Here is a 54816-nt window from a genome sequence, read left to right as displayed (position 1 = left end):
CGACGTGCCACGCGGACCGGGAAGCAGAGTAGCGGATCGGCACGGACGCCGACGACACAGCGGTCCTCCTTAGTGAGCAACGACGTACGGACGGCTACCAAACGTCGTACCCCGCTGCGTCCACAACACCTGCGTCGTCCTTCGCCGATCGTTATCCGGAATATACATTTGACAGCCAGCGACGACCAAAACGCCTTGCGGGCAAGAGGTCTCGGCGGGACCTCTTTGGTCAAATCGCCGTCAATTCACGATGTACGACGCTACCCACCCGCGCCAAGTTGGCGTGACCTGTCCCACCAGGACAGACAGTCACCGATGAGACCCCAGGAAGTGCCTTCCGGCGGCGGACGTGTCACGCAACAGCACGTCCGACCTCCCCATGGACAGCCTCACCATCCACGGAGTACCCGTCGGCACCTCCCGGGGTTCCACCGTCGATCCGGTCCGGTGCCCGCGGTGGGCGGATGCGGACATGTCCGGATCGACCGGCACGATGACCAGGGCGGCGGTCATCGCACCATTAGTCCGTCCCCACAGGTGCTGCGTTCGCCGGCAGGTGCGCGCAGCAGGTGTGGGGGCGGACCGGAGACCGGAGCAGGACAGCGCACGCCGGGAAACCCGGGCGCCGGGGACGGCAGCCACGACGCGAGGGGCGGCGGTACACGGCGGAACCGGTCGCATCGGGCACTCCTCCTCATCGGCCTCACGATTGGAGATGCCACAGTTTGTACACCCTCCGGCACAGCGGGTGATGGCACGGAAGTGCGAGGGCACCGATGCGCCGGGATCGAGACCCAACCGAAACAGGCTCCGCTGACGAGACAGCCAACTCGGGCCAGAATTGGAACAGCAGCCCGGCGGCGCTCAGGTGGTCCGTCGCCGGGCTGCTGGACCTCAATTCTCGCTCACGACTGCGCGGAAATGGTGGCCAGATGGTGACACGGCACAAGAATGCTGACAGGACAACAAATATCGCTGCGTGTTTACACGTCGACACGGACCGTGCCGACGGCGCTGGAACGCCCCGTCTACGCTGGAGGGGCGGTTGCGGACGGTGACAGCAGTCGGAAGGGAGGGCGGCGTTGTGAGCGCAGCGGACACGGAGCGTGTCGGTCATCTGAGGGTGCTCGGGCTCAACGACGACGAGATCAGGGTCTACCAGCATCTGCTGCGGACCGGCCCGTCGTCGATCACCGAGCTGGACGACGCGGTTCCCGACCGGGAGCGTTCGATCGACTCCGCCCTCGGCGGACTCGTGCAGGCCGGCCTCGCCCGCCGGTCCGGCTCGGACCACTCCCGGTACCTGCCGGTCCCGCCGGACGCGGGCCTGGAGGCGATGACGCTGCGCCGCGAGTCCGAGCTCAAGCAGGCCCGGATCGAGGTCCTGAACGCGTACGACGAGTTCCGCCGGACCGTGCACAACGAGTCGACGACGCACCTGATCGAGGTGGTCACCGGCAGTGCGATCGTCGAGCGGATCCACCAGATCAAGGGCGGCGTCCAGCGCGAGATCCTGGCGATCGACTCCCCGCCGTACTACATCGGCGGCCCGAACCAGGAGGAGATCGACCAGCTCAAGCGGGGCGTCTCGTACCGGGTCGTGTACTCGCCGGAGTCGGTCGAGGTGCCCGGCTACCTGACCGAGAACATTCTCCCGTGCGTCGAGGCGGGTGAGCAGGCGCGCGTGCTGCCCGACGTACCGGCGAAGCTGACGATCATCGACGGCTCGATCGCGTTCGTGTCGATGTCGGCGCGCGACACCGACGTGAACCGGTCGCTGCTGATCATCCGGCCGAGCAGCCTGCTGACCGCGCTGATCGGCATGTTCGAGCTGTGCTGGCGCAACGCGCTGCCGCTGCACGCGTCGGTCGGTGCGGAGGACGACCGCCTGGAGCCGATCGAGCGCCGTCTGCTCGCCCTGCTGGCCACCGGCGCCGCGGACGACACGATCGCCCGCACGCTGGGCATCAGCCGCCGCACGTTCTTCCGGTACCTGGAGCGCCTCATGAACCGCACAGGCGCCAGCACCCGCTTCCAGCTGGCCCTCCACGCCGCCCGCGAGAACTGGCTCTGAGGAACGCAGAAGGGCCCACACACGCTGGTGTGCGGGCCCTTCGGCGTTCCGGTCAGGCTTGTCAGGCTTCCGCCGGGATGAACTCCTTGGCGACGACCTCGGCGATCTGGGCCGTGTTCAGGGCCGCGCCCTTGCGCAGGTTGTCGCCGCACACGAACAGCTCCAGCGCGTTCGGGTCGTCGAGCGACTTGCGGACCCGCCCGACCCAGGTCGGGTCGGTGCCGACGACATCGGCCGGCGTCGGGAACTCGCCCTCGGCCGGGTTGTCGAAGAGCAGCACGCCGGGGGCGTCCCGCAGCACCTCGCGGGCGCCGTCGGCGTCGACCTCCTGGACGAACCGGGCGTGCACCGACAGCGAGTGCGTGGTGACGACCGGGACCCGCACGCAGGTCGCGGACACCTTCAGGTCCGGCAGGCCGAGGATCTTGCGGGACTCGTTGCGGACCTTCAGCTCCTCCGACGACCAGCCGTCGTCCTTGAGCGATCCGGCCCACGGCACGACGTTCAGCGCCAGCGGGGCCGGGAACGGGCCGAGGTCGTTGCCGACCAGCCGCCGGACGTCACCGGGCGTGCTGCCCAGCTCCCGATTGCCTGCCACCTTGGTGAGCTGGTCGTACAGCGCGTCGATCCCGGACTGCCCGGCGCCGGACGCGGCCTGGTACGACGCCACCACGAGCTGCTCGAGCTCGTAGCGGTGGTGCAGCGCGCCCATCGCGACGATCATCGACAGCGTCGTGCAGTTCGGGTTGGAGATGATGCCCTTCGGCCGGTTCCGGGCCGCCTCGGCGTTCACCTCCGGGACCACCAGCGGGACGTCCGGGTCCATCCGGAACGCGCCCGAGTTGTCCACCACGACGGCGCCCTTGGCGGCCGCGATCGGGGCCCAGTGCGCCGACACCTCGTCCGGTACGTCGAACATCGCGACGTCGATCCCGTCGAAGGCGGCCTCGCTGATCGCGACCACCTCGACCTCCTCGCCGCGGACGACCAGCTGTTTGCCCGCGGAGCGCTCGGAGGCGATCAGCCGGATCTCTCCCCAGACGTTCTGCCTGGTCGAAAGCAGGGTCAGCATCACCGACCCGACGGCGCCGGTCGCACCGACCACCGCCAGGGAGGGCAGGCCCGTCCGGTCGTCGATCGTGTTCTCCACAGCGCTCACAGGGGTCACCGTCCAGTTCCTCCGTACACGACAGCCTGGGTGTGCTCGTCGTCCAGATCGAATGCGGTGTGCGCCGCGGTCACGGCGGCGTCCACCAGGTTCTCGTCCACGACCACCGAGATCCGGATCTCCGAGGTGGAGATCATCTCGATGTTCACGCCGGCGTCGGCGAGCGCGGAGAAGAACTTCGCGGAAACGCCCGGGTGCGAGCGCATTCCGACTCCGACGACGGAGACCTTTCCGATCTGGTCGTCGTACAGCAACTGCTCGTAGCCCACCGCGTCCTTCATCCGCGCCAGCGCGGACATCGCCCGGGCGCCGTCGGCGCGGGGCAGCGTGAACGAGATGTCGGTGCGGTTCGTGGCGACCGCCGACACGTTCTGCACGATCATGTCGATGTTCGTGTCGGCGCCGGCGACCGTCTCGAAGATCCGGGCCGCCTCACCGGGCTTGTCGGGCACGCCGACCACCGTGATCTTGGCCTCGCCGCGGTCGTGGGCCACGCCGGAGATGATCGCCTGTTCCATCTGATCCAGTTCCTTCGCATCGACGACCCAGGTGCCTTCCTTCTGCGAGAAGGAGGAACGCACATGGACGGGGACGTTGTAACGGCGCGCGTACTCGACGCAGCGCAGGTGCAGCACCTTGGCGCCGCAGGCGGCCATCTCGAGCATCTCCTCGTAGGAGATCCTCGAGATCTGCTTGGCGGCCGGCACGATCCGCGGGTCCGCGGTGAAAATGCCGTCCACGTCGGTGTAGATCTCGCAGTAGTCGGCCTCCAGCGCGGCGGCCAGCGCGACCGCGGTGGTGTCGGAGGCGCCGCGGCCCATCGTGGTGATGTCCTTGGTGTCCTGCGCGACACCCTGGAACCCGGCCACGATCGCGATGTGGCCCTCGCCGAGCGCCTCCTCGATCCGGCCCGGCGTGATGTCGATGATCCGCGCGTTGCCGTGCGCGGACGTGGTGATCACGCCGGCCTGCGAGCCGGTGAAGCTGCGTGCCTCGTAGCCCAGGTTCGCGATCGCCATCGCCAGCAGCGCGGCCGAGATCCGCTCACCCGAGGTGAGCAGCATGTCGAGCTCGCGCGGCGGCGGCAGCGGAGAGACCTGCTGGGCCAGGTCCATCAATTCGTCGGTGGTGTCTCCCATCGCTGAGATGACGACCACCACGTCGTTCCCGGCCTTCTTCGTCGCGACGATCCGTTGGGCCACGCGCTTGATGCAATCGGCGTCGGCGACCGAAGAACCGCCGTACTTGTGTACGACGCGTCCCACAGTGTTTCTCCTCAAACCACTGGTTGCGGTACGCCGTGCGGCGTTGCACCAGGCGTAGTCGATCGCCTCATTCTAGCCGTGACCTGACCGTTGCCTACCGGCTGACCAGCACCCGGGCCGGCCGTCCGGCCGATCGCGACCCCGGCCGGAAGGTTCCCCGGCCGGGGTCGGCCCGGGCCGGAAACCGTCCGGCCACTTGTTCATATAAGTCATCGCTGAAATACTTGCCCGGTGCACGCGTTCGACATCCTCGGCGATCCGGTCCGGCGCCGGATCCTGGAGCTGCTGGCCGACGGCGAGCTCCCGGCGGGCAGCATCGCCGGGACGATCGGCGCCGAGTTCGGCATCAGCCAGCCGGCCGTCTCGCAGCATCTGCGGGTGCTGCGGGACAACGGATTCGCCACCGTGACCGTCGACGGGACCCGCAGGCTGTACGCCGTGGACCCCGAACCGCTGCGGGAGATCGACAGCTGGCTCGACCGGTACCGCGGGTTCTGGACCAACCGGCTCGACGCGCTCGAGACCGAGCTGCAGCGCGGCCGCCGGACATAACCTTCGCGGCTCCGGCTGCATCTGACTTGGTATGCGAAACATCGTGGCCAGGTTGTGCATGTCCGAGGACGGCGTCGTCGAGCGGCCCGAGCAGTGGCTGGCGCAACCCGCGCTGGGACAGCTGATGCCGCCGGGCGGGACGGTGCTGTTCGGCCGCCGTACCTTCGAGCGGTACGCCGGTACGCTCGGCGGCCTCGAGCACACCCGGAACCTCGTGATCGGATCGCGCCCCGTCGTCGCCCGCGCGGGCACCGAGATGCTGCAGGGCGACACGCGCCGGGTGCTGACCGCGCTGAAGTCCGTTCCGGGTGACGACCTGCAGGTGATCGGCAGCCTGATGCTGGTGCGCTCGCTGCTGCGGTGGCGCCTGGTCGACGAGATCTCCCTGCTGATCCACCCGGTCGCCGCGGGCCGGGGGATGATCCTGGACCGGCGGCACCTGCACCTGATCTCGATGTGCGCCCGCGACGGCGGCGTCCTCGAGGCGAACTACCGCATGCGTTACGCCGCGACTGCCGCACCCTCGACGGCACTGGTGTCCACCGGCCGGTGGGGCGGGACGCGGAGCAAGGACAGGGTCGCGAGCACGCCGAGAGCGGCCGCCAGGACCCACGCGTAGCGCACGCCGAACGCCTCCACCACGGCCCCCGCGACGGCCGAGCCGACCGCGGAGCCGACCATGCCGCCGCTCTGCGCCCAGCCGAAGATCTCGGTGTGCGCGGAGTTCGGCGTCAGCTCGCCGATCCGCTCGTACACGGCTGCGATCGTCGGCGCGATCAGGCAGCCGGCCGCGAACATCATGATCGCCAGCGCGACCACGGACGACGTCACGAACACACAGCCCGTGACCAGGACCGTGAGGGACAGCATCCGCCGCCAGACGTACGAGTTGCGGCCGCCGGGCAGGGCGCCGTTGACGATGCCGCCGGTCACGCTGCCGATCGCGGCGACCATCTCGAGGACGCCCGCGATCAGGCGGTTCCCGTGGTGGTCGGCGACCGCGACCATGCCGAGCGACATTGCGGCGAACCCCATCACGAGGCACGCCCAGGCGACCAGCAACGCCGTACGGTGCTGATGGAACAGGAGTTGCCGGGCGGTCGGCCGCGGCTCGGCGTGCTCGTCGTGGTGGACACCCGGGCGCTGGTTCAGCCCGAACCACCAGATGCTGGCGGCCGCGGTAACCGCACAGGCCAGCAGACCCGCGCGCGGACTGGCGAAGCTGACGATCACCGCGCCGGACATCGGGCCGATGACGAACAGCAACTCCTGCGCGGTCGCGTCCAGCGAGTAGACCGCCCGGAGCCGCGAGCCGTGCACGATCCGCGGCCAGTTGGCTCGCAGCGCGGAGGTGACAGGCGCCACGCAGACGCCGGCGACGATCGCGGCGACCGGCAGCAGCCGGTACCAGCTGTACGGCAGTAACGCGACGACGGCCATCGACGCGCCCCAGGCCATCCCGGTGCCGATCACGACCTTGCGCGCGCCCTTGCGGTCCGCCATCCGGGACCAGACGACGCTCGCCACCGCGGTACCGATCGAGTAGGCGCCCGCCACCACACCGGCCCAGCCGAAGTTGCCGGCGGCATCCTTGGCCAGGAAGGCGAGCGGGACCATCGTCGCCAGCACCGGCAACCGCGCGATCAAGGCGGAGGCGAGCAACGCCATCACACCCTGGGTCTTCCAGAGGTCGCGGTACGCGGTCAGGTCCATGGGGCTCATTCTTTCCTGACATCGATGTCTGCCGCTTCGGGAATTCTCCCTATCTGTTTTGTCCGCGGTCTATGCGAACATGTGTTCGTGTCGTCGTCCGGCGGGGCCACCATCCTGCATGCCGACCTGGATGCGTTCTACGCGTCGGTCGAGCAGCGCGACGACCCGCGCCTGCGCGGCCGCCCGGTGATCGTCGGCGCCGGCGTCGTGCTCGCCTGCAGCTACGAGGCCAAGGCCTTCGGCGTCCGGACCGCGATGAACGGCGGGCAGGCCCTGCGCCGCTGCCCGGGCGCGATCGTGGTCGAGCCGAGGATGTCGGCGTACTCCGAGGCCAGCAAGGCCGTGTTCAAGGTCTTCGAGGACACCACACCGCTGGTCGAGGGCCTGTCGATCGACGAGGCGTTCCTCGACGTCGGAGGATTGCGCAAGATCCGCGGCACGCCGGTGGAGATCGCGGCGAGGTTGCGCGCCGAGGTGCTGTCGCGGGTCGGGCTGCCGATCACCGTCGGGGTGGCGCGCACCAAGTTCCTGGCGAAGGTCGCGAGCGGCGTCGCCAAGCCGAACGGGCTGCTCGAGGTCGCGCCGGACCGGGAGCTGGACTTCCTGCATCCGTTGGACGTTTCGCGATTGTGGGGCGTCGGCGAGGTGACCGCGGAGAAGTTGCGGAATCGCGGGCTGACCAAGGTCGGCGACGTCGCGATGCTGCCCGAGGCGGCGCTGATCGCGATGCTCGGCCGGGCGTCCGGGCGGCACCTGCACGCGCTCGCGCACAACCGGGACCCGCGGCCGATCGAGGTCGGCCGCCGGCGGCGCTCGATCGGATCCCAGCGGGCGCTGGGCCGGTCGCCGAAGTCACCGGCGACGCTGGACGCCGTGCTCGCGGGTCTCGTCGACCGCGTCACCCGTCGGATGCGATCCGCCGGACGATCCGGCCGGACGGTGACGTTGCGGCTGCGATTCGACGACTTCACCCGCGCGACCCGCTCCCATACATTGCCCCAGGCAACTGATCAGACGCGCGCGATCCTGGTCACCGCCCGCGCGCTGCTGCGCACGGCACAGCCGCTGATCACCACGCAGGGCCTCACCATGATCGGCATCTCGGTCGGCAACCTGGAGAACGAGGCCGCTCTGCAACTGGCCCTCCCGTTCGACAAGGCCGCCAACAACGAGCTCGACAACGCGCTCGACCAGGTCAAGGACAAGTTCGGCACCAACGCCATCACCCGAGGAATCCTCCTCGGCAAGTCCCAGGGCCTCGAGATGCCGATGCTTCCGGATTAGTAGGACGTGTCGTGGATGCGGGCGGCGTACCAGTTGAGGGCGGCGCGGAGTTCGTTGACCTGGGTTCGGCGGCTGTTCTGGGACGCGCCGTGGGCGATCGGGTAGATGCGGAGACCGCCGTTGTGACGACGATCGATCGGGAGCTGGTGCTGGTACGGCAGCTCGAGCCATACGTCCAGCCACGGGCGCTTCATGTCACCGCCGACGCGCAGCCGGGTGACGCCGGACCACGGGACGGTGGCGTGCCGACGCCGGCGGGTGACCGACAGGCCGTCCGATGACAGGCGCAGCACGACCTTCGGCCGGAGCACGAGGATCCAGTGCCGTACGGCGAAGTACAGGAAGGCGAGGGAGATCAGGGCGGACAGCGTCGAGAGGACCGGATGGAGGGCTTTCACCTGCGGGTCGGCAGGGATGAACGCGAGCCAGCCGAAGGTGGTGAGCGCGGCGAGGACCCCTGGCCGCCTCCGGCTGGTAGCAAAGGTCGCGCCCGCCACCTGAGGCGCGCCCGCGACAGGCGCGGCTGCGGCCGGCAGGGCCGCGGCCGGCCAGCCCGAGCCTGGCGGGGTTGCGCCTGGCGAGGCCAGAGGCGGCGGCAGCACCTTGGTCGGTGGGGGAATGGTGGTCGTCGGCGGGAGCATGCTGGGCGGCTGGTTGGTTGCGGGGCCGAGGGTTTGCAGTACGTCGGTCGGCGTCGGCCGTTGGGCGGGGTCGCGGGCAAGACATCGCCGTACTACGTCGTGCAGCGGCCCGGGCAGCGGTGGGATGTGCGGCTGCTCGTTGACGATCCGGTGGAGCAGCGACGCCGGGCTGCCGGTCGCGAACGGGCCCCGGCCCGACGCCGCGAACACCAGCACCGCGCCGAGCGCGAACACGTCACTCGCCGGCCCGACCCCGGCGCCGGTGATCTGCTCCGGCGACAGGTAGCCGGGGGTGCCGATCACCATCCCGGTCGCGGTCAGGCTCGCCTCCTCCAGTGCCCGCGCGATACCGAAGTCGATCACCCGCGGCCCGTTGCCGCTCAGCACGATGTTCGACGGTTTGAGATCGCGATGCACGAGACCGCTCGTGTGGATCGCCGCCAGCGCCTCGGCCAGTCCGCTTGCCAGCGACCGCACCGCATCCGGCGGCAACGGCCCAGATTCCTCGATCGCCTTCTGCAGCGTGGGTCCCGCGAGGTACTCAGTCGCCAGCCAGGGCCGGTCCGCCGCCGGATCGGCATCGACGACCGCCGCCGTGAACGCACCGCTGACCCGCCGCGCCGCGTCGATCTCACGCGCGAACCGCGCCCGGAACCCCGAGTCGCCCGCGAGGTCGTCGCGCACCACCTTCACCGCGACCAGCCGCCCGCCGGGCGACCGCGCGAGGTACACCGCACCCATCGCCCCACGGCCGAGCCGGCCCTGGATCGCGAACGGCCCGACCGCGGCCGGATCCTGCGCATGCGTTGTCATCGGGCGTCACGCTAACGCGGGTCAGGACCGCGGGTAACCGATCTCGGCGATGCCTTCCTTGAGATCGGTCAACCGCCGCTCGGGATTGAGCGACGTGACGACGTACTCCGTCAGCGGCATCAGGGCGTACACGTGCCGGACGGCGTCGAGGTCCAGTGCGCGCTCGTAGTAATCCTCGGCGAAGGTCAGGTACGCCTCGGGCCGGCCGTCCGCCACGAGGTCGAACAACCAGTCGGCCCCGTCGGCGGCCACGTTGTGCACCGGGCCGCATCGCCAGGCCGAGTCCTCCGTCGTACGCCAGAAACACACTGTCGCCTGGGGCACTCCGTTCGGTTCCGCGAACGCCTTGTCGTCCCGCGCCGAGTGGAAGACCTCTGGCACACCATCCAGCAAGCCGGGCCAGAGCTTTCCCGTGCTCCACGGCGACATCGGCGACTCGTGGTCGAACCCGTACGCGAACGCCCCGTCCGGCGAGAACACGATCGAGTACCCGTTCCCCGACCCGTCCCGCATCAACGCGGCCTCCTCCGTCGGCGACCACCGCGCGTCGAAGGAGTAGAAGTTGAGGATGTCCTGATCATCGTTCAGCACCAGGTCGAGCACCGCGAGCGCCCGGCTCACCCGCCGCACCGCACCGATCTCCGGAAGCCGCCGAATCATCTCGAAAACCGACACCGCATCATTCAACCGGATCTACCCCGGTCACGCCCAACGGTCTGTCGGAGAGCTGTGGACAACCAGCCTCGCGACATCTAGTCAGCGGCGCTGCACGGCCTCTTCGGCGACCTCGACCAGCTCGCGGTCGGTGGCCTCGGTCTCCGCGTCGTGTGCCGGCTCGAGCCGGTCGTGCGCGATCAGCGACTGGATAGCCCGCAGTACGGCGCTCGCGGCGGCGCCCCAGGTCGACACGTACGAGAACTGCCACCACCACAGCGCCTCGACGATCCGGCCGTCCTCGTAGTGCGCGAGGCCGTGCACCAGGTCGGTCGCGATCGCGGTGAGGTCGTCGGAGAGCCGGTTGACGGTGATCTCCGGCGGCGCGGCGTACGGGTCGAAGACCTCGGCGTACTCGTCCAGGCCCTCGAAGAGCACCGCGAGCCGGTCCCGCATCGCGTCCAGGTCCGGGTCCGGGCCGGCGTCGCTCTCGAAACGCTCCTCCGGCACGAAGTCCTCGAACGCGCCGAGCCGGCCGCCGGCGAGCAGCAGCTGGCTCACCTCGAGGAGCAGGTACGGCAGCGAGGCGAGGCCCTCGTCGACCCCGTCCTCGTCCGGCTGCGCGGCGATGTCGCGCACCGAGATCAGGAAGCTCCGGACCTGGTCGGCGATCTGCTCGGCGAACTCTGTCAGGTCCTCGCTGTCGGTGCCCAAAGCGCGTTCCGCAATATCTGTTGGTTCAGTCATCGATCGATCGTCGCCCTTCAAATGCCCGTCCGAGAGTGACCTCGTCGGCGTACTCGAGGTCACCGCCTACTGGAAGTCCACTAGCCAATCGGGTGACGCGCAACCCCATGGGCCGCAGCAGGCGGCTCAGGTAGGTCGCGGTCGCCTCGCCTTCAAGGTTCGGGTCGGTGGCCAGAATGATCTCGGTCACCTCGCCGCTGGCCAGCCGCTGCATGAGCTCCTTGATCCGCAGTTCGTCCGGGCCGATGCCCTCGATCGGCGAAATCGCCCCGCCGAGCACGTGGTACCGGCCGCGGAACTCGCGGGTGCGCTCGATCGCGACCACGTCCTTGGCCTCTTCGACCACACAGATCAGACTCAGGTCGCGGCGCGGGTCACGGCAGATCCGGCACTGCACGTCCTCCGCGACATTGCCGCAGATCTCGCAGAACTTGACCTTCTCCTTGACCTGCACGAGCACGTGCGCGAGCCGCCGTACGTCGGTCTCGTCGGCCGCGAGCAGGTGGAACGCGATCCGCTGCGCGGACTTCGGCCCCACACCGGGCAGCCGCCCCAGCTCGTCGATGAGATCCTGAACGGCCCCCTCGTACACGTCAGCCCGGGTTCTGGCCGGGCTCGCCGGCCGCGCTCCCCGGGTTCACGAACCCGACGCCACCCGAACCGCCCTGCTCACCGCTCGCCCGCGCCGACCCGCCCGGCCCGGCTGTTTCCTCCGGGCCCTGGGGCTTCGGAGCGCTCTCGTCCTCACCGGTCCGACCGATCTGCGGCGTCTGCGACTCAGGCAGGGCGAACCCGGCGGGAGCCGACGACTCACCGCCGCCGAACCCGGGGAAACCGCCCTCGCCACCGAACGCGCCGCCCAGCCCACCGGCCAGCGGTCCCATCGCGGCAGCAGCAGCCTGCTTCGCGTTCTCCGAGGCGTCCCGGACCGCGGCGACCACCAGGTCGGCCAGCGTCTCGGTGTCGTCCGGGTCGACGGCTTCCTTCTTGATGTTCAGGCTGAGCAGCTCGCCCGTGCCGGACACCAGGGCAGTCACCAGACCGCCGCCGGCCGATCCCTCGATCTCCTGACCTTCCAGGTCGGCCTGCGCTTCCATCAGCTGGTTCTGCATCGCCTGCGCCTGCGCGAGCAGGTTGGACATGTCGAAGCCCCCAGCACCGCCACCGTCGAACACCGCGATCTCCTCGTCCGAACCGCTCTCCCGAGCCCCGAGTCTGCCTGCCCGGCCGGTCGGCGAAACCCACCGCCAACCACCGGAGCCTCAACACTAGCCGGTCCTCCGGACAACCCACCTCGCGCCCGGAAACCGACCAGTCTCCCCACGCTTTCCACAACCCTGTGGACAACCCTATCCACACCCCTGTGAATGCTGTGGACCCTCACCTCCACCACTACCCACATGGCTGTGGATGACCGTTCGAGGGTCTAGTTGGGTTCTTCGGTGATGATCTGTGCGCCGAGGGTTTCGCGGAGCAGGTCGGTGTGGGAGCGGGAGTCGTCCTCCAGGACCATGTCGTCCTCGCCGATCGCGTCGGCCTCCTCCTCAGGCGTCAGCGGTACGTCGGGAGCGGCCGCAGCTGCCGACGCCTGCCGCGCCTGCTCAGCCGCAACGGCAGCCTCCGCCGCCCGGCGCTTGCTGCCCGTCTGCCGTCGCCCCGCCGGCGCGGCCTGCTGCGCGGCAGCCTGCGCGGCAGGCTGCTGACGCGCGATCGGCCCGTCTTCCCACGGGTCTTCCGGAGGTATGTCGTACTCGTCCGGCGGCTCCTGCAACGCAATCGCCGCACCAGGCCCGTCATCCCAGGCCCCAGTCCGCCCACCCCGAGCTCCCGAACCCGCAGCCCCCGCTCCAGCGGCCCCGCCGCGTCCACCTGAGCCCGCCGCACCGCCGCCGCCCGCACCTGCTCCGGCCGATCCCGCCGCACCGCCACCGCCCGCGCCATGCCCGGCCGCGCCCGCCGCGCCGCGTCCACCCGAGCCCGCTGCACCGCCACCGCCGGCACCTGCGCCGGCCGATCCCGCCGCACCACCGCTGCGTGCACCTGCTCCAGCCGCGTCCGCTGCGCCGCCACCGCCCGCACTGGGCCCAGCCGCGCCCGCTGCACTGCCGCCGCCTGCGTCGTGTCCAGCCCCGCCCGCTGCGCTGCCGGCAGCGTGGCTGGCCGCTCCGCCGACCCCGCTGGCCGCACCTGAGCCGCTGGCATCGGGCGCACCACCGTGACCGCCCGCTCCGGCACCCAGCCCAGCCGCATCGGATCCGCCGTCACCTGCCCCAGCGCCACCGGCCCCGCTGACACCTGTGCCGGGATCTCCTGCGCCCGCTGCGCCCGCGCCGGCCGCCGGGCCACCTGCACTCGGACCGCCAAGTCCGCTCGCACCTGGCCCACCGACAACCCCGGGACCAGCTGCCGAAACCCCACCGCCGCCCGGTCCGCCGCTCCCGGAACCGTCCGCCGAACCTGGGCCACTGGATCCGCCGAGGCCCGCGGCCCCACCGGACTGCGGACCGCCAGCTTGACCAGGGCCGCCTGACTGCGGGCCCGGGCGACCTGCAGAGCCGCCTCCTCCCGCGCCCGGGTCGGCCGACGGGTCGACGACTGCCTCGACACGACGGTTGACGCCGATCGAGTCGATCATCGCCTGGCGAAGAATCTCGTCGCTGCCGGACCGCGCGAAGCTCTCCCGAGCACCGGCGTTCACCAGCCCGAGTGTCAGCGTCTGGTCGTCGATCGCGATGACCTGAGCGTTCTGACTCAGCATGATCCAGGCGAACCGCCGCTGCGCCTTGACGGCTTCCAAGACCTCGGGCCACAACCGCCGAATGTCAGCCAGCCCGACACCCCCACCGGCCGCCACACCTGCCTGACCGGGCGCCGAAACACCCTGGCCGGCCGGAGCCGACTGCGCGGGCTCGCTCGGCTGAGCGCTCTGGCCTGGCTGTTCCGGTGCGCCGGCCGGTTCATCACCCCAGGCACCAGTACGCGCCACGCCGGACGCGCCAACCGGTCCACCCGCAGCTGATTCACTGCCCCGGCTGGCTCTATCGCCCGTCCCACTCACACCCGCCGCAGTCCTACCTGGACCAGCGGACGCGGCTGGGCTCGCAGGGCCGGCGGTCTCGACTGAGCCCTCCGGAGCGCCTGAGCCCGCAGTGGGGGCAGCAGATGCTGTGTCGTCGGGGCTGGAGGCGGTGCGGTTGCCTGCGCCTGCGGCGGCCCGAGCGGCCGCTCTGCTCGTCGCAGCTGCAGCAGGAGCGCTCCCGTCGCCGTACGAGTCCGCTCCGGCGACACCCGACACACCAGCCGCCTGAGCAGGACCGGACGCGCCGCCTGCGTGAGCAGGAGCAGACATGCCGCCCGCCTGACCGGGCCCCGGCGTACCAGCGCCCTGGACAGCGCCCGGCGCGGAGTCCGGCGTGCCGCTGGGGATGGCGAGCCGGCGTTCCATGCGGTCGAGGCGGGCCTGGATACCGTTCGTGGAGTCGTCGGCGCCGGGGAGGAGGACCTTGGCGCAGATGAGTTCGAGCTGCAGGCGCGGGGCGGTCGCGCCGCGCATCTCCAGCAGACCGGCCGCGACGATGTCCGCGGCCCGGGTCAGCTCCGCCGGACCGATCCCGGCGGCCTGGGTGTGCAGCCGCTCAGCCTGGTCCTCGGCGGCCTCGATCAGACCGGAGGTCACAGCAGTCGGTACGGCGGACAGCACCACGAGGTCTCGCAGCCGCCGCAGCAGGTCTTCGGCGAACCGCTTCGGGTCCTGGCCGGTCTCGATGACCTTCTCAACTGTCTCGAACACTGCCGCGCTGTCATGCGCCGCGAACCCGTCAACACACGCGTCGAGCAGCGAGTCGGGTGTGAACCCGAGCAGGGCGACCGCCAGCTCGTACGTCACGCCGGCCGGGCCTGCCCCGCCGATCAGCTGGTCGAGCACGCTCAGCGAATCACGAACAGAGCCGGCACCGGCCCGCACGACAAGCGGCAACGCGGCCGACTCGATCGCCACGCCCTCGGACTCGCACAGGGTCGCCATGTAGTCGGCGAGCACCTTCGGCGGCACCAGGCGGAACGGGTAGTGGTGCGTCCGCGACCGGATCGTCCCGATCACCTTGTCGGGCTCGGTGGTGGCGAAGATGAACTTGAGGTGCGGCGGCGGCTCCTCGACCAGCTTCAGCAGGGCATTGAAGCCCTGCGTGGTCACCATGTGCGCCTCGTCGATGATGTAGATCTTGTAGCGGCTCTCGACCGGCGCGAAGAACGCCCGCTCGCGCAGGTCGCGCGCGTCGTCCACACCACCGTGCGAGGCCGCGTCGATCTCGATGACGTCGATGCTGCCTGGGCCGCCACGCGCCAGGTCGGTGCACGACTTGCACACCCCGCACGGCTCGGCGATCGGGCCCTTCTCACAGTTGATCGCCCGGGCGAGGATCCGCGCGCTGGTGGTCTTCCCACACCCGCGCGGCCCGGAGAACAGGTAGGCGTGATTGACCCGGTTGTTGCTCAACGCGTTCCGCAGCGGTGCCGTGACATGGTCCTGCCCGATCACCTCCGCGAACGTCTCCGGGCGGTACCGGCGATACAAGGCAAGGGGCGCTTCCACGCGGCAACCCTAGCGCCGCCCGCGGACAATTCCCCGCCCACGGGGCCCGGCGCGCGACCTAGGGTGGTGCGGGTGACGACTGGGGACGAGCGGCAGCAGGCAGTGATCACCCGGGCGGCCGAGGTCCTGCGCGCCGACGAGCGGGTGCTGGGGGTGTACCTGATCGGCAGCTACGGGACGGGCGCCGCCGACCGGTTCAGCGACGTCGACGTACACCTCGTGGTGACCGACGACAGCACCGAGTGGTTCGAGGAGCACTGGGCCGACGTACTACGAGAGCTCGCCGGGCCGACCGTGCTGGCGGATCGGCTACCGGGGCTGATCGGTGGGCTCGGCATCACGCCGGACTGGCTGCACGTGGATCTGATCGTGCACCCGCTGGCATCGTTCGACCGATTCCAGTACGACGGGGTGCGGGTGCTGTTCGACCGGGAGGGCACGCTGTTCCCGGAGGGCGACATCGCACCTCGAGGCGGCCGACCCGGCGAACCGTACTGGCCGGACCGCGCCGTCAACCTGTTCTTCTACTTCCTCGGCAACCTGGTCACTGTTCTCGGGCGGGACGAGCGAATCGTCGCAAACCAGGGCGTTGGTGCCGTCCGCGACCAGCTCGTCGCGCTGATGCTCGCCGAGCGCGGCGTACACCGGACCAGCGGAGCCAAGCGCTTGAACGCGCTCCTGTCCGACGAACAACGCATCGCACTGGAATCCATCCCCGCCGCCGGCACCGACCCGGCCGACATCATCGCGGCCAACCAGTACATCTGCCGTCAGTTCATCGCCCGCGGCACGGCGCTGGCGAAGCTCACCGGCAACGTCTGGCCCACCGCCTTCGTCGGCGCGACCCTCGAGCACCTCCAGAAGCACTTCGGCTGCAGCTTCGACTGACCACCGTCTCCGTGGGCACGGAATCTTCGTGCCCACGGCAACCACTGCCTACTCCAGGTGGTAGTTGGCGAAGCGGGTGCGGAGGTCCTTCTTCGAGAACTTGCCGACCGAGGTCTTCGGCACCTCGTCGATGAACTCGACCGCGTCCGGCAGCCACCACTTCGCGACCAGCGGCTGGAGGTATTCGAGGATCTCCTCACTGGTCGCGCTCGTGCCCTCCTGGAGGACGACGCAGGCGAGCGGCCGCTCGTCCCACTTCGGATGCGGCACGCCGATCACCGCGGCCTCCTTCACCGCGGGATGCGCCATCAGCAGGTTCTCCAGCTCCACCGAGCTGATCCACTCGCCGCCGGACTTCACCAGATCCTTGGTCCGGTCGACGATCCGCACCGATCCGAACCGGTCGATCGCGGCGACGTCTCCCGTCTTCATCCACCCGTCCTCGGTGTTCAGCTGCGCACCGTCATCGGGCCGGTAATACTCAGCTGCGATCCACGGGCCGCGCACCTGCAGCTCGCCGGTCACCTCGTCGTCCCAGGGCAGCGGGGTGATCGAACCGGGCTCGACGATCCGCACCTCGACACCGGGCAGCGGCAGGCCGGCCCGCGCCCGCAGGTGTGCCTGCTCCTCCTCGGGGAGGTCCGTGTTCCGTGAAGGGACGTGGGCCGCGGTCGCGACCGGGCTCGTCTCCGTCATGCCCCACGCCTGGAGGATGGGCCGGCCGAGCTTGGCGCGGAAGGCCTCGGACAGCGCCTCCGGCACCGCGGATCCGCCGCACGGGATGCGCCGCAGCTTCGGCAACTCGACGCCGTCGAGCAGCGGCAGCAGCCCCTGCCAGATCGTCGGCACGCCGGCGGACAGCGTCACTTCCTGCTCCTGGAGCAGCTTCAGGATCCCCTGCGGGCTCATGTCCGGCCCGGGGAACACGAGCGACGCCCCGGCCATCGGCGCCGCGTGCGCCAGACCCCACGCGTTCGCGTGGAACATCGGCACGACGGGCATCACGGTGTCGGTCTCGGCGAGTCCGATCCCGGCGTTGGTCAGGACACCGATCGAGTGCAGCCAGGTCGAGCGGTGGGAGTAGACGACGCCCTTCGGGTGACCCGTCGTACCGCTCGTATAGCACATCGCCGCGGCCTGGTTCTCGTCCTCGACGTGGAACTCCACCGGCTGCGCGGCGGCGAGCAACTCCTCGTAGTCGTGGAACCTCGGGTCGTCCGGGATCTCCGCCGCGGGGGCGCCGGCCGGGAGGTCGTCCATCACGACGATGTGGCGGAGCTGCGGCAGGCGCTCCAGCAGCGGCAGGAACAGTCCGAGCAGCGACCGGTCGACGAACACGACCTCGTCCTCGGCGTGGTTCGCGATGTAGACGACCTGGTCCGGGAAGAGTCTGATGTTCAGCGTGTGCAGCACGCGGCCGGTGCAGGGCGCAGCGAAGTACAACTCGAGGTGCCGGCCCGAGTTCCACGCGAAGGTCGCGACACGGCCGTCCGTGCTGATCCCGAGAGTGTCGAGGACCCCGCCCAGGCGTCTTGTGCGGTCGGCCCACTCGCCGTACGTCAGCTTGGTCGGCGCCGGGCCGCCGGTGTAGACGGTCTTGTCCGGGTAGAACTGCTCGGCCCGACGGAAGATCGTGTCGAGCGACAGCTGGTAACTCTGCATCAGACCCTTCATGAAGACACTGTGCCAGCCGCGGTGTCACCTTGACCATGACCTCAACCGGACTTTCTCCGGCACTCTTCCGGAACCCTGCCGGAATCGTCGCCTCCGGCAACAGCCACGAAACACTCACCACAAACAGATGACACGACATACATGTCGTGTAATATATCTGCCATGAAGGTTGTCGAGGAGCTTCGCTATCTGGTGCTGGCGATCCAGCGCGAGGGCAATCGCCTGCTCGCCGCGGAGCTGCGGCCGCTCGGCATCACGCCTTCACAGGCAGAGGTTCTGCGCGTGCTGCGCGACCACGGCCCGATGACGCTCAACGCCCTCGGCGGGCTGCTCGTCTGCGAGACCGGCAACAGCCCGAGCCGGCTGGTCGACCGGCTCGTCGCGCAGGGCCTGGTGAAACGCGGCATCGACAAGGTCGACCGGCGTTACCTCACGCTGAGCCTGACTCCGCAGGGCCGCGCACTGCACCGCCGCATCATCACCGCGGAGAACCGGCTGCATCGCACGATGGACGACCGTCTCGCCGGCCAGGCGCTCGACGAGACGATCAGCACCCTTCGCTCGCTCGCCGACGCCTTCCCGACCGGGGCCGCCCTGGCCCGCCGCCGGGGTCCCGAACTCGCCCATCAGGAGAACTAGTCATGGAACAGGCCACCGAGACCATCCACGCCGGCCAGGCAGCGATCCGGCAGGTGCTGCTCGACGCCCTAGGCCTGCCGGAGTGGAACGAGGCGTTCCTCGCCATCGACGGCCCCCGCGAGACCAACCCCGGGACCCGTTACGCGCTCCGCGTCCGTCCAGGCTTCTCCGGCGAGCTGCAATACACAGTGGTCGAGGCGGACCGCGTCGAGATCGTCTGGCAGGTCCCCGGCTTCCGCGAGGTCGGCACGTGGACGATCGGCGCGGACAGCCGGGTCACTCACACGTTCGAGCAGTCCGGACCGCTGGCGACCGTCCTCCGCCCGGCCTACCGGAACATTGCCACCATCCGCCTGGCCCGCCTCGCCAACCGCATCCGCCAGGTCCAACTGGCCCACACAGCCTGAGCCGGGCGCACTACGCTCCGGTCATGCTGACGGAGGTGCGCGACACCAGGCTGTACGTCGACCAGCGCGGCCGCTCGGACGCGCCGCCGCTGCTGTTCGTCCACGGCGGCCCCGGCGCGGGCTCGTACGACTTCATGGCGTTCCAGGGCGACCGTCTCGCGCGCGACTTCGACCTGATCGGCGTCGACCAGCGCGGCGTCCAGCGCTCGGACCCGCTCAACGGGCCGGTGAGCGAGCAAGACCTGATCGCCGATTTCGAGGCGCTGCGTGAGCACCTTGGCGTCCGGCAGTGGTCGGTCCTCAGCCACTCGTACGGCGGTCGCCTGGCACTCAGGTACGCCGTCGCACACCCGGCCTCGGTGACTCGCATCGTCTTCGAGAACCCCGCCTGGGACATCCCGCTTGCCACCGAGAACCTCGTTCGCGCCGCGCTGCCGCTACTGCCCGGAGCCGAGCTCCCGCCGCACTCCGGTCCAGCGACCAAGCAGATGTGGGACGAGCGCATCGCTGTGATCGCGCAGCTCGGCGACCGCCGGATGGAGATCTATCTCGGACCAGGGTCCCGAGACTTACAGTTACCGGCCGACACTGAGCTGCCGGATGAGTACCACCAGCGCTCGGGTCACTTCTCCGGTGAGATCACCAACTCCCCCAGCTTCGGCGAGCCCGTCTTGCAGCACTTCGCTCGGCTGACGCAGCCCGCCCTGCTGATCAAAGGCGAATACGACCCGGCCACCAGCCCGCGGGAGATCGAGCTGTTCCGCTCCGACGTACCGAACGGCACTTACTACTACGCGACAGGCGCCGGCCACTTCGTGCACGCCGAGCAGCCGGGTTCCTTCGCCCGGCTGGTGACCGAGTTCGTCAGCTGAAGGCGAGGGGTACGGCGCGCTTGTGAGCGGTACGGCGGTGCGTGGCGATGATCTTGGCGGCAGCCGATCCGTCGACGTCGCGGCCCTCGAGGAAGTCGTCGATCTCGTCGTACGTCACGCCCAGCACCGACTCGTCCGGCACACCCGGGTTGTTCGTCTCCAGGTCGGCGGTCGGCACCTTTCCGGTGATCTCCGGTGATGCGCCGAGCCACTCGCCGACCGCACGGACGCGGCGCTTGGTGAGGCCGGACAGCGGCGTCAGGTCGCAGGCGCCGTCGCCGTACTTGGTGAAGAACCCCATCACCGCCTCCGCCGCGTGGTCCGTGCCGACCACCAGCCCGCCGCGGGCACCGGCCACGAGATACTGCGCGACCATCCGCTGGCGGGCCTTGATGTTGCCGACGTGGAAGTCCTCGCGGTCACCGAGCCCGGAGTGCCGCACCGCCTCGACCATCGCGTCGGTGGCCGGCTGCACGTCCACCACGAGGGTCTCGTCGGGCTTGATGAACTCGAGCGAGCGCTGCGCGTCCACCTCGTCGGCCTGCACGCCGTACGGCAGCCGCATCGCGACGAACGTCGCCTGACCGCCCTCCGACCGCACCCGCTCCACCGCGAGCTGGCACAGCCGGCCCGCCGTGGCGGAGTCGACACCGCCGCTGATCCCGAGCACATACGCCGAGGCGCCGGTCCGCCGGAGCCGGTCGGCCAGGAACTCGACCCGCTGCTCGGCCTCGTTGGCCACGTCGAACGCCGCGGGCACGTCGAGCTCCGCGATGATCAGTTCCTGCAGATAGCGGCTCTCGGGGTTCATCGGTCTCCTTGGTCTCGGGACGACGTCTCGGAGGACCAAGCCTAGACATAAGGATTCCCCGCGCACCCGGAAGAGCTCACTTACCCTTGCTGCCTTCCGGCCCTGGGGGGATTGGGCGAGATACCGCCACGCGGGGAACCAGCCATGAGTGTACGGGATCGGAAGAGCATGCCCGAAATCCGCCCGAACTCGCGCATCCGCGGGACCGGCGCGTTCCACCTCCGGCCGGCGGGTCAAGAGCGCTCAGCTGCGAACGCTGTGAGCGAACAAGGGTGGCCGTCGGTGCCGGCGAGGGGTGAGACTGGTTTGGTGACGGATCATCGTTTTGGGGCGTTCGGGATCACGACCGGACTCGACAGCAGTGCGGAGTCCATCGCGGCGGCGCGGGCGGCCGAGGAGCTCGGCTATCCAGTGATCTGGCTGTCCGGCGGGCCGCTGCCCGGGCTGCAGACCATCACCGACCTGGTGGACGCGACGACGGCGATCAAGTTCGTCAGCGGGATCCTGGCGGTCGTGAAGTACAGCCCGGCCGACGTGAGTACGACGTACGCCGCGCTGGAGGCGTCCGCGCCGGGACGGTTCACCGTTGGTCTGGGAGGAGCACACGGCGCCAAGCCGATCGCCACGCTCAACGCGTACCTGGACGAGCTGGATGTGCCGGTGGACCGTCGGGTGCTCGCAGCGCTCGGTCCGAAGATGCTGAAGCTGGCTGCGGAGCGGTCCGCCGGCGCGTACCCGTTCCTGACCCGTGCGGCGTACTCCGCCGAGGCGCGGAAGGTGCTCGGCCCTGACAAGCTCCTGGCCGTCAGCCACCTCGTCGTACTGGAGAGCGACGCGGAGCGGGCCAGGGCGATCGCGCGGGACACCATCAGCTTCTTCACGACGATCCCTGGCTACGCCAGCTCGCTGAAGCGCCAGGGGTTCAGCCAGAGCGATCTGTCCACACTTCCCGACCACATGGTCGATGCCCTCGCGGCTTGGGGCAGTCCGGCGGACATCAAGGCCAAGCTCACCGAGCACCTTGATGCCGGTGCCGACCACGTCGCCGTCAACGTCATCACCGGGGTGACGGGTCCACAGCCGATCGAGCAGTGGCGCGCGTTAGCTCCTTCCCTGCTCGGATAGCTGCTTCTCGTACAGGCGGGCGCTCGACTCCAGCTTGTCGTACCGGTACGGGCGCACCTCACCCGTCGCCTCGAACCCTTGCCGCTGCCAGAAGCCGGTGGCGACCTGGGCGTTCGTGTCGACGACAGCCAGCCGCATGGTCCGGACCTCGGGCCAGGTGGTGTCGACGTACCGTTCGACGAGCCGGTACGTCGTCCCGCCGTACCCGTGGCCCTGGCGGGTCGCGTGGACCTCGAGGAGCCCGATGAACGCCGTGTGCTCGTTCGGGAAGCCCCTGAGCAGGTCGACAACGGCAACGAGCTGACCGTCGTCGAAAGCCCCCAGCACGACCTTTGACACCTCGGGCAGGTCCGCTGGACGCATCATCAACAGGCTTTGGGCGTCTGATTCGCCCGGCGGATAGCCGGTGATCCGCTCCGTGTACCCCGGATCGGACTCGATCAGCTCCTGCACCGCGTCGACATCTGCCGGGGCGATCGGGCGCAGTTCCATGCAGCCGACCCTAGATGAGGAGCCCTACCGCCATCTGCGCACTCCTCCAAGCTGAGGTCCTCCAAATGAAACAGCACCAGCGCCTCCAGCTCCATCACAGGCACCCCGCCGAGCAACCGCCGTACGTCGACCCTGTCGATCACCTGATCCGCCGGGTCGGGCTCCTCGTCCACGTCGACCCGCGGCTGGTCGGCGTACCGCTGCCGCAAGTGATTGACCACGCTGCGCCGAGCGATGTTGAACAGCCACGCCGCGAACCGCTCCGGCTCCTTGAGCCGCGGCAGCCCCGTACGACCGCCGGCCAGACCTCCTGCGACACGTCGTCGGCCAGGTCCTCACTGCCGAGCATGTGCCGCACATACGAGCAGACCGCCCCGTGCCACCCCCGTACCAACTCAGCAGCCGCCTCCCGCTCCCCCACCTGAGCCCGCACCACCACACCCACCCAACCCGACTCCACGCGTCACCTCCCTCACACCACAGTCGCCCCACCCGCCCACCAGGTTCACGCCCCCGATTTCGGATTCCCGCGCCCCCTCGGTATCCTCTCCGCTTGGAGGATTCGCCTAGAGGCCTAGGGCGCACGCTTGGAAAGCGTGTTGGGGGCAACCCCTCACGAGTTCGAATCTCGTATCCTCCGCCAGCTTCCCCGGACTGAAGAAACCGCAGGTCAAGGCCCGGTTTCGGAATCCGGAGACATGCACGACAGAGGGGCCGGACGCTCAGCGTCCGGCCCCTCTTCATATCCCATGGTCTCAACGGAGGTCTCAACAGCCGTCTCAGGCAGGTACGAGAACCCCTCCGGCGGCCTCGTCCGGGTCGAGGAAGCCCGACTCCTGGCGGACGAAACCGCGAGCGTTGATCTGCGCCGCTTCCACGGCTTGGTCGCGCCAGCCTGGAACCGCCAGCGAGAGCCCTACTTCGCCTGGCATCGAGTCCACCGATTCCGTCGCGCTACAGCGAAGCAAAGGGCCGACATGGCTGGGACTGATGCGTCTCTCCCATTATCCAAGTGTCTCAGGACTCGACCTGACCTGCGCGGATGACTGGGACAGTCCTGACCAAAGCCTGTCCCAGCCCTCCTGTCTGCACCCGGTCAGATCGGAACGCAGGCTGCCGCTCGCGTTCCCGAATCACCCTTGAGTGAGCGGCGCGTTGATTTGAGCAATCGACTGCTGACCGCTTGTTAGTGCGGGCTCGGATGGAGGGACTACCTCAGGGTGATCGCAATCTGGCTTGCCGGGACAGTAAGGGTCGACCGACCAACTCGGAAGACGGCTACCCCGTTCGCGGTCCCCAGACACCGAAGCCGTGAAGAGTTCAACGCTGTCGGCCGGACGCCAGCGCTACTCAACCACTCAACGGCGCAGGGCTGGGATCTGACATCTAGGACTCGAAATCCAGCGAACGTCAGGGGGGTGACCGTCCGGCCATCCTCGGCAGCATCAGCAGCCTTGTCGACCGCCCGCCAACCGACTGCAAGTGCGATAGCGAGTCCAACACTGCCGAACACAGCCCACCGGACAGTGAATTGCAGCCTACTCGGCCAGGGATAGCGCACTTCACCGAAGAGTGCCTGCACGAGCATTGTCATCGGAAAGAGGGGAACCACGAACGCGAGACCGTCAAGCAGTTTGCGGCCCCAGAACAGTTCCCACTCCTGTTCCCAGATCTTCTCGAACTCTTTGCGCTGGGCCCGAGATAGTTGCAGATTCATCCTGCTGACTATCCAAATGAATAACCAACCGATTGCCCAGGTGAAAAGACTGAACAGGACGACGGCTAGTGAGGCAGCGACGATGAGACCTAGCAGAGCTATCACGCCAGCAACTGCGCGGGATACGATCGCAGTGCGATCCAGGCCCACGTCGCCGGGCTCAATGCCTAATCGAGAGTAGAACTTGTCATAGTAGATCGACAGGACGAGGTAGAGGACTAAGGCAGCTGTGCCGCCGAGTTGCAGCAGAGGCTGCCATTCGAACTTACGCTTGCTGGACGGCTCTGCGGATCGCGCAGCGCGTCGTCCAGCCAGGGATGGTCGCGGCCTACCTGCAATGCGCGATCCTCGCGGCTCAGTAGCATTCACGTCGCAAGTACAGCCGATCGCAGCGCCTTTGTGTAACTGTAGTGGCGCATCAGCTCTCAGTCCGTCGCCCCGAGGTTTCAGCGCGTAAAGCTCGCGCCTGGGCACAGGCACCCGCCGTGCTGCGTGACAGCTTCCCCCGTCTCGCCAGCGTCGCCCCTAATCGGTCAGAATCCGGCCTGGCGACCATGGACTGTGCCATCGTGAAGCGGCCAACAACATGTTCGCACAGGCGAGTGCCGCGCAGAGTCTGGTCTGTGAATCTGTGGGCGTATCCCAACGCAGATTCAACCCCTTCCACTCGCCACCAGTCTTGCTGTAGCAGTCTCAGATCAGTCTCAAAGTTAGTCTCGTCCGCGACGGTTCGGGACCGTACGCCACCGACTGGCGGATCTGGGGTCCTCGCTTCAATGGGGTTCCCGGATACCGCTGAACGTCGACTCGCGGTCTTGGAAAGCGTGTTGGGGGCAACCCCTCACGAGTTCGAATCTCGTATCCTCCGCCACTCTTCAGGGCGGCTCTCAGACATGGGAGCCGCCCTGGTGCTTTGTCAGGGGAGATGGTGGAGGGCCTGGCGTAGGAAGTTGTTGCGGCGGGTGGTGGCTGTGGGGCTGTAGAGGGTGGTGGGGGTGTTCAAGGCTGCTACGGCGTCCCAGTAGGCGACGTGTTGAGCTGGGGTGTCGGCGGTTTGTTGCCAGCCGGTGAGGACGTGGGCGGGGGCGTCAGGGCCGAAGCTGATCGCTGCTTGTTTGCGGAGTTCGGAGAGGTCTACTCCGGGAGCGCCTACGCCGGCTGTCTTCCAGTCGATGAAGGCTTTGAGGTGATGGTCGGACCAGACCAGGTTTCCGGGCCATACGTCACCGTGTAGGTAGACCGACTGCTCGCTGGGCAGACCGTGGGCCGTGACGAGGTCGTCGGCCTCAGACAGGAGCGGCGTGGTGGGCAGGTGCCCGGTGCGGCGGTCGCGGGCGAAGTCGTCCACGGCGATGGGGCGTGGGCGGAACGGGAGGTGGGCCCGCGGACGCATCGGGACGGAGTGCAGGTGGGCCAGCGCGGCTCCAGCGGCGCGGAGCCTCTCGGGGGTCCCGACTGCCCATGCCGATGTGCCGGGCACGAGGGTCTCGAGAGTGGCGGGTACGCCGGCATCCGAGCCGGACAGATCCACGTCGACCAGTCGTGGGGCGGGCAGGTCGTGTTGTTCGGCGACTTGGAGTGCCGCGGCGCCCGTCGCGATCATCGGCGCATCGATGCGTGGAGTCGGTGCCCGTAAGACGTAGCGCGCGTCGGCGGTGGTCAGGCGCCACGGGCCCTGGTCGCCATGGAGTGGACTGATCTCGAGCACTGGGCCGACCGCCGCCGCAGCCCAGGTCAGCAGTTGGCTTTCCCTCATGGCCGAGCGTACGCCGGGTCAGTGGTCGCCTGGGGTGATCAGGCCGGTTTCGTAGGCGAGGACTACGGCTTGGGAGCGGTCTCTGAGGGTTAGTTTGGCGAAGATTCGGGCGGCGTGGGTTTTGACGGTGGCTTCGCTGAGGGTGAGGGCGGTGGCTATTTCGGCGTTGGAGAGGCCTTGGCCCATGAGGGTGAGGACTTCCAGTTCGCGGGGGGTGAGGGCGGACAGGTCGCGGTGCAGGGTGGGTGCGGGGGTGGCGAAGCGTTCTACCAGGCGGCGGGTGATGGAGGGGGCCAGCAGGGCGTCGCCGGTGGTGACCAGGCGGACGGCGGCGGCCAGGTGTTCGGGGGTCACGTCCTTGAGCAGGAAGCCGCTGGCGCCGGCGGACAGGGCGGCGTAGACGTACTGGTCCAGGTCGAACGTCGTGAGGATCAGGATCCGGCACCTGGTCGGGGTGGCGAGGATGCGGCGGGTGGCCTCCAGGCCGTCCATGGTCGGCATGCGGATGTCCATCAGGACGACGTCCGGGTGCAGGCGCCGTACGGCGGCCACGGCCTCGACGCCGTCCGCGGCCTCGCCGACGACCTCGATGCCGCGCGCGGACAGGATCATCCGGAAGCCGGTGCGGACCAGGGCCTGATCGTCCGCGATCACCACCCGCGTGGTCACGGGCGCTCCAGTGGGAGCTTGGCGCGGACGCGGAAGCCGCCGCCGAGGCGCCGGCGGGCGTCGAGCTGCCCGCCGTACACGGCGACGCGTTGCTTCAGCCCCAGCAGCCCCCGCCCCTCACCGTCGGACGCGACCGGGCGACCTCCGGTGAGGACGCTCGGCCCGGTGTTCAGGATCTCGACCCGGAGCGCGTGCGGGGCGTAGCGAACGGTCACCTCGGCGGTGTTCCCGTCGCCGTGCTTGAGCGCGTTGGTGAGCGCCTCCTGGATGATGCGGTACGCCGTGACGTCGACGCCGGCCGGTAGCGGAACCGGGTCGCCGGAGATCCGCACCTCGACCGGAAGACCGGCGAACGCGATCCGATCGATCAGCTCGCTGAGGCGCGTCAGACTCGGCTGCGGCGACAGTGCGTCCTCCTCGGCCCCGTCCGCCTTCGGTGCGAGTACGCCGAGCAGATGCCGCAGCTCCGCCATGGTGTCGCGGCCCGCGGCCTCTACCGCGAGGAGAGCCGCCTCCGCCTCGTCGGGTGACGTTGCCAGCACCTGCCGGGCCGCACCGGTCTGGATGACCATGACGCTGACGTTGTGGCTGACGATGTCGTGCAGGTCGTGCGCTATCCGCGCCCGCTCGGCGTCGACCGCCTTCCGCGCCGCGGTCTCCCGTTCCCGTTCCAGCAACCAGCCCCGCTCCTCCAACGCACGCGCATGGGCACGCCGAGTGCGCACAGAGGCGAACGCGAGCAGACCGGCCACCACAGCCAGCAGCGCTACCAGCAACCACATCACGAGATCCACTGTCCCAAAGAATGCGTGGCAGGCCGTACATCTCCAGGATGACAAGGCGCGCACTTTAGCCCGGCAGGCTGACGTCAGCGACCGTTCCGCGGCTCTAGCGTGAGGAGCATGACGGAGGACAACGGACAGGCGGTCGTACAGCTCACCGCCGTACGCAAGGAGTACGGCGAATCCGCCGCGCTCGACGGGGTGTCGCTGGAGATCCACGCAGGCGAGGCGGTCGCGGTGATGGGACCCTCGGGCAGCGGCAAGTCGACGCTGCTCAGCATGGTCGCCGGACTGGACCGGCCGACGTCGGGATCGGTCATCGTGCACGGCGACGACCTGGGCACGCTGGACGAGAAAGGGCTGGCGCTGTTCCGGCGCCGGCGGATCGGGATGATCTTCCAGTTCTTCAACCTGCTGGACGACCTGTCAGCACTCGACAACGTCGCGCTGGCCGCACAGCTCACCGGTACGTCGGCAGCACACGCACGGAAGCGCGCGCTCGAGCTGTTCGAGGAGCTGGGCATCGCTGGACGCCGCAACACCTACCCGGCGCAACTGAGTGGCGGTGAGCGGCAACGGGTAGCAGTCGCCCGCGCACTGATGAACCGCCCTGCCATCCTCCTCGCCGACGAGCCGACGGGCGCGCTCGACACCAGGGCGGGCGAGCAGGTCATGGATCTGCTCCTGGACCTCAACCAGATCGGTCAAACGCTTCTGCTGGTGACACACGACCAGCAGCTCGCAACACGTTGCGCCAGCCGGGTCATCGACTTCCTCGACGGACAGATCGCCGGGGAGCGCAGCCTGGAGCGTACGCCGTGAGCGCCGTCTGGCCGGTCGCACGGGCAGCGGTACGACGGCGTCGCGTGCAGACCGTGGTGATCGGCGTCGTCGTACTGCTCTCCACAACGATGATCGTGGTCGCACTGGGCCTCCTGGCCGCGTCGAGCGGACCGTTCGACCACGCGTACGCGAAGCAGAGCGGTTCCCAGCTGACGGCGTCGTACGACCGCAGCAAGGTGACCGACGCACAACTGACAGCCGCGGCGCGGAGTGCGGCCGCTGTCGCCGGACCGTTCGCGCAGGCGACGCTTGAGCTCGACCGCACGCAGCTGACGGATTCACTGGTGACGGTGGGCCGTGCTGATCCAGGTGGTGCTGTGGATCGGCTGAACGTATGGAAGGGGCGCTGGGCAACCAAGCCGGGTGAGATCGTGCTCAACCGGAACCCGGTCGACAAAGAGGGACGCGGGGGCCCGCAACTGAACGACACCATGACAGCGGGCGGTCAGACGCTGACCATCGTCGGGTTTGCGTACAGCGTGAGCCAGTCGGCCGATGCCTGGGTGACACCGGAACAGATGAACGCACTGCACCCGACGGCGACGCAGATGCTTTATCGCTTCGCTCACGCTGCGACCAACGCCGACGTCACGGCGGGCCAGCAGGGCGTGACGGCCGGTCTGCCGTCCGATGCCCTCATCGGCACACAGTCGTACTTGGCGTTGCGAGCGATGGCAGCGGGCGAGCCCAACACGTTCGTACCGTTCCTGATGGTGTTCGGATGGCTGGGACTCGCCGTCGCCGTACTGATCGTGGCCAACGTCGTGAGCGGTGCTGTTGTCGCAGGGTTCAAGCACATCGGCGTTCTGAAGTCGCTGGGCTTCACGCCGACGCAGGTCATGACGGTGTACCTGGGGATGATCTCCATCCCGGCCGTCGTCGGCTGCGCCGCCGGGGTCGCGCTCGGCAACGTACTCGCGACGTCCTTGCTGACAAGGGCTTTCGAGAACTACGGCGCCGGCGGGCTGGGCGTGCCGATCTGGGTCGACATCGCGACGCTCCTCGGCGTACCTGCTCTGGTTGCACTGTCTGCCCTGTTGCCGGCGTTGCGAGCACGCAGTCTGTCAGCTGCTCAGGCGATCAGTGCGGGGAGCGCACCGCGGGCCGGACGAGGGCTACGAGTACAGCGGTCGCTGAGTGGGACCCGGCTGCCGCGGGCGGTCAGTCTGGGGCTGGGCATGCCGTTCGCGCGTCCTGGACGTACGGCGCTGACCCTGGCGGCAGTGGTGCTCGGAGTGACCAGCGTGACGCTGGCTGTCGGGCTGGGGAAATCACTGACGACCTACCAGACCGCAGCGAGTCGAGCGGATGCTGTTGACCTGACGATGTTCGCCGGCCAAAGCGGCGGCGAGGGCGAAGCGCCGCCGGGTGCGCCCCCTGGTGCCAAGCTGACCGACGCCGAAGACGAGGCCGTACTGCGGGCAACGCCTGGTGTGACGTCCGTGGCTGCCAGCACGGACATGGGGATGCGGCTGCCTGGGACACGAACGGACGTCCGGGTCTCGTTCTACCGCGGCGACTTCGATCAACTCGGGTACCGGATCCTGGCCGGACGCTGGTTCGACGGTCCGGGCCAGGTGGTCGTGTCGGAGCGGTTCCTGCGGCAGCGCGGCCTGGCTGTCGGCGACACGATCACACTGCAGTCCAGGGGCAAGAGCGTACGGGCGCAGATCGTCGGGAAGGCGATGTACAACTCCGGCGACGAGGCGCTGTCCAACTGGGCAACGCTCGCGCTCATCGCGCCAGAGCTCCGGGCCAACCTGTACGAGGTCAACGTGAAGCCGGGGACCGACCTCGACGCCGTCGTCAAGGCGGTGCAGGCCAAGGACTCCGGTTTGGAGGAGACGCCCGGTCAGGACCCCGGCACGTTCGTGGCCGTCGTACTGGCGACCGTAGTACTGCTCACACTGATGCTGGGCACCGTTGCGGCGCTCGGTGTGTTCAACACCGTCGTACTCAACACCCGCGAACGCCGCCGCGACCTGGGCATGCTCAAGTCGATCGGCATGACGCCTGCGCAGGTGACCGCGATGGTCGTGACGTCGATGACCGCGGTAGGCGCGATCGGCGGCCTGCTCGGCATCCCACTGGGGATCGTTGCGCACCGCCTGGTCGTCCCGGCGATGGCCAACGGCGCCCAAATCGAGCTGCCGGACTTCATGCTCGAGGTATACCCTGCGGGCCTGCTCGCCCTGCTGGTCCTCGCCGGCATCGTGATCGCCGCGGCCGGCGCGTACTTCCCGGCCCGCACAGCCGCCCGCGCCACGATCGCCGAGGTTCTCCACAACGAGTGAGCTTGGACAGGAGGTCGCACGGTGACACCGGAGCGGGTGCTGCAGTTGCTGGACGCACTGAAGCCGCTGGACGTCTGGGTGGACGGCGGCTGGGGTGTGGATGCGCTGGTGGGCCGGCAGACGCGGCCCCACGGGGATCTGGACCTAGGTGTGGCCAGACCGCAGCTGGATGAGGTGGTGCAGGTCCTGGAAGGGCTGGGGTACGCCGTGACAGATGCCCGGTTCGTGCAGGTCACCGTGCAGCTGACCCATACGACTGAGGGGCATCGCGTGGACCTGCACCCGAGTACACCGATCGACGGCGGGACCGAGCAGTTCGACTTCGACGGCAACACCCACCTCATACCGCCTGCCGTCGAAGGGCGGATCGGCGGACGGCCGGTGCGCTGCATGCCGCTCAGTGCGCAGCTCCGGTCGCACCAGGGCTACCAGCTGAGACCGGTGGACCTGCACGATATGGAGTTGCTCGAAGAGCTGAGGTCGGGCTGACTTAGGGCATGGACGAGGTCGTCGCGGGCAATCGGATGGTGTGGGAGCGGGCTTCACAGAAGCACGTTCACGAGTACGACGAGTTGCTGGCGGAGGCTCGCGGGGACGAGCAACTGTTCGCGCGGGAGCGGGAGCTGCTGGCACCGGTCCTGGCGCAACGGCCGGTGGTGGTGCATTTCCAGAGTGGGCACGGGCTGGACGACGTGGCGTTGGTGAAGGCGGGCGCCGACCGTGTCGTGAGTGTCGACTACAGCTCCGTGGCGGCCGGCGCTGCGCAGCGCCGGGCCGACGACCTGGGCGTGAGCTGCAGGTACGTCGTGGCCGAGGTCCCCGGCGTACCGCTGAAGGACGCGTCGGCCGATCTCGTGTACACCGGCAAGGGCGCGCTGATCTGGATGCGGGACATCGATGCCTGGGCGCAGGACGCTGCCCGGGTGGTACGACCGGGTGGACACCTCTTCGTGTACGAGGCGCACCCGGCCGTACCGCTGTGGACCTGGGACCAGGACGAGCCGCGGATCCGACCTGACCGGAGCTACTTCGCCAAGTCGCACATCAACGACACGTTCCCCGGCAACGGCGCCCAGGAGTGGCAGTGGACGCTCGGCCAGATCGTCACCGCGATCACGAAAGCCGGTCTACGGCTCCAGGTCCTCGAGGAGTACGCCGAGCCGTTCTGGCGCCCGCAGGACGACACGAGCGCCGCGGCGTGGTCCGGCCAACTACCCAACTCCTACGCGCTGCTGGCGCAACGGCCGCTATAGCCGGGGACCCAACTCGGTAATGGCTCGAAGCCGACCCGGCAGTCACGTCGGCGATACTACCGTACGTGTCCTTGCCCGATCGGCTCGTCCAGGCCGGGGTCGAAATCCTCGAGGAGGACGGCCTCTCCGACCTCACGCTGCGCGCGATCGCGCGCCGGACGGGCGTCTCGCACGGGGCGCCGCGCCGCTACTTCCCGACCCACAACTCGCTGCTCGCCGCCATCGCCGCGACCGGCCTGCAGGATCTCGCCGCCCGCCTGGAGCCCGACGGCGACGGACCGCCCGAGGAGCAGCTGGTCGCGGCCGCGACGAAGTACCTGGAATTCGCCGCCGAGCGGCCCGGGATGTTCGACCTGATCTTCCGCCACGACCTGCTGGCCGGGGCCGGCGGCAATCTGCGCGCGACCTCGCTGCCGCTGTTCCGGACGTTCGTCGACCTGGTCGCCCGGCTGCACCCGGCCGACGCCGAGCTCCGCGCCATCGCGCTGTGGACGAACCTGCACGGCCTGGCCACGCTGCGCGCGACCAACGCGCTGGAGCTCCTCGGCACGACCGATCTCGGGCCGATGGTCCGGTACGTCGTCCACAGCCACCTGCACTGATTCGCTCACGGACCGTCGCCGAATGTATGCGAAAGGAAATCGTCGCGCGGATCGGCGAAAAAACCTCACGATTGTTGTAACGAGGGCCACACTGCGCCGATAAACGGGTGAGTGACCCAGCGGGGGGACCGAGTGGGAAACTCCGGTGTTTCTTCGGGACCACCGCATGTGGAGGGGGCCTCGCAGGTGCTCACCCGGGGCGGGGTGAGCACCTGTTCGAGGATTCAGCCCTTGATGCCCACGTTCGCCATTCCTTCGACGAACCGCTTCTGGGCGAAGACGAACAGCACGATCATCGGCAGCGTCGCGAGCGCCGTCCCGGCCATCAGGTACGGCCACTGGATCTCCGCCGGGTTCTGGGAGAAGATCGCCAGCCCGAGCTGCAGCGGTCGCAGGTCGTCCGACGTGGTGATCATCAACGGCCAGAGGAACCCGTTCCAGGCGGCCTCGATCTGGAACACCGCGATCGTGATCAGGGCCGGCTTGATCAGCGGCGTCATGATCCGCCAGAAGATGCCGAACTCACCCAGCCCGTCCACCCGGGCGGCCTGCGCCAGCTGGTCCGGCAGCGAGACGTAGAACTGCCGCGCCAGGAACGTGAACAACGGCGCCGCGCCGAGCGGGATGATCAGGCCCCACCACGAGTTCAGCCAGCCGATCCCGCCCTGGCCGAGGATGTTGTTGCCGCCGAACAGCGGGATCGACTTCACGATCAGGAACAGCGGCACCAGGATGATCTGGAACGGCACCAGCAGCAGCACGATGAAGTAGTTCAGCAACGTCTTGCCGCCGCGGATCGGCAGTTTCGCCAGCGCGTACCCGGCCGTCGTACAGACCGCCAGCGTGAACGCGGTCTCGCCGACCGCGATGAACAGGCTGTTGCGGAAGTACCGCAGGAACGGCGCGGTCTGCATCGCCTCGACGAAGTTCCGCCAGCGCAGTTCCCCCGGCAGCCAGCCGAACTTCGCGATCTCCAGGTTGCTCTTGAACGCGGTCAGCAGCATCCACACGAACGGCGTGATCATCAGCAGCGCGCCGACCAGCAGGACGACGTACAGCAGGATCCGGCCGGGCCGGAACGCCGACGGCTTCGCCGAACCCACCGCCGGCAACGAAACGCTAGTCATTGGCATCCGCCTTCTGGAGCAGGCGCCCGACGCCGATGAAGAGCGCGATCACGATCATCATGATCACGGTCTCGGCGGACGCGTAGCCGAGTTTCAGGTCCTGGAACGCGTTCTGGTAGATGTCCATCACCAGCACCCGGGTCTCCGATCCGGGGCCGCCCTGCGTCATCACGTACACCAGGTCGAACACCTGGAAGGTCCCGACGATCGACGTGATCAGGACGAAGAACTGGACCGGGCCGATGGCCGGCCAGGTGACGTTGACGAACCGCTGCCAGCGGCCCGCGCCGTCCAGCTCGGCCGACTCGACCAGGTCGCGGGACACGCCCTGGAGCGCGGCCAGGTAGATGATGATCTTGGTCCCGAGGCCCTGCCAGATGCCGACCACCATCAGCGACGGCAGCGCCGTGGCCGGGTCCGCCAGCCACCGGTTCGGCGCGAAGCCGAACAGACTGAGGAAGCCGTTCGCCAGGCCCGAGCCCGGGTTGTAGATCCACAGCCAGATCGTGGCCACCGCGACGGTCGCGGTCACGGTCGGGATGTAGAACGCCGTCCGGAAGAAGCCGAGGCCGCGGATCTTCTGGTTCAGCCCGATCGCGACCGCCAGCGAGATCGCCATCGAGATCGGGATCACCACGATCGCGTACAGCACCGTGTGCCACAGGGAGGCCAGGAAGTCGACGTCGCGAAACAGGTCGGCGTAGTTGCCGAAACCGACCCAGGCCCAGGTGTCACCGAAGCTGTAGTCGGTGAGGCTGAGCACCAGTACCGCGATCACCGGGATCACGATGAAGACGCCGGAGTGCAGCAACGCGGGCGCGAGCAGGGCCCAGCCCGCGCGGGCCTGGCTGCGGAGCAGTGTGCGACCGTCCTTGGACGGGCTCACCTTGCGTGGAGTGGCAAGTGTGGGACGTTCAAGAGTTGTACTCATCGGGACTGTCCTGCCAGGTTGTGCAGCACCTTGGCGGGGTCCTTCTGTCCGAGGACCGCCTGGGTGAGCTGGATGTCGAAGTTGCCGCGCATCTCGAGCCAGTTGGACGGCACTTCGTTCTCGTTGACCGCATAGACCAGGCCGTCCGCGACGAACTGGCTGAGCGGGTTGGACTTCGCCTGCGGCGAGTTGCTCGCGTCCTTGTAGGCCGGGACCTTCTTGTTCAGCTTGGCCAGCGCGTCCAGCGTGGCCGGCTTGGTCAGCGACTGGATGAACGACCAGGCCGCGTCCTTGTGCCGGCTGCGGGACCCGATCGAGGCCAGGTCACCGCCGACGTACTCGATCTCCTTGCCGCTGTTGAAGCGGAAGAACTTCAGGTCGTCACAGTTCTTCTGGCCGATGCCCTCGGCGGAACAGTCCACGCCGCCGTTGACGATGCCCATCGCGGCCTCACCAGTCAGCACCAGGGGTTGCTGCGCCGCGTTGGTCTGGCCGTACGGCTGCACGTTGTTGATCATCGACTTGATCCACAGCAGCGTGTCGAGCCCTTTTTGGTTGTCGAAGTTCGGCTCGCCGCCGACGTACAGCGGCGTACCGGTCGAGGCCAGGAACGTCGTGAACGACTGCCGGAAACCGGTCGCGGACGCGAGGTCGAACCCGCTGCGGGTGATGTTGCCGTCCTTGTCCCGCTTGGTCAGCTTCTCGGCGGCGACCTTGATCTCGTCCAGCGACGCCGGCGGCTTGTCCGGGTCCAGGCCCGCCTCGCGGAACGCGCTCTTGCGCAGCGCGACGGCGCGGGCGTCGGCGATCAGCGGGTAGGCGTACAGCTTCTTGTCGTAGGTCACCGCCGGGATCAGCGCCGGGGTGCTCTTCTCCCTGATGTAGTCAGGCGTCACGCCGTACTTGCCGAGGTCTTCGAAGATGTTCTTCGACGCGAACGGCTGCACCCAGCCGACGCCGGTCACCATCACGTCGTACGGGATGCCGGCCGCGATCGCGGTCGACATCTTCTCGTTGAGGTTCTTGTACGTCGCGAAGTCCGGCTCGACCTTCATCTTCGGATAGGCCTTGTGGAAGTCGTCGACGACCTTCTGGAACTCCGCCTTGCCCTTCGCACTGGGCGGGAAGGACGGGAGCAGCACCCGCAGCGTCCCGGTCGCCTCGGCCGGTGGCACGCCGTCCGTGCTCTTGTCGATCACCCCGCTGCCACAACTGCTGACCACGACGCTGAGCGCAGCGGCCAGCAGGGTCAGTCCCACTCCATGTCTCACAGGGGAACTCCTTCGCTGACTTTGTTCAGCCGGGGCCTACGACCCCTAAGTGCAGCGAAAGTATGGGAAAGGGCTTTCCTCGTCAATACCCAAGCGCTCGAATGATCACATTCGATCAGGATCGGAACACGGACAGGTTCTGTTCCGCCTCAGCGGTGCCGCAGGAGGTGCGGATGTTGAGGGTGGGCAGGAGGCTCAGGTGCTGGATGGGGGTGCTCGGGGACTCGAGTTTGCGGAGCAGGAGGTCGCAGGCGGTTTCGCCGAGGGCTCGGCGGGGTGGGGAGATGGCGGTGAGGGGGACCACGGCCAGGGACGCGGTGACGTCGTTGTAGGCGATCACCGCCAGGTCCTCGGGGACGCGCAGGCCGAGTTCCATCGCACGTTCGACCAGGCGGGCGCCGTGTTCGTCGGAGTGCACCAGGACGGCGCGGCTGCCGAACGACTCGCATTCGGCGAGGAACGCGTCCAGCTGCGCGATCGCGCCGGGGTCGTCGCCGCGCATCGGCAGGTCGACCGGTGACAGGAACACGTCGACGCCGAGCGCCTGCGCGGCCGACTCGATCCCGCGGCGCAGCCAGTACGCCGTGACCGTGGCCTGCAGGTTGATGGCGATCCGGCGGTGGCCGAGCGCCAGGAAGTGCCGCAGCGCCAGCATCGCGCCGTACGCGTGGTCGGTGCGGACATGGTCGTACTCGCGGGCCGCGTGCGGGAACCCGAACGCGCGCTCCATCAGCACCACCGGTACGTCGATGTCGTCGAGCCGGCTGTCCAGCCGGGCGGCGTCGCCGTCGCCGAGCGCGGTGCTGATCAGCAGCCCGGCGACGCCGATCCCGAGCACCTTGTCGAGCCGTTCACGCTCGGTGGTCACGTCGTACCCGGAGACGCCGAGCACCAGCCGCGCGCCGTACCGGTCGGCGATCGCCTCGGCGCCGCGGATCACCTCGGAGTAGTACGACGTCGCGCTGGGGACGATGATCCCGATCGTCAGGCGGCTGCCGTGCCCGCCCTGCTCCGCAGTCCCGACGCCGATCGCGCCGCCGTGCACCCGGCGGAGCAGTCCGGCCGAGTCCAGTTCGGCCAGGTCCCGGCGTACTGTGATCGCGGAGACGCCCAGCTCGGCGACCAGGTCCGCCACCCGGAGCCGGCCGTGCCGGCGCAGGCTCCGCAGGATCAGCTCGTGGCGCTCCTGTGCAAGCATGTGATCCCCTGGTCTGTCCGTGATTGTTCGTGATCATACGATCAGGACCCGCCCGTACGGAACGAGGAGGCGATCGGTGGAGAAGGCCGGCCGGACGAGCACCGTGTTGGGAAAGCTGGCGGTCGTCGGCGACCTGTTGATGCTGCAGCTCGTGTTTGTCGTGATCAGCCTGGGCATCCTCACGCTCTTCCCGGCCGCGTTCGCGATGCAGCGGGTGGTGCCGGACGCGATCAGCCAGGAGAAGCCGAAGCTGCTGCGGCGGTTCTTCCACGAGTTCGGCTGGGCGATGAAGCGGTTCTGGCTGCCCGCGTTCGGGCTGTGGGTCGGCGGCGTGATGCTGGCGTTCGGGATCTCGTTCTGGGCGTACGCCGACGGCCCGGTGCGGATCTTCGCGCTCGCGGTGCTGATTCCGCTGACCGGCATGATCCTCGGGCTCTATCTGAGCGGCCTGGCGATCCTGCCGGAGGCGCCGGAGACCGCCACCTTCAAGTCGCTGTTCCGGTCCGCCAACTTGTTCCTGTTGCGTCGGCCGCTGCCGGTGGCCGGTGGGGTCGTCGTGCTGCTCACCTGGTTCGCGCTGGCGTCGCAGCTGCCCACACTGCTCGTTGTCGGGTCCGGACTGGTGCCGGCGCTCACGGCGTACGCGCTGTCCCGGCCGCGGCGCGAAAAAAACTTCTGAAGACGTGTCAATCTGAGTCCTCCTGGTTCGACGTAGAGGTGTAAGGCCACTACGACGGACTGCAAGGAGAACCGGAATGTACGCGACGACCGACACCCTGGCGACGACGCCGGCCGCGCAGGGCGGCCGCTCGCGCTGGCTGGCTCTGTACACCCTGTGCGCGGGCATGTTGATGATCGTGCTCGACGTGACCGTGGTGAACGTGGCCCTGCCGGCCATCCAGGACGACCTCGGCTTCACCAGCTCATCCCTCGCCTGGGTGGTGAACGCGTACCTGATCGCGTTCGGCGGCCTCCTGCTGCTGGCCGGGCGGCTGGGCGACCTCCTCGGCCGGCGGAACGTCTTCACCGCCGGACTGATCGTTTTCACCGCCGCCTCCGTGCTGTGCGGTCTGGCCGGGTCCCAGGAGGTGCTGGTCATCGCCCGGTTCATCCAGGGCGTCGGCGGCGCGCTGACCTCCGCGGTCATCCTGGGCATGATCGTCACGCTGTTCCCCGAGCCGCGTGAGCAGGCCAAGGCGATCGGCATGTACGCGTTCGTCGCGTCGGCCGGCGGGTCGATCGGCCTGCTGGCGGGCGGCGTCCTGACGCAGGCGATCAGCTGGCACTGGATCTTCTTCGTGAACCTGCCGATCGGCGTGCTGACCGTCGTCCTGGCCGTGAAGCTGATCGAGAAGGACAAGGGCCTGGGCATCGGCAAGGGCACCGACGTACCGGGTGCGGTGCTGATCACCGCGGCGCTGATGGTCGGCGTGTTCACGATCGTGAAGCCGGCTGCCGAGCTGGGCTGGACCGCTCAGCGGACGCTGGTGCTGGCCGCGGTCACGCTGGTGCTGCTGGCCGGGTTCATCGTCCGCGAGGCGACTGCCGCGAACCCGCTGGTACCGCTGCGGATCTTCCGCTCCCGCACGCTGACCGGTGCGAACCTGGTGCAGGCGCTGTCCGCGTCCGGCATGTTCGGCATCTTCTTCCTCGGCTCGCTGTACCTGCAGCGGGTGCTCGGGTACGACGCGCTGGAGATCGGTCTGGCCTTCCTGCCGACCACCGTGGTGATGGGGCTGCTGTCGGTGAAGTACTCGGAGAAGCTGGTGATGCGGTTCGGGCCGCGGCGCCCGCTGGTCGCCGGACTGTCGCTGATCGTGGTCGGGCTGGCGCTGTTCACGCAGGCACCGGTCGGCGGCAACTACTTCGTCCACGTCCTGCCGGTGCTGGCGCTGCTGGGTCTGGGCGGCGGTATCTGCTTCCCGGCGCTGATGGGTCTGTCGATGTCCGACGTGAAGCCCGAGGACGCCGGCCTGGCCTCCGGTCTGATCGGCACCATGGGCGAGGTGGGCGCGGCCCTGGGCCTGGCCGTCCTGGCCACGCTGTCCGCCACCCGCACCGCGGCGGTCGCCGACACCAAGCCCGCACTGGACGCCCTGACCGACGGCTACCACCTCTCCTTCGCCGTCGCCGCCGCCATCGTCGCCACCGCGGTCGCCATCGCCATCACGGTGATGCGCCCCGCAAAGCAGCAGACTGAGGACGAGGACGACGTACTCCTCGAAGCAGCCTGACCCTTACTACCCGAGCTCCCCGCGCCCATCGGGCCGCGGGGAGTTCGCTGCGCGCCGGCGGCGCCCGATCTGGCTGACGACCACGGAAACCAGCGCCAGCCCGACAGCCGCCGGCAGACTGGTCCGCCGGGGCAGGAAGTGGGCCAGGAGCGCGAAACCGCCACAGGTCACCAGCAGGGCCACGTACACCGAGGCCAGCACGGGGTGGGCCTCCATGCGGGCGGTCAACCGAGTGAACCCCTGCGAGCTGATGCCTGCAGGCACCAGCATGCCGACCAAGAACGCCGCCAGCAGGATGTCTTCCAGACGGCGCGTGCTCACCGCCTGAACGGTCACTGCCACGAGTATCAGTGCGTTGATGACCCGGGCTGCTGCCCGCGGCGGTTCGAGACTGCGCTCGACGTACTTGCTGAACTGCCCCATGTGCTCCCTCCCCGACGGGATGATCGCACGGGTTGTCCACAGGTGGGGGTGGGACGGGTTTCGGGGTGGGGGGTGGGATGGGGAAGGATATGGGATCTGACCGGGGCAGAATGCTCGGTGGTTGTCGGGCGTAGAGGGGAACGGACAGTGGTGGTGCAGTCGATCGAGCAGCGGATCGCCGAGGAGCTGGAGGTCGGTGAGAACCAGGTGCGGGCAGCGGTGGCGCTGCTGGACGAGGGGTCGACGGTCCCGTTCATCGCGCGGTACCGCAAAGAGGTCACCGGGATGCTGGACGATGCCCAGCTGCGCACCCTCGAGGAGCGCCTGCGGTATCTGCGGGAGCTCGAGGAACGCCGGCAGACGGTGCTCGAGTCGATCGAGAGCCAGGGCAAGCTGGACGACGCGCTGAAGGCCGCGATCCTGGCGGCCGACACCAAGTCCCGGCTGGAGGACATCTACCTCCCGTTCAAGCCGAAGCGCCGGACCAAGGCGATGATCGCCCGGGAGAACGGCCTCGAGCCGCTCGCCGACGGGCTGATGGCCGACCCGGACGTCGAGCCGATCGCCGCGGCCGCGGTCTTCGTGAACGCCGAGGTCCCGGACCCGCAGGCGGCGCTCGACGGCGCCCGGGCGATCCTGGTCGAGCGGTTCGCCGAGGACGCCGACCTGATCGGTGCGCTGCGCGAGCGGCTCTGGGAGCAGGGCCGGCTGGCGTCCGCGGTCCGGGAGGGCAAGGAGACCGACGGCGCGAAGTTCTCGGACTACTTCGACTTCGACGAGCCGTTCACGAAGATGCCGTCGCACCGGATCCTCGCGCTGTTCCGCGGCGAGAAGGAGGATGTGCTGACGGTCTCCGTCGAGCCGCTGCCCGCGGGCGTCGAGGTCGAGGGCCCGACGGAGTACGAGACCACGATCGCCCGCAAAGTCGGCATCGAGAACCAGGGCCGTCCGGCCGACAAGTGGCTGGTCGAGACGGTCCGCTGGGCCTGGCGGACGAAGATCCTCGTGCACCTCGGCATCGACCTGCGGATGCGGCTGCGGCAGGTCGCCGAGGAGGAGGCGATCCGGGTGTTCGCGGCCAACCTGCGCGACCTGCTGCTGGCCGCCCCGGCCGGCACCCGCGCCACGATGGGCCTCGACCCGGGCTTCCGGACCGGCGTGAAGGTCGCCGTCGTGGACGCGACCGGCAAGGTCGTCAACACCGGCGTCATCTACCCGCACGTCCCGCAGAACCAGTGGGACAAGTCGATCGCCACGCTGGCCGCGCTCGCGGCCGCGCACGACGTCGAGCTGATTGCCATCGGCAACGGTACGGCGTCGCGCGAGACCGACAAGCTGGCGGCCGAGCTGATCGCCAAGCACCCGGAGCTCAAGCTCACCAAGGCGGTCGTGTCGGAGGCCGGCGCGTCGGTGTACTCGGCGTCCGCGTTCGCCTCCCAGGAGCTGCCCGGGATGGACGTCTCGCTGCGCGGCGCGGTCTCGATCGCACGCCGCCTGCAGGACCCGCTGGCCGAGCTGGTGAAGATCGACCCGAAGTCGATCGGCGTCGGCCAGTACCAGCACGACCTCCCGGAGAACTCGCTGTCCCGCTCGCTCGACGCGGTCGTCGAGGACTGTGTGAACGCTGTCGGCGTCGACCTGAACACGGCGTCCGCGCCGCTGCTCACGCGGGTCTCCGGGATCACGCCCGGCCTGGCGGACAACATCGTCCAGCACCGCGACGTCAACGGGCCGTTCACGTCCCGGACGGCGCTGAAGGACGTGGCGCGGCTGGGGCCGAAGGCGTTCGAGCAGGCGGCCGGGTTCCTCCGGATCCCCGACGGCGACGACCCGCTCGACGCATCCAGCGTGCACCCGGAGTCGTACCCCGTCGTCCGCCGGATCCTGGACGCGACCGGCTCCGACGTGAAGGCCCTGATCGGGTCCGCGGAGCTGAAGCGGCTGAAGGCGGCGGACTTCGTCGACGACATGTTCGGTCTGCCGACGGTGACCGACATCCTGGCCGAGCTGGAGAAGCCGGGCCGGGACCCGCGGCCGGCGTTCAAGACCGCCGTGTTCGCCGAGGGCGTGGACAAGATCGCGGACCTGAAGCCGGGGATGCGGCTGGAGGGCCAGGTCACGAACGTGGCCGCGTTCGGCGCGTTCATCGACATCGGTGTGCACCAGGACGGGCTGGCACACGTGTCGGCGCTGTCGAAGAACTTCGTCAAGGATCCGCGCGAGGTGGTCAAGCCGGGCGACATCGTCACGGTGAAGGTGCTCGAGGTGGACATCCCGCGGCAGCGGATCTCGCTGACGCTGCGCCTGGACGACGAGGTCGGCTCCGGCGGCCAGGGCAACCGCGGTCAGGGCCGTGGGCAGAGCGGCGGGCAGGGCGGCGGCCAAGGTGGTCAGGGCGGTCGCGGTCAGGGCGGCGCGCAGGGCCGCGGGCAAGGCGGCCAGGGCCGTGGTTCAGGTGGTCGCGGACCGGGCGGCCAGGGTCGTGGACCCGGCGGTCAGAGCGGCCGCGGCGGCTCGGGCGGTCAGCCCGGCCGGGGATCCGGCGGTCGCGCCACCCCGACCGAGACCTCCATGGACGAGACCTCCCTGGCCGATGCCTTCCGCAAGGCAGGCTTCACCGTCCGCTGACCCGCCGCGCTTCGTCGAGTCGTGGGTTTTGGCTGTAGGAAAGAGCGAAAGTCCACGACTCGACATCTTGGGTGGCAGCCAAAACCCACGACTCGGCTCGAACGCGAAGCCGACGCGGTCCGTCACCTTTCGACCTCGTAGCCGGCGGCCTCCACCGCGGCCCGGATCGCCGCGGGTTCGACGGGCCGGTCGGTCGCCAGCGCAACCGTCCCGGTCGACAGGTCGATCTCTACCGATTCGACGCCAGGCAGCTCCTCGAGCGCCTCCGTCACGAACCCGACGCAATGGCTGCAGGTCATCCCGAGCACCTTGAATGTCGTCATGCCGCGGTCACGTCCCTCGTGGCCTGCGTCGTCCGGCGCATCCGCCCGTCCGGGGCGAGCTCACCGAACAGGTACACCTCGGTCGCGATCGTCCGCCCGCGCCGCAGCTCCGCGTGGATCGTGAACCGCGCAGCCACCCGGTCGCCGGTGCGGATCGCCTCGTGCACGTCGTACGAGCAGGAGACGAGGTTCTTCCGCACCGGTCGCAGGTGGTCGATCAGCCGCTGCCGGTCGAGCGTCACGCCGTCGGCGATCTGTTCGATATCGGGCGTGTAGTACCGGTCCACGATCGCCGCCGCGTCACCGCCCGCGATCACCTCACGGGTGAACGACCCGAAGAAGTCCGCGACGAACTCTCGCGCGCTTAAATCTGACATACCGTCAAAGATAAGCATGTCCGCTAACCTTGACAAGGTGTCAGAGAACAAGCCGGTACGACGCCGCCGCGCCGACGCGGACCGCAGTCGTGCGGCGATCCTCACCGCGGCCGTCGCCCTCCTGGACGAGCACCCCGACGCAAGCCTCGAACGCATCGCCGAGGCAGCCGACGTCACCCGGCAGACCGTGTACGCACACTTCTCGTCGCGCGGCGTACTACTGGATGCCGTACTCGACCAACTCACCACAGAGACGCTGACGGCGATCGACGCGCTCGACCTCGACGAAGGACCGGCACTGACCACTGTGCTCCGTCTGATCGACCTGGCCTGGCGAGCTTTCGAGCAGCACCCGCTCCTGCTGCACGTGCCGCAGACGGTCACCGACGACGGCCGCCATGACCCGGTTACCGAGCGCCTCGAGCGCCTCATCCGCCGCGGTCAGCGCGCGGGTGAAATCACCCGCGACCTTCCCGCGCCCTGGCTGGTCACTGCGCTGACAGCACTCGGCCACGCAGCCGGCGCGTCAGCAGCCGCGGGCCGCCTTACCACGACAACCGCCCACAGAACCCTCCGCACCACCCTCACCCGCCTCCTCCAACCCACCTAACCCCTCTCAACCAGATTGGGCGGGGGGAAGGGTCAGCGCAGGTCAGCGAGGTGACCGCCGGGGTCGCCGAGGTGGACGGCGGTGGCTCTGGGGGCGTAGCCGAGGCGGCGGTAGACGCGGTCTGCACCGTCGTCGCCTGGAGTCAGCCAGGCCAGCGTCGCGCCGCCCAGTTCGTGCGCCTTCAGCGTCGCGTACGCCGTGGCGATCCCGCCGAGGCCGCGCCGTCGGTGGGCGTGGATCGTGCCGACGCCGGCAACCTCGGTCACGCCGTCGGCCACTGCGGTCCACGACGCGGTCGCGGCCGGTACGCCGTCGACAGCCACGAGGACTGCGCCGCCGTCGGCCGGGTCGGGCTTGAGCGCGAAGCCGGCGCCGTCCATCTCGTACGCCTCAGCCGCCACCGCGTTCGCCACCTTCTGGTCCGCGTCGGACGAGACGACCTGCACCGTGACGCCGGCCGGCAACTCAGGTACGAGCAGGTCGTCGGGTTCGGCGACAAGCAGCGGGAGACGCGACACCAGCGTCATTCCGTTCGCCGCGAGCGCCTCGGCCAGGCCGGGGCTCGCCTCGTCGACGAGTTCGGCGCTCAGCCAGCGGTCCTCGGCGGCGAAGGCCTGCCGGATGACAGCCAGCGCGGGCGGGACCTCCTCAGGTGCGAAGGGCTGCCCGGGTTCGGCGGCGACCATTGTCGACAGGTACCACTCGTCCTGGTCGTGCAGCATCCCTACCAACGGCCCTGCGATGATCTGCCGCCGCGACCTCGCCAGCCCGTCCACCTGTGCCCGCGCGATCCGCGCCCCGATCTCCATGTCGCGGACCCTACGACGATCTCCTGGGGCTACGCGAGCCGGTTACGCGAGCAGCAGCAGGTCGAGCAGGCGGTTGAGGTCGGCGGCCGTCGGAGGACAACCCAGGAGCAGGGCGAGCGCGTCGAGAGTCGCGACCAGCTCGCGGCGAGTCGCTGCGCGAGATCTCCCGTTCGCGATGGCGGTGACGACCGCCTCGGCCCGGTCGGACGCGGCCAGCAGCTCGGCGGCCCCCGAGGGCGCAGGCGACGGTTCCTCGTCGTCGATGCGCACCTCGAGCCGCGCGCCGAGGGCGGTCGCGAGGCGGTCCAGGGCGGCCAGGGTCGGGTTGCCGCGGCCGTTCTCGAGGTTCGCGATGTACGGCACGGACAGACCGGCGTCGACGGCCACCGACGCGATGGTCCGCCCGGCCGCCTTCCGACGGTCGCGCAGGACGTCGCCAAGCTCCATGCGCCCTATCTTCACAGAACACTCTTGCCGATGTCTATCCCGACAAGATAGATTCCGGCGGCGTGAGGGACTTCCGGCGCCTCTGGCTCAGCGGCGCGATCTCCGGCATCGGGTCGTGGCTGCTGGTCGTCGCGATCCCCTTCCACGTGTTCGCGCTGACCGGATCCGCGGTCGCGACCGGTCTGACCTTGGCGTTGGAGGCCCTCCCGGCGCTCCTGATCGGCCCGTGGGCCGGCGTCCTGCTGGACCGCTGGAACCTGGCGCGGGCGATGTGGATCGCCGACCTGGTCAGCGCGGCGGCGGTCGGGCTCATCCTGACCGCCGATCACGGCCGCAGCTGGCCGATCTACCTCGCGATCCTGCTCGAGAACACCGCGACGACGGTGTTCCGGCCGGCGGCCCGCGCGCTGCTCCCGGCGGTCGTCGGCACCGGCAAGGAGCTGGCCACCGCGAACGCGGTCAACGCCGCCACCGGCAGCGCGATCCGGCTGGCCGCGCCGCCCCTCGGCGCACTGCTGCTGGCCGGACCCGGTATCGAGTTCGCACTCGCCGTCGACATCGCCAGCTATTTGTTGTCTGCGGCAATCATCGCGACGGTCCGCACCCGCCGGCACAGCACTGCCGGCGAACCGCCACGGCCGCTCGAAGGATTCCGGGCGACGATCGAGCACCAGGCACTGCGCGGCATCCTGATCGGCCAGACGACGTTCCTCACCGCCAACGCCGGCCTGACCGCGCTTCTCGTACCGTTCACCGTCGGCCGCCTGCACGCCCCCGGGTACGTCGTCGGCTACCTGATCTCCGGCCTCGGCGCCGGGTACCTCCTCGGCGCCGCGCTGAGCACGAAAGCCGCCCGTCTGCTGGGAACCCGAGAGCTCCTCGCCCTGACACAACTCGCCACCGCCGCAGCGTTCTTCGCGCTCTTCAACGCCCCGAACGTCCCGATCGCGATCGTCGCCGCGGCCTTCATCGGCCTGCCCGGCAGCATCCTGCTCATCACGGCGCAGACGACGATCCAGCGCGCCGCTCCACCGGAGGTCCTCGCGAGCGTCAGCGCGATCTTCTTCGCCACCGACTCACTCGCACTGCTGATCGGAGCGTTGGCAGCACCCACGGTAACTCTCGTCCTCGGGCTGCCGCCGACCCTGAACGTCATCGCCGCCCTCGCGGTCGGCGCCGCAGCTGTCACGCTGGCCGTCGTACCGCGCCATCCGGCGCACCTGCTACCGGTACGTAAGCAGTCGCGCGCAAAGGGTTAGCAGGACGTCATAGATTTCTATCGCCGTCGAATAAAGGGCGGACGCCGAATCGTTATCTGCAAATACCTGCAGCCATTCTTGACATGCTTTCCGGCCGCCTCGACGATGCCGCGCAGACGGCGCTGACCTGCAGGTTCGTAGGGTTTCCCTACTCTGCGTTAGGCCTCTGTAAAGGTCCCTACGGAAGTGTTCCGAAGGTCGGTGCCGGTGAGGTTTCTTTATCTCAACGCCGGACAAAGCCGTCCGGGGTGAGACCGAGACTGCCGAAGGAACCGCGATGACCGAGACGCTCGAGACCCCCGCAACGCACCGTCGGGTGCGGGTTTGGTTCGGCGCGAACCCGATCGCGGACCACACCGCCACGGCGGAGCAGGCAGCGCAGTACGAGGAAGCCATGCGCCGGCGCTTCGCGTCCCTCCGGGTGACGAGCGAGCCGGTGCTGGTGGACACTCAAGCGGTGCCTGGGCGATGACCACCCGGCCGACGCTGCTCGGGTACGTACGGGCCGACGCGCTGAGCTGCGCGGAGGAACTGGCCGCCGCGACCGATTCCCTGGTCGCCTTCGCCAGCGCCGAGGGGTTCACCCTCGGCACCGTCTACACCGAGCGCGATGCGGCCGAGTCGGCGGCGTTCCACGCACTGCTCAACGAGGTGAAGCGGTCCGACGTGCACGCCGTCGTCGTACCGACCATGAACCACCTCGGGTTCGGCAGCCCCGGCGGCACTCCGGCGGCAATGCGGCAACACCTCGAGTTCCACCAGGCGCAGGTCTGGGCGGCCGACTCGAGATAACTCCACACAGGCAAGCGGAGCTGACGTCTTGACCCCTGCATCGGCGTCGGTTCCGCTCTCCACCTCCACAGCTGCACCGGGGATGCCCGGGCGGTAGTGGACCACCAAGGCCCCACCGGCTGCTACCGGTGGGGCCTTGCCGATGCCGGGGGTGGTTCAGGCGACGATCGTGTACCCGTACCGCTTCATCACGCCGGCCACGGCGGAGTTGAAGATCCCGGTGACGTCGAGCTTGAAGTGCAGCTGCACCTTGCGGATCACCCGCTGGAAATGCAGGTGCCACGGCACGCCGGCCGGCGGCACCGTCTCTGCCTTCGTGATCGCGCCGACCCGGGGATGCGCCGCCCAGGCGATCACCCGGGCCCGGTCCGCGCCCCACACGCCGGTCATCGCGTCGTGTGTCCGGGCGTACTCCATCGCGGCCAGCGAGATCGTCGAGTCGGGTACCGGCTCCTTCGGCGGGTGCGCCTTCAGGTACAGCTCCCAGGTCATCCCGTAGTACCCGGGCGGCCCGTCGTCCTTCCCGCGGTTCGCCAGCCCGTTGAGCTTGCGGTGGTACTCCGCGACCTGGACGGCCGCTCCCCGGGACAGGTCCTTGTCGCCGACCGCGATCGCGTGCACGTGGTACGGCCAGTTGCCCTGCGCCGGCGTCCGCAGCCAGGCGGCGAATCCGACCTGCCGCAATGCCTTCACCACCGCGACCCGCTGCGCGGTGCTCTTCGTCCGGACGTCGACGTCGACCGCGCCGCCGCCGTCGTGGGTACCGGCCGAGGCCTCCACACCGCCGGCGTTGTAGGAGCCCTGCAGGATCGCGAACTTCGAGTCGTACAGCTGCTCCGCGGCCTCGACCATCGCCACGGTCCGCCGGTTCACCGTGACACCGCGCCAGGAGATTCTTGCCTCAGGCACCTTTCTCACCCACCGCACCGAGGATCACGTCCGCGTCCTCGGCCGCGCCGAGCGCCTCCAACTCGTCCAGCACGTCGTCGGTCAACTCGTCGTCGAACAGTTCCGGCATCGCCGTTCCTTCCCCCTGGCTGTCCGCACACCGACCCCGGGTGCGCGGAAAATCGCGGCCAGCCTAAGCGGCTGTCAGGTCAGCTACTACCGGTGAAGGTTTGAGGAACGTCAAGTTTTCCGTCCGATACGCGTGCCGGAGTGTGTGCCGGGCGGCGATCTGGGGTACCTCTAGGTGGTCCCGCGGTTCGGTCAGTGCCATTCGGGCATGGGTGGTGTTCACCGAGCCGCGAGTTCTCCCACTGAGGGGCGGGAGAACGACCGGCCGGCGGGTGTGTCTCTCCCAGGACGCACCCGCCAGGCACGTCACAGCGCGGACGCGACGAACAGGTACCTGTTCAGGCTGAAGAAGTAGCTCTCGCCGAGACCGCGCAGATCGTCCGCCCACGCTCGCGCCTCGTCCTGCGTCGGCGTGAAACCGGTCTTCACCAGTACGTCGGCCAGCGTCCGCGGCAGATAGGGATCGGGCCACATCATGGACCTCCGTCTCGCCGCTGGGGAGGTCATCTGGAAATCGAGGGGCATGCCCCGGGTTGCCCCGCTACGGTTCCGGGATGATCGAGCTCCCCCGGACGTTCCTCGACATGCCACGCTGGTGGACCGAAGGACAGGCCTGGCTGGAGTCGCTTCCGCACGCCGTCGACGAGCAGTGCCGCCGCTGGAACCTCGCCGTCACGGGCCCGATCGCCCATGGCGGGAACGCGATCGCCGTACCGGTCGTCCGCGACGGCGCGGAGCTCGTACTGCGGATGTCACCGCCTGGTGACGAGGTGACGCAGCAGGCCTGGGCGCTGCGGTGGTGGGACGGCCGCGGCATGGTCCGGTTGTGGGACGACGACGCCGAGGCCGGGGCGATGCTGCTCGAGCAGCTGTCGACACCGCTGACGACGCGGCCGATCGACGAGGTGATCGCCGTGCTCGGGCAGTTGATGCGCAGACTCGCCGTCCCCGGGCCGGAGGACGCGCTGTCGACCGCGGACATCGTGACGACCCGATCGGCCGAGCTGGAGCCGCAGTGGGAGCGGCTCGGGCGCCCGTTCGACGCCGCGATCCTGCGCGAGGCACTCGACGTCGCCCCGACCGAGACCACGTCCACCGCCGCTGTCAACGGCGACTTCCACTCCGGCCAGGTCCTCGCGGGACACCGGGAGGCGTGGCTTACCGTGGACCCCGTGCTCTACCGCGGCGACATCGAGTTCGACCTCGGCCGCGTGCTGTGGTGGGACCTGGACAGGATGACCGAGATCGTCCCGTACTTCGACATCGCTGTTCGTGAGGCGGGACTGCACCGGGATCGCGCCCGCGACTGGGTGTTCTGGCGGGCCGTCGACTATTGGCTGTGGGGACTGCAAGCCGGTCTCACCGAGGACCCGGTCCGCTGCGCGCGGCTGGTCACTGCGCTTTCCAGATGAAGCGGCTGCGCATCATCCGCGGAACGTCGCCGGCGTTCGGCGCGATCGAGTGCAGGATCCACGGATGGGTCAGGTACACGTCGCCGGCCTGACCGGTGAGCTCGACGACGCGGGCCGGCAGCCCTTCGATCTCGGTGGGCTCGAGGGGGTCGACCGTGCGCTGCTCGGAGGTCAGGTTGCGCAGCCACGGATCGGAGCGCAGCACCTGGTCGCGGACCGCCTTGAACTCGCGCTCGTCCGTCGTGGTCAGGAACCGCTCGATGATCCGGTGCGAGCCCGCGACCTGCGGAGTCCCGCCGCCGCCCGGCTCCAGATCCCCGAGCAGGGCCCAGATCTTGACTGCCTCCGTCGGCGTCTCGAACCCGACGTCGGTGTGCCACTGCCGATGCGGCACCGACCACGCCACGCCTTCCGGCATGGTGACCAGCACCTGGCCGGCGTGCTTCGGCTGGATCCACTCGCCGAGCAGCCCGTCGAGCGCCGAGCGCACCCTTGGACCGAGCACCGCGAGGGCCGCGCGGCTGGACTTGGTGGTCTTCAGGCCGGTCGGCCGCAACGGCGTCCAGGTGGCACGGTCGTCACGATCCATCCCGTGCCGCGCGGACAACTCGCTCCACAGCACGTCCCGCATGGCGGCGGCCTCGTCGGAAGTGAAGGCGGACGGGATCTTCACGATCCCGTCGCGCTCGAAAACGTCGTGCTCCTCAGCGGTGAGCATCCGTCCATGCTGCGCCGACCGCCGCGGACGTTCCACCCAATTAACAATCGCCCACCGGCAGCTTGCCCTCCACGCGCCGGCCGAGAGTCGGATGTGCCCGAAAGGTCAGTGCTCCGGGGCGAAGTCGTGGAAGCCGATCAGCTTCTGGATCTTCCCGTCGGCGTCGAGCACGACGATGTCGGTGCCGCCCGCGACCGGCTCCTGCCCGTCGGCCTGCAGGTGCCAGGTCCAGCGCAGGTAACCGTGGTGCTCGTCGATGCCGCCGATCCGGACGAACGACAGCCCCGGGAACATCTGCTGCGCGGCGCCGACCAGCTTGTTCAGCTCGTCGGGGCCGGTGGTCTCGAAGCTCGGGTCCTGGAAGGTCGCGTCCGCGGTCCAGTTGGCCGCGATCAGCTCGGCCCGGCGGTCGGCGTCGGCCGCGTTCCACATCGCGAAGTACTGGTCGGCGAGAGCGGTTGCGTTCATGGTGTTTCCTCCTCGGTTCGTGGTGATGACCAGAACTTTGCCGCCGCGCCCGGCGTACCGTCGATGACGTCGGAGGTAATGGAGCTGTCTACGCGAACCGCTACGGTCGGGGTATGGCAGCCACGATCGAGGAGACGTTCCAGCGCCCGGTGGGCGAGCTGCTGCGCGGTTGGCGGGAGCGCCGGCGGCTCAGCCAGCTCGAGCTCGCGAACCGGGTCGAGGTGTCCACGCGGCATGTGAGCTTCGTCGAGACCGGGCGGTCGCGGCCGAGTCGCGAGATGGTGCTGCGGCTGGCCGAGCAACTCGACGTACCGCTGCGGGACCGCAACCAGCTGCTGCTGGCCGGCGGGTTCGCGCCCGTGTACAGCGAGGCGTCGCTGCACTCGCCGTCGATGCTCGCGATCCGGACGACGCTGCGCCGCCTGCTCGAGGCGCACGCGCCGTACCCGGCGCTGGTCGTCGACCGCTGGTGGAACATCGTCGAGGCGAACGCCGGGATCGCGATCTTCACCGCGGACGTCGACGAGAAGTTGCTCCAGGCACCGATCAACGCGCTCCGGCTGACCCTGCACCCGGACGGCCTGGCGCGGCGGATCGCCAACCTCGCCGAGGTCCGCGCGGCCGCACTGGCGAGCCTGCAACGCCAGGTGGCCGGCACCGCGGACCCCGAGCTCCAGGACCTGTACGACGAGCTGCGCGGGTACGCCGTCCACGACAAGCCGGCGCCGCCCGCGCCGGCCGAGGTCGTCGTACCTTTCCAGCTCACGCACGACGGGCACGAGCTGTCGCTGCTCACCACCATCGCGACGTTCGGCACGCCGCTCGACGTCACGGTGTCGGAGCTGATGATCGAGTCGTTCTATCCCGCGGACCCGAAGACGGCCGACTATCTGAGGACGCTGTCATGAAGCCTGCCCGCGACCTCGCCGACACGATCGAGCTGCACCTGCAGTACCTCGACCGCTATCGCGGCATCATCGAGACGAAGCTGACCGGGATGAGCGATTCCGACCTGCGCAGCAGTCGCCTGCCGTCGGGATGGACGCCGCTCGAGCTGCTGAAACACCTGATCTTCATGGAGCGGCGCTGGCTGCGCTGGGGATTCGTCGCCGATCCGGTCGACCACCCGTGGGGTGATTCCGCGGACGATCCGGACGGCCCGTGGACACTCGGGCCCGACGACACGCTTCCAGGACTGCTGGCCGAACTGCACGCGGGCGGCGAGTTCACCCGGAGCGTGGTGGCCGGCGTCGATCCGGCAACGGTCGCGTCGGCCGGCGGCCGTTTCGGGACCGACGACCGGCCGACGCTGAACTGGATCCTCTTCCACGTACTGCAGGAGTACGCCCGGCACGCGGGCCACCTGGACGTGGCCCGCGAGCTGAGCGATGGCGCCACCGGCGAGTAGCTGCGTGACCCACTCGCCGGTGGCTTGGTCCCTACCGGTTTGAGGAGGGGTGACCGGTGGGGAACGTCGTCGGGAAGCTCGGCGTGGGGATGCTGGGCTTCGTCGTCGGGAACGTCGGCATCGTGGTCGGTACCGAAGGCTTGTTCGGCAGCGTCGGCTGGGCGGTCTGCTGCGTGCCCGGGTCGACCGTCACCTTCACGCCGCCGGAGACCGTGACCGTCGGCAGGGACGGAGCGGTCGGCTTGCCGGTCGGCTTGCCCGGCACGTTCGGCAGCGTCGGCTTCGGCGCCGTCGGCTTCTCGGTCGGTACGCCGTCGACGCAGTCCGGCAGCGTCGGCTTCGGGACCGGCTTGGCGGACGGAACCGCGGTGGGCAGGCTCGGCTTGGCCGTCGGCAGGGTCGGCTTGCCCGGCAGCGTCGGCTTGGCCGTCGGCACGGTCGGCAGCGTCGGCAGGGTCGGCTTCGACGGCAGGCTCGGCTTCGTCGTCGGAAGTGACGGCTTGGCGGTCGGCAGGGTCGGCTTGGCGGTCGGGAGCGACGGCTTCGTGGTCGGGATGCTCGGCTTACCCGTCGGCCAGCTCGGCGTCGTACTCGGCAGGCTCGGCTTGCCCGGAAGGCTCGGCTTCACGGGCAGCGTCGGCTTCGCAGTCGGCACGGCCGGCAGGCTCGGCTTGGCCGGCAGCGTCGGCTTCTGCGGCTTGTTCGGGTCGATGGTCTTGTTCACCGAGACCACGACCTTCGGCAGCTGCGGCTTCTGCGGCAGGCAGGTCGGGTCCACCGACGGCACCTTCGGGGTCTCGGTCGGAACCACCGCCGGCACCGGCGGCTTGCCGCCTCCGGCCAGCAGGTTCTTGACCGGCGCCGGGCCGCCGACCGCGGCGGACACCGTCGCGACGGTCCCGGCCAGTGCAGTCACACCGGCGGCAGCCAGCCCCCGGCGTAGCCAGGCCAGCCGCTTGCCGCGCCGCATCAGGTCGGCGGTGTCCGGCTGCCACGGCTCCATTTCGTACGTGAGCGCGTCGTGTACCCGCTGCTCGTCACTCATCAGTTTCCTCCAACTCCGCTGTCGATCAGGTCGGGTGCCAGACGCAACTTGGCCAGGGCCCGGGAGGCCGTGCTCTTCACGGTCCCGGCCGCCATGCCGAGCAGCTCGGCGGTCTCGGCCTCGGAGAGATCCTGCGAGTAACGCAGCGCGACCACGGCTCTCTCCCGGACGGTCAGACCGTCGAGGGCCGAGAGCACGGCCTCTCTGGTCTGAACCGCCCCGGCGAAGTCCGCCACCGCTCGCTGGTCCCAATCGTTCTGCACCGGATCACTGGGTACTTCGTTGTTCCAGTGCCGGCGGGCCTGGGAGAGGAATCGGTTGACCAGCACGCGCCGGACGTACCGCAACGGGTCGCCGGTCAGCTTGTGCCACTTCGGGTAGGACCGCATCAACGCTTGCTGCACCAGGTCCTCGGCGGTGTGCCGATCGCCGCACAACATCTCCGCGAAGCGGAGCAAGGGTGTCGACTGCGCCACGACGAAGCGCTCGAAGTCGGCGTCCGCGGTCCGGGTCATCGATTCTCCTCAGCCTCTGTCACAACGATCCAGACCCGCTGGGTGACCGAACAGGTTCTGTTCCGTCACGAGAAATTTATTCACGGGCTATGCAGAAGAGGTGTTTGTGAGTCACATTGGGTGCACAAGCCTTCACCGCCCCGGAGGTTCCGCCCATGCGTATCACCCGCTCCACCGCGCTCACCGCCTGTCTGGCGCTGACCGCCGCGATCTTTACCGCGACCTTGCCCAGCACCGCCGCCACCCCGGATCCGGTCGCGATCGCGGCCCAGCCGCTGGCCGGATCCAGCAACGTGAAGGTCGAGGGCAGCCGGATCATCCTCGGCGACGCCCCGGCCGCGATCGGCTCGACCGAGATCAGGCAACGCTCCGGCCTGGCCGAGCTCGCCCCGGTCCGGTTCGGCGCCCCCACGTCCGCCGTGGTCATCGGCTACACCTCCGGTACGCCGGACGGTTCGTCGGCCGAGGTCGACGTGCGGTCGTGGGCCGGCAACAGGTGGTCGGAGTGGACCGCCGCCAAGGCCGGTACGCCGACCGCGCTGCCGGCGGCGAGCGGCCAGGTCCAGGTCCGCATCATCGTCAGCGCCCCCTCGACCGGCGCCGCGCCGTGGGTCGGCGACGTGACCGTGCAACCCACGGACACGACCGCTGCGCCGCGGATGACGATCCAGGCAGCACCGCTCAAGTCGCACGTCTTCGCCACCCGCGAAGGCCTGGTCGGCGGTACGACGGCCAACGGTCACGTGATCGTGAGCCGGGACCACTTCGTCGCCCTGCCGTCACGACGCGGGCTGTCCAGCGCCGGATCCGGCACGTACTCGGTGAAGGTCTGCACCGCCACCCGCTGCGCCTTCGAGCCGGTGTGGGACGTCGGCCCGTGGAACACCAAGGACGACTACTGGAACCCGAGCGCGACCCGTGAGATGTGGAAGGACCTGCCGCAGGGCAAGCCCGAGGCGCAGGCGGCGTACCAGAACGGCTACAACGGCGGGAAGGATCAGTTCGGCCGGACCGTCGCCAACCCGGCGGGAATCGACCTCGCTGACGGCGTGTTCTGGGACGCACTCAAGCTGGCCGACAACTCGTGGGTCGACGTCACCTATCTGTGGACCGGCGACGGTGGCCGCGGCACCGTGTCGATCTCGTCCGGCTACCTGAATGTGCGCAACGCCCCGAACTCCTCCGGCGCGGTCGTCGGGATGGCGGGCAAGTCGGCGCAGGTCACCGTCGAGTGCCAGACGACCGGTGAGAGCGTCACCGGCTCGCAGGGCACGAGCAACGTGTGGCTTCGGGTCAACGCCGGCATGTACGTGGCGAAGGCGTGGGTCTCGGCCGGCACCTTCGGCGCCTGCTGAACCTCCACCACTCACCAACTGACATAAACGTCACGGCCGCACGTCTGGGAGAAGGTCACCGACATCTCGAAGTACGACGGTGAGGTGTACCCGACCGTCGGCAGCGGACCGTACGTCGCGGTG

Annotated in this window: 56 protein-coding genes, 1 tRNA gene and 1 other RNA gene; 26 read left to right on the top strand and 32 right to left on the bottom strand. The window is 69.1% G+C overall.

Translation table 11 applies throughout. The features are described from left to right. Window positions 1-1084 precede the first annotated feature (1084 nt). Complete coding sequence (locus ACWEOO_RS27705) at window positions 1085-2074, top strand: helix-turn-helix domain-containing protein (RefSeq protein ID WP_355700992.1); 990 nt, start codon at window positions 1085-1087, stop codon at window positions 2072-2074. A 61-nt stretch (window positions 2075-2135) separates the two neighbouring features. Here the strand turns inward: ACWEOO_RS27705 and ACWEOO_RS27700 are convergent, their stop codons facing one another. Beyond that, window positions 2136-3242 (bottom strand): aspartate-semialdehyde dehydrogenase, encoded by a 1107-nt coding sequence (locus ACWEOO_RS27700; protein WP_452145514.1) that lies wholly within the window; start codon window positions 3240-3242, stop codon window positions 2136-2138. After that, complete coding sequence (locus tag ACWEOO_RS27695; protein ID WP_452145513.1) at window positions 3239-4507, bottom strand: aspartate kinase; 1269 nt, start codon at window positions 4505-4507, stop codon at window positions 3239-3241. The genes ACWEOO_RS27700 and ACWEOO_RS27695 overlap by 4 nt, the downstream gene beginning before the upstream one ends. Before the next feature lie 231 nt (window positions 4508-4738). Here ACWEOO_RS27695 and ACWEOO_RS27690 point away from each other — a divergent pair, with 231 nt between their 5' ends. Both ACWEOO_RS27690 and ACWEOO_RS27685 read left to right on the top strand, forming a co-directional pair. Continuing rightward, the gene (locus tag ACWEOO_RS27690) at window positions 4739-5059 is read left to right on the top strand and encodes an ArsR/SmtB family transcription factor (RefSeq protein ID WP_355700989.1); all 321 of its coding nucleotides are present in this window, start codon (window positions 4739-4741) and stop codon (window positions 5057-5059) included. A 31-nt stretch (window positions 5060-5090) separates the two neighbouring features. Next, window positions 5091-5678: a dihydrofolate reductase family protein gene (locus tag ACWEOO_RS27685; RefSeq protein ID WP_452145512.1), complete on the top strand. Its 588-nt coding sequence runs from the start codon at window positions 5091-5093 to the stop codon at window positions 5676-5678. Here ACWEOO_RS27685 and ACWEOO_RS27680 read toward each other — a convergent pair. Continuing rightward, complete coding sequence (locus ACWEOO_RS27680; protein WP_452145511.1) at window positions 5561-6772, bottom strand: MFS transporter; 1212 nt, start codon at window positions 6770-6772, stop codon at window positions 5561-5563. The genes ACWEOO_RS27685 and ACWEOO_RS27680 overlap by 118 nt on opposite strands. A gap of 87 nt (window positions 6773-6859) precedes the next feature. On the opposite strand from ACWEOO_RS27680, the gene dinB reads away from it, so the two are divergent. Beyond that, a complete protein-coding gene (dinB, locus tag ACWEOO_RS27675; protein ID WP_452145510.1) occupies window positions 6860-8056 on the top strand; it encodes a DNA polymerase IV in 1197 nt (398 codons plus the stop codon). Here the strand turns inward: dinB and ACWEOO_RS27670 are convergent. From ACWEOO_RS27670 to ACWEOO_RS27645, 6 genes are all read right to left on the bottom strand, one after another. After that, window positions 8053-9510, bottom strand: a complete 1458-nt coding sequence (locus tag ACWEOO_RS27670) for a serine/threonine-protein kinase (protein ID WP_452145509.1) — start codon at window positions 9508-9510, stop codon at window positions 8053-8055. The genes dinB and ACWEOO_RS27670 overlap by 4 nt on opposite strands. 21 nt (window positions 9511-9531) lie before the next feature. Beyond that, window positions 9532-10185, bottom strand: coding sequence for a hypothetical protein (locus ACWEOO_RS27665; RefSeq protein WP_452145508.1), 654 nt, complete (start codon window positions 10183-10185; stop codon window positions 9532-9534). Window positions 10186-10266: 81 nt separating this feature from the next. Then, window positions 10267-10911 (bottom strand): DUF5063 domain-containing protein, encoded by a 645-nt coding sequence (locus ACWEOO_RS27660; RefSeq protein ID WP_167203751.1) that lies wholly within the window; start codon window positions 10909-10911, stop codon window positions 10267-10269. Continuing rightward, window positions 10904-11503 (bottom strand): recombination mediator RecR, encoded by a 600-nt coding sequence (gene recR, locus ACWEOO_RS27655; RefSeq protein ID WP_355700982.1) that lies wholly within the window; start codon window positions 11501-11503, stop codon window positions 10904-10906. Before recR ends, ACWEOO_RS27660 begins: the two co-directional genes overlap by 8 nt. A gap of 1 nt (window position 11504) precedes the next feature. After that, window positions 11505-12086, bottom strand: coding sequence for a YbaB/EbfC family nucleoid-associated protein (locus ACWEOO_RS27650; protein ID WP_452145507.1), 582 nt, complete (start codon window positions 12084-12086; stop codon window positions 11505-11507). A 251-nt stretch (window positions 12087-12337) separates the two neighbouring features. Continuing rightward, window positions 12338-15502, bottom strand: a complete 3165-nt coding sequence (locus ACWEOO_RS27645; RefSeq protein ID WP_452145506.1) for a DNA polymerase III subunit gamma and tau — start codon at window positions 15500-15502, stop codon at window positions 12338-12340. Between the two features lie 72 nt (window positions 15503-15574). On the opposite strand from ACWEOO_RS27645, the gene ACWEOO_RS27640 reads away from it, so the two are divergent. Continuing rightward, window positions 15575-16390: a nucleotidyltransferase domain-containing protein gene (locus ACWEOO_RS27640; protein ID WP_452145505.1), complete on the top strand. Its 816-nt coding sequence runs from the start codon at window positions 15575-15577 to the stop codon at window positions 16388-16390. A gap of 48 nt (window positions 16391-16438) precedes the next feature. Here the strand turns inward: ACWEOO_RS27640 and ACWEOO_RS27635 are convergent, their stop codons facing one another. Continuing rightward, the gene (locus ACWEOO_RS27635) at window positions 16439-18064 is read right to left on the bottom strand and encodes a long-chain fatty acid--CoA ligase (RefSeq protein WP_452145504.1); all 1626 of its coding nucleotides are present in this window, start codon (window positions 18062-18064) and stop codon (window positions 16439-16441) included. A gap of 162 nt (window positions 18065-18226) precedes the next feature. On the opposite strand from ACWEOO_RS27635, the gene ACWEOO_RS27630 reads away from it, so the two are divergent. The 3 genes from ACWEOO_RS27630 to ACWEOO_RS27620 are packed head-to-tail and all read left to right on the top strand — an operon-like array spanning window position 18227 to window position 19982. Further along, complete coding sequence (locus tag ACWEOO_RS27630; RefSeq protein ID WP_355700977.1) at window positions 18227-18703, top strand: MarR family winged helix-turn-helix transcriptional regulator; 477 nt, start codon at window positions 18227-18229, stop codon at window positions 18701-18703. Between the two features lie 2 nt (window positions 18704-18705). After that, window positions 18706-19110, top strand: coding sequence for an SRPBCC family protein (locus ACWEOO_RS27625; protein WP_359939870.1), 405 nt, complete (start codon window positions 18706-18708; stop codon window positions 19108-19110). Window positions 19111-19133: 23 nt separating this feature from the next. Beyond that, window positions 19134-19982 carry an alpha/beta fold hydrolase gene (locus ACWEOO_RS27620; RefSeq protein ID WP_452145503.1) on the top strand — a complete coding sequence of 283 codons (849 nt, stop codon included), beginning with the start codon at window positions 19134-19136 and terminating at the stop codon, window positions 19980-19982. On the opposite strand, the gene nadE is transcribed toward ACWEOO_RS27620, so the two are convergent. Both nadE and ffs read right to left on the bottom strand, forming a co-directional pair. Continuing rightward, on the bottom strand, window positions 19975-20793 hold the full coding sequence (nadE, locus tag ACWEOO_RS27615; protein ID WP_452145502.1) for an ammonia-dependent NAD(+) synthetase: 819 nt from the start codon (window positions 20791-20793) through the stop codon (window positions 19975-19977). The genes ACWEOO_RS27620 and nadE overlap by 8 nt on opposite strands. 46 nt (window positions 20794-20839) lie before the next feature. Next, window positions 20840-20936, bottom strand: an RNA gene (ffs, locus tag ACWEOO_RS27610) — signal recognition particle sRNA small type. A 166-nt stretch (window positions 20937-21102) separates the two neighbouring features. On the opposite strand from ffs, the gene ACWEOO_RS27605 reads away from it, so the two are divergent. Next, the gene (locus tag ACWEOO_RS27605) at window positions 21103-21918 is read left to right on the top strand and encodes a TIGR03620 family F420-dependent LLM class oxidoreductase (protein ID WP_452145501.1); all 816 of its coding nucleotides are present in this window, start codon (window positions 21103-21105) and stop codon (window positions 21916-21918) included. On the opposite strand, the gene ACWEOO_RS27600 is transcribed toward ACWEOO_RS27605, so the two are convergent. Then, on the bottom strand, window positions 21895-22410 hold the full coding sequence (locus ACWEOO_RS27600) for a GNAT family N-acetyltransferase (protein WP_452145500.1): 516 nt from the start codon (window positions 22408-22410) through the stop codon (window positions 21895-21897). The genes ACWEOO_RS27605 and ACWEOO_RS27600 overlap by 24 nt on opposite strands. Before the next feature lie 555 nt (window positions 22411-22965). Between ACWEOO_RS27600 and ACWEOO_RS27595 the strand changes: the two genes are divergently transcribed. Beyond that, window positions 22966-23053: transfer RNA gene (locus ACWEOO_RS27595), tRNA-Ser, on the top strand. A gap of 136 nt (window positions 23054-23189) precedes the next feature. Here the strand turns inward: ACWEOO_RS27595 and ACWEOO_RS27590 are convergent. The 4 genes from ACWEOO_RS27590 to ACWEOO_RS27575 form a co-directional block, all read right to left on the bottom strand. Beyond that, window positions 23190-23342, bottom strand: coding sequence for a hypothetical protein (locus ACWEOO_RS27590; RefSeq protein ID WP_452145499.1), 153 nt, complete (start codon window positions 23340-23342; stop codon window positions 23190-23192). Window positions 23343-25043: 1701 nt separating this feature from the next. Next, window positions 25044-25883: an aminoglycoside phosphotransferase family protein gene (locus ACWEOO_RS27585; protein WP_452145498.1), complete on the bottom strand. Its 840-nt coding sequence runs from the start codon at window positions 25881-25883 to the stop codon at window positions 25044-25046. Between the two features lie 18 nt (window positions 25884-25901). After that, complete coding sequence (locus ACWEOO_RS27580; protein WP_452145497.1) at window positions 25902-26552, bottom strand: response regulator; 651 nt, start codon at window positions 26550-26552, stop codon at window positions 25902-25904. Continuing rightward, complete coding sequence (locus tag ACWEOO_RS27575; RefSeq protein ID WP_452145496.1) at window positions 26549-27334, bottom strand: sensor histidine kinase; 786 nt, start codon at window positions 27332-27334, stop codon at window positions 26549-26551. Before ACWEOO_RS27575 ends, ACWEOO_RS27580 begins: the two co-directional genes overlap by 4 nt. Window positions 27335-27454: 120 nt before the next feature. Here ACWEOO_RS27575 and ACWEOO_RS27570 point away from each other — a divergent pair, with 120 nt between their 5' ends. The 5 genes from ACWEOO_RS27570 to ACWEOO_RS27550 all read left to right on the top strand — a co-directional run bounded on the left by ACWEOO_RS27570 (window position 27455) and on the right by ACWEOO_RS27550 (window position 32326). Next, entirely contained in the window at window positions 27455-28156 is a 702-nt protein-coding gene (locus ACWEOO_RS27570) for an ABC transporter ATP-binding protein (protein WP_359939893.1), read from the top strand. Further along, window positions 28153-30471 (top strand): FtsX-like permease family protein, encoded by a 2319-nt coding sequence (locus ACWEOO_RS27565; protein WP_452145495.1) that lies wholly within the window; start codon window positions 28153-28155, stop codon window positions 30469-30471. Before ACWEOO_RS27570 ends, ACWEOO_RS27565 begins: the two co-directional genes overlap by 4 nt. A gap of 21 nt (window positions 30472-30492) precedes the next feature. Continuing rightward, window positions 30493-30960 carry a nucleotidyltransferase domain-containing protein gene (locus ACWEOO_RS27560; RefSeq protein WP_452145494.1) on the top strand — a complete coding sequence of 156 codons (468 nt, stop codon included), beginning with the start codon at window positions 30493-30495 and terminating at the stop codon, window positions 30958-30960. An 8-nt stretch (window positions 30961-30968) separates the two neighbouring features. Beyond that, complete coding sequence (locus ACWEOO_RS27555) at window positions 30969-31724, top strand: class I SAM-dependent methyltransferase (RefSeq protein ID WP_452145493.1); 756 nt, start codon at window positions 30969-30971, stop codon at window positions 31722-31724. A 65-nt stretch (window positions 31725-31789) separates the two neighbouring features. Beyond that, a complete protein-coding gene (locus ACWEOO_RS27550; RefSeq protein ID WP_452145492.1) occupies window positions 31790-32326 on the top strand; it encodes a TetR/AcrR family transcriptional regulator in 537 nt (178 codons plus the stop codon). Window positions 32327-32550: 224 nt separating this feature from the next. On the opposite strand, the gene ACWEOO_RS27545 is transcribed toward ACWEOO_RS27550, so the two are convergent. The 4 genes from ACWEOO_RS27545 to ACWEOO_RS27530 form a co-directional block, all read right to left on the bottom strand. Then, on the bottom strand, window positions 32551-33453 hold the full coding sequence (locus ACWEOO_RS27545; RefSeq protein WP_359939906.1) for a carbohydrate ABC transporter permease: 903 nt from the start codon (window positions 33451-33453) through the stop codon (window positions 32551-32553). Beyond that, complete coding sequence (locus tag ACWEOO_RS27540) at window positions 33446-34384, bottom strand: carbohydrate ABC transporter permease (RefSeq protein WP_363707392.1); 939 nt, start codon at window positions 34382-34384, stop codon at window positions 33446-33448. The genes ACWEOO_RS27545 and ACWEOO_RS27540 overlap by 8 nt, the downstream gene beginning before the upstream one ends. Further along, window positions 34381-35655 carry an extracellular solute-binding protein gene (locus ACWEOO_RS27535; RefSeq protein ID WP_452145491.1) on the bottom strand — a complete coding sequence of 425 codons (1275 nt, stop codon included), beginning with the start codon at window positions 35653-35655 and terminating at the stop codon, window positions 34381-34383. Before ACWEOO_RS27535 ends, ACWEOO_RS27540 begins: the two co-directional genes overlap by 4 nt. 115 nt (window positions 35656-35770) lie before the next feature. Then, a complete protein-coding gene (locus tag ACWEOO_RS27530; RefSeq protein ID WP_452145490.1) occupies window positions 35771-36853 on the bottom strand; it encodes a substrate-binding domain-containing protein in 1083 nt (360 codons plus the stop codon). Window positions 36854-36929: 76 nt separating this feature from the next. Here ACWEOO_RS27530 and ACWEOO_RS27525 point away from each other — a divergent pair, with 76 nt between their 5' ends. After that, window positions 36930-37532, top strand: a complete 603-nt coding sequence (locus tag ACWEOO_RS27525) for a DUF624 domain-containing protein (RefSeq protein WP_452145489.1) — start codon at window positions 36930-36932, stop codon at window positions 37530-37532. 76 nt (window positions 37533-37608) lie between these two features. Further along, window positions 37609-39087 (top strand): DHA2 family efflux MFS transporter permease subunit, encoded by a 1479-nt coding sequence (locus ACWEOO_RS27520; protein ID WP_452145488.1) that lies wholly within the window; start codon window positions 37609-37611, stop codon window positions 39085-39087. Window positions 39088-39093: 6 nt separating this feature from the next. On the opposite strand, the gene ACWEOO_RS27515 is transcribed toward ACWEOO_RS27520, so the two are convergent. Further along, window positions 39094-39510: a hypothetical protein gene (locus ACWEOO_RS27515; protein ID WP_452145487.1), complete on the bottom strand. Its 417-nt coding sequence runs from the start codon at window positions 39508-39510 to the stop codon at window positions 39094-39096. Window positions 39511-39663: 153 nt separating this feature from the next. Between ACWEOO_RS27515 and ACWEOO_RS27510 the strand changes: the two genes are divergently transcribed. After that, window positions 39664-42138, top strand: a complete 2475-nt coding sequence (locus ACWEOO_RS27510; protein ID WP_452145486.1) for a Tex family protein — start codon at window positions 39664-39666, stop codon at window positions 42136-42138. A 122-nt stretch (window positions 42139-42260) separates the two neighbouring features. Here ACWEOO_RS27510 and ACWEOO_RS27505 read toward each other — a convergent pair whose 3' ends face one another. Next, a complete protein-coding gene (locus ACWEOO_RS27505; RefSeq protein WP_452145485.1) occupies window positions 42261-42461 on the bottom strand; it encodes a heavy-metal-associated domain-containing protein in 201 nt (66 codons plus the stop codon). Beyond that, window positions 42458-42838, bottom strand: a complete 381-nt coding sequence (locus ACWEOO_RS27500; protein ID WP_452145484.1) for a nuclear transport factor 2 family protein — start codon at window positions 42836-42838, stop codon at window positions 42458-42460. Before ACWEOO_RS27500 ends, ACWEOO_RS27505 begins: the two co-directional genes overlap by 4 nt. Before the next feature lie 37 nt (window positions 42839-42875). On the opposite strand from ACWEOO_RS27500, the gene ACWEOO_RS27495 reads away from it, so the two are divergent. After that, window positions 42876-43448, top strand: coding sequence for a TetR/AcrR family transcriptional regulator (locus ACWEOO_RS27495; RefSeq protein WP_452145483.1), 573 nt, complete (start codon window positions 42876-42878; stop codon window positions 43446-43448). Window positions 43449-43480: 32 nt separating this feature from the next. Here the strand turns inward: ACWEOO_RS27495 and ACWEOO_RS27490 are convergent, their stop codons facing one another. Both ACWEOO_RS27490 and ACWEOO_RS27485 read right to left on the bottom strand, forming a co-directional pair. After that, on the bottom strand, window positions 43481-44257 hold the full coding sequence (locus ACWEOO_RS27490; protein WP_452145482.1) for a GNAT family N-acetyltransferase: 777 nt from the start codon (window positions 44255-44257) through the stop codon (window positions 43481-43483). Window positions 44258-44299: 42 nt separating this feature from the next. After that, complete coding sequence (locus ACWEOO_RS27485; RefSeq protein WP_452145481.1) at window positions 44300-44704, bottom strand: helix-turn-helix domain-containing protein; 405 nt, start codon at window positions 44702-44704, stop codon at window positions 44300-44302. Window positions 44705-44766: 62 nt separating this feature from the next. On the opposite strand from ACWEOO_RS27485, the gene ACWEOO_RS27480 reads away from it, so the two are divergent. The 3 genes from ACWEOO_RS27480 (at window position 44767) to ACWEOO_RS27470 (ending at window position 46755) form a co-directional block, all read left to right on the top strand. Beyond that, window positions 44767-45963 carry an MFS transporter gene (locus ACWEOO_RS27480; RefSeq protein WP_452145480.1) on the top strand — a complete coding sequence of 399 codons (1197 nt, stop codon included), beginning with the start codon at window positions 44767-44769 and terminating at the stop codon, window positions 45961-45963. 277 nt (window positions 45964-46240) lie between these two features. Next, window positions 46241-46435 (top strand): hypothetical protein, encoded by a 195-nt coding sequence (locus tag ACWEOO_RS27475; protein WP_355692923.1) that lies wholly within the window; start codon window positions 46241-46243, stop codon window positions 46433-46435. Then, window positions 46432-46755 carry a hypothetical protein gene (locus tag ACWEOO_RS27470; RefSeq protein ID WP_452145479.1) on the top strand — a complete coding sequence of 108 codons (324 nt, stop codon included), beginning with the start codon at window positions 46432-46434 and terminating at the stop codon, window positions 46753-46755. Before ACWEOO_RS27475 ends, ACWEOO_RS27470 begins: the two co-directional genes overlap by 4 nt. 156 nt (window positions 46756-46911) lie before the next feature. Here the strand turns inward: ACWEOO_RS27470 and ACWEOO_RS27465 are convergent, their stop codons facing one another. Continuing rightward, complete coding sequence (locus tag ACWEOO_RS27465) at window positions 46912-47664, bottom strand: hypothetical protein (protein ID WP_452145478.1); 753 nt, start codon at window positions 47662-47664, stop codon at window positions 46912-46914. 414 nt (window positions 47665-48078) lie between these two features. Beyond that, the gene (locus ACWEOO_RS27460) at window positions 48079-48249 is read right to left on the bottom strand and encodes a hypothetical protein (protein ID WP_452145477.1); all 171 of its coding nucleotides are present in this window, start codon (window positions 48247-48249) and stop codon (window positions 48079-48081) included. 77 nt (window positions 48250-48326) lie between these two features. On the opposite strand from ACWEOO_RS27460, the gene ACWEOO_RS27455 reads away from it, so the two are divergent. Continuing rightward, window positions 48327-49184, top strand: a complete 858-nt coding sequence (locus tag ACWEOO_RS27455; RefSeq protein WP_452145476.1) for an aminoglycoside phosphotransferase family protein — start codon at window positions 48327-48329, stop codon at window positions 49182-49184. Here ACWEOO_RS27455 and ACWEOO_RS27450 read toward each other — a convergent pair. Together ACWEOO_RS27450 and ACWEOO_RS27445 are read right to left on the bottom strand one after the other, a co-directional pair. Continuing rightward, entirely contained in the window at window positions 49165-49902 is a 738-nt protein-coding gene (locus ACWEOO_RS27450) for a phytanoyl-CoA dioxygenase family protein (RefSeq protein ID WP_452145475.1), read from the bottom strand. The two genes, ACWEOO_RS27455 and ACWEOO_RS27450, sit on opposite strands and share 20 nt — an antisense overlap. Window positions 49903-50007: 105 nt before the next feature. After that, window positions 50008-50370, bottom strand: coding sequence for a nuclear transport factor 2 family protein (locus ACWEOO_RS27445; RefSeq protein WP_452145474.1), 363 nt, complete (start codon window positions 50368-50370; stop codon window positions 50008-50010). A 113-nt stretch (window positions 50371-50483) separates the two neighbouring features. Here ACWEOO_RS27445 and ACWEOO_RS27440 point away from each other — a divergent pair, with 113 nt between their 5' ends. Together ACWEOO_RS27440 and ACWEOO_RS27435 are read left to right on the top strand one after the other, a co-directional pair. Next, the gene (locus ACWEOO_RS27440) at window positions 50484-51278 is read left to right on the top strand and encodes a helix-turn-helix domain-containing protein (RefSeq protein WP_452145473.1); all 795 of its coding nucleotides are present in this window, start codon (window positions 50484-50486) and stop codon (window positions 51276-51278) included. Beyond that, complete coding sequence (locus ACWEOO_RS27435; RefSeq protein WP_452145472.1) at window positions 51275-51778, top strand: DinB family protein; 504 nt, start codon at window positions 51275-51277, stop codon at window positions 51776-51778. The genes ACWEOO_RS27440 and ACWEOO_RS27435 overlap by 4 nt, the downstream gene beginning before the upstream one ends. A gap of 31 nt (window positions 51779-51809) precedes the next feature. On the opposite strand, the gene ACWEOO_RS27430 is transcribed toward ACWEOO_RS27435, so the two are convergent. Continuing rightward, window positions 51810-52823, bottom strand: a complete 1014-nt coding sequence (locus tag ACWEOO_RS27430) for a hypothetical protein (protein ID WP_452145471.1) — start codon at window positions 52821-52823, stop codon at window positions 51810-51812. Beyond that, window positions 52823-53338: a SigE family RNA polymerase sigma factor gene (locus tag ACWEOO_RS27425; RefSeq protein ID WP_355475199.1), complete on the bottom strand. Its 516-nt coding sequence runs from the start codon at window positions 53336-53338 to the stop codon at window positions 52823-52825. The genes ACWEOO_RS27430 and ACWEOO_RS27425 overlap by 1 nt, the downstream gene beginning before the upstream one ends. Before the next feature lie 155 nt (window positions 53339-53493). On the opposite strand from ACWEOO_RS27425, the gene ACWEOO_RS27420 reads away from it, so the two are divergent. Beyond that, on the top strand, window positions 53494-54693 hold the full coding sequence (locus ACWEOO_RS27420; protein ID WP_452145470.1) for a hypothetical protein: 1200 nt from the start codon (window positions 53494-53496) through the stop codon (window positions 54691-54693). Window positions 54694-54816: the final 123 nt, after the last annotated feature.

It is taken from the genome of Kribbella sp. NPDC004138 (genome assembly GCF_053603655.1).
Note: the sequence above shows the minus strand (reverse complement) of the source record. Positions and strands in the feature narration are given on the sequence as shown.

What these genes read in the sequence shown, in the direction of transcription:
- ACWEOO_RS27685 (WP_452145512.1), top strand. Translation starts at nt 5,091, where the DNA reads ATGCGAAACATCGTGGCCAGGTTGTGCATGTCCGAGGACGGCGTCGTC.
- ACWEOO_RS27680 (WP_452145511.1), bottom strand. Translation starts at nt 6,772, where the DNA reads ATGGACCTGACCGCGTACCGCGACCTCTGGAAGACCCAGGGTGTGATG.
- ACWEOO_RS27670 (WP_452145509.1), bottom strand. Translation starts at nt 9,510, where the DNA reads ATGACAACGCATGCGCAGGATCCGGCCGCGGTCGGGCCGTTCGCGATC.
- ACWEOO_RS27660 (WP_167203751.1), bottom strand. Translation starts at nt 10,911, where the DNA reads ATGACTGAACCAACAGATATTGCGGAACGCGCTTTGGGCACCGACAGC.
- ACWEOO_RS27635 (WP_452145504.1), bottom strand. Translation starts at nt 18,064, where the DNA reads ATGAAGGGTCTGATGCAGAGTTACCAGCTGTCGCTCGACACGATCTTC.
- ACWEOO_RS27630 (WP_355700977.1), top strand. Translation starts at nt 18,227, where the DNA reads ATGAAGGTTGTCGAGGAGCTTCGCTATCTGGTGCTGGCGATCCAGCGC.
- ACWEOO_RS27625 (WP_359939870.1), top strand. Translation starts at nt 18,706, where the DNA reads ATGGAACAGGCCACCGAGACCATCCACGCCGGCCAGGCAGCGATCCGG.
- ACWEOO_RS27620 (WP_452145503.1), top strand. Translation starts at nt 19,134, where the DNA reads ATGCTGACGGAGGTGCGCGACACCAGGCTGTACGTCGACCAGCGCGGC.
- nadE (WP_452145502.1), bottom strand. Translation starts at nt 20,793, where the DNA reads ATGAACCCCGAGAGCCGCTATCTGCAGGAACTGATCATCGCGGAGCTC.
- ACWEOO_RS27600 (WP_452145500.1), bottom strand. Translation starts at nt 22,410, where the DNA reads ATGGAACTGCGCCCGATCGCCCCGGCAGATGTCGACGCGGTGCAGGAG.
- ACWEOO_RS27590 (WP_452145499.1), bottom strand. Translation starts at nt 23,342, where the DNA reads ATGCCAGGCGAAGTAGGGCTCTCGCTGGCGGTTCCAGGCTGGCGCGAC.
- ACWEOO_RS27585 (WP_452145498.1), bottom strand. Translation starts at nt 25,883, where the DNA reads ATGAGGGAAAGCCAACTGCTGACCTGGGCTGCGGCGGCGGTCGGCCCA.
- ACWEOO_RS27575 (WP_452145496.1), bottom strand. Translation starts at nt 27,334, where the DNA reads ATGTGGTTGCTGGTAGCGCTGCTGGCTGTGGTGGCCGGTCTGCTCGCG.
- ACWEOO_RS27570 (WP_359939893.1), top strand. Translation starts at nt 27,455, where the DNA reads ATGACGGAGGACAACGGACAGGCGGTCGTACAGCTCACCGCCGTACGC.
- ACWEOO_RS27555 (WP_452145493.1), top strand. Translation starts at nt 30,969, where the DNA reads ATGGACGAGGTCGTCGCGGGCAATCGGATGGTGTGGGAGCGGGCTTCA.
- ACWEOO_RS27545 (WP_359939906.1), bottom strand. Translation starts at nt 33,453, where the DNA reads ATGACTAGCGTTTCGTTGCCGGCGGTGGGTTCGGCGAAGCCGTCGGCG.
- ACWEOO_RS27540 (WP_363707392.1), bottom strand. Translation starts at nt 34,384, where the DNA reads ATGAGTACAACTCTTGAACGTCCCACACTTGCCACTCCACGCAAGGTG.
- ACWEOO_RS27530 (WP_452145490.1), bottom strand. Translation starts at nt 36,853, where the DNA reads ATGCTTGCACAGGAGCGCCACGAGCTGATCCTGCGGAGCCTGCGCCGG.
- ACWEOO_RS27520 (WP_452145488.1), top strand. Translation starts at nt 37,609, where the DNA reads ATGTACGCGACGACCGACACCCTGGCGACGACGCCGGCCGCGCAGGGC.
- ACWEOO_RS27515 (WP_452145487.1), bottom strand. Translation starts at nt 39,510, where the DNA reads ATGGGGCAGTTCAGCAAGTACGTCGAGCGCAGTCTCGAACCGCCGCGG.
- ACWEOO_RS27505 (WP_452145485.1), bottom strand. Translation starts at nt 42,461, where the DNA reads ATGACGACATTCAAGGTGCTCGGGATGACCTGCAGCCATTGCGTCGGG.
- ACWEOO_RS27500 (WP_452145484.1), bottom strand. Translation starts at nt 42,838, where the DNA reads ATGTCAGATTTAAGCGCGCGAGAGTTCGTCGCGGACTTCTTCGGGTCG.
- ACWEOO_RS27490 (WP_452145482.1), bottom strand. Translation starts at nt 44,257, where the DNA reads ATGGAGATCGGGGCGCGGATCGCGCGGGCACAGGTGGACGGGCTGGCG.
- ACWEOO_RS27485 (WP_452145481.1), bottom strand. Translation starts at nt 44,704, where the DNA reads ATGGAGCTTGGCGACGTCCTGCGCGACCGTCGGAAGGCGGCCGGGCGG.
- ACWEOO_RS27475 (WP_355692923.1), top strand. Translation starts at nt 46,241, where the DNA reads ATGACCGAGACGCTCGAGACCCCCGCAACGCACCGTCGGGTGCGGGTT.
- ACWEOO_RS27470 (WP_452145479.1), top strand. Translation starts at nt 46,432, where the DNA reads ATGACCACCCGGCCGACGCTGCTCGGGTACGTACGGGCCGACGCGCTG.
- ACWEOO_RS27460 (WP_452145477.1), bottom strand. Translation starts at nt 48,249, where the DNA reads ATGATGTGGCCCGATCCCTATCTGCCGCGGACGCTGGCCGACGTACTG.
- ACWEOO_RS27455 (WP_452145476.1), top strand. Translation starts at nt 48,327, where the DNA reads ATGATCGAGCTCCCCCGGACGTTCCTCGACATGCCACGCTGGTGGACC.
- ACWEOO_RS27450 (WP_452145475.1), bottom strand. Translation starts at nt 49,902, where the DNA reads ATGCTCACCGCTGAGGAGCACGACGTTTTCGAGCGCGACGGGATCGTG.
- ACWEOO_RS27445 (WP_452145474.1), bottom strand. Translation starts at nt 50,370, where the DNA reads ATGAACGCAACCGCTCTCGCCGACCAGTACTTCGCGATGTGGAACGCG.
- ACWEOO_RS27440 (WP_452145473.1), top strand. Translation starts at nt 50,484, where the DNA reads ATGGCAGCCACGATCGAGGAGACGTTCCAGCGCCCGGTGGGCGAGCTG.
- ACWEOO_RS27435 (WP_452145472.1), top strand. Translation starts at nt 51,275, where the DNA reads ATGAAGCCTGCCCGCGACCTCGCCGACACGATCGAGCTGCACCTGCAG.
- ACWEOO_RS27430 (WP_452145471.1), bottom strand. Translation starts at nt 52,823, where the DNA reads ATGAGTGACGAGCAGCGGGTACACGACGCGCTCACGTACGAAATGGAG.
- ACWEOO_RS27425 (WP_355475199.1), bottom strand. Translation starts at nt 53,338, where the DNA reads ATGACCCGGACCGCGGACGCCGACTTCGAGCGCTTCGTCGTGGCGCAG.
- ACWEOO_RS27420 (WP_452145470.1), top strand. Translation starts at nt 53,494, where the DNA reads ATGCGTATCACCCGCTCCACCGCGCTCACCGCCTGTCTGGCGCTGACC.